The organism is Sphingomonas sp. UV9 (assembly GCF_004101245.1).
GTDB lineage: Bacteria > Pseudomonadota > Alphaproteobacteria > Sphingomonadales > Sphingomonadaceae > Sphingomonas.
Window position 1 is genome coordinate 657,275 of sequence record NZ_SCIN01000001.1, and the last position, 56,208, is coordinate 713,482.

The following is a 56,208-nucleotide window of genomic DNA, read 5'->3' on the forward strand; positions in this document are numbered from 1 at the left end:
GAAGCTCGAGGCGATCGCCGCCGGGGTGGATCTCTAGGCCGCGGCGCCGGTCATGGTGCCCCGCGAAGGCGAGGGCCCAGACTGGGGCCCCGCCTTCGCGGGCGAACATTCTTGCAGTTGTGGCGCTCCGATCGACCCGCTACCGATCGCCTTATGGCCACCCTCACCGACATCCGCGAGGAATACGACTTCCTCGAACCCGACGATCGCTACCGCCTGCTGATCGATCTTGGCAAAGATCTCGAACCGATGCCGGATGCGCTGAAAACGGATGCGACGCTGGTGCGCGGGTGTTCGGCGTCGGTGTGGGTGTATCCGACCACGACCGATGATGGCCGGCTGCACTTCCTGGCGGATTCGAATGCGGCGATCACCAAGGGGATCATCGCGCTGGTGTTGCTGACGGTGCAGGACCAGGCGCCGGGCGAGATCGTCGCGACCGATATCAAGGCGGAGCTCGCGCCGTTCGATCTCAGCAAGCAATTGAGCTCGAACCGGACGCAGGGGATCCCGAACATGATCGCGCTGATCCGGGAAACGGCGGACCGCTACGCGGGGTAATCCTTTTTCGATCCTCCCCCGCCAGGGGGAGGATCGATCAGGCAGGCTCGGTCCCGGTCAGGCCCGCGACGACCTCGTCAGCCTCAGTCCCAGCCGGCACCAGCATCCACCGTCCGGTATGCGCGCCGTCCACCACCACCACCGCGTTCTTCGGACACACGCCGAGGCACTTCACCTCGACGACCCCGCGATCCGCCTTGCGGCCCTTCTTCACGCCAAGCGCTGCGCGCAGCAGCTTGACCAGGGGCGTCCGGCCCTTCTCGCCAAAACCGCCACCGAGCTTCTTCGAACATTTCCCGCAGACCAGAACGCTACCCTGCCACCGGCTGGTAAGAACGCGGATCACGCCGGTTTCCACGTCCGCTGATCCTCGGCCACCTTCAGCACCTCATACGCCGCCTGCACGCCCTGGAAGCGCTTGGCCGCATCCTTGTCGTCGGGGCGGACGTCGGGGTGGTTAGCCTTCGCCATCCGCCGCCAAGCCGCACGCACGTCTTCGAACGTCGCATCGGGTTCCAGGTCCAGCACTTCCAGCGCGCGCATCTCGTCACGCGAGCGGCTGCCGTCACCCGATCCCGCCCAGGCATAATGTTTCGGATCGGTATACCCATCCGCGGTCCGCGTTTCCGCCGCCTCGCGTTCGGCGGCCTCTTCCGCACTCAACCCTTCGAAGTAGTTCCAGCCGCGATTATATTCGCCGGCATGGTGCATGCAGAAATACCAGCGGTCCGGACTGTTGGGCGATTTCGGCGCGGGGCAATTGCCCGGCTCGTTGCAGCCGTGCCGGTCGCACAACCGGACCGTCACTGCCTCCGTGCTCGCCCCATAGGCGCGCCAACGCGGAAAACCCCAGTCGGACGAACGTGTAGTGCTTCGAGCCATAGCGGCCCGAGATAGGCGTCCCCGCCGACAACGCAACCGCGCACCGAGTATTACCGGGGCGCGGCAGCGAATACGCCGTTTGGCCTCAATCTGCCGTGCCGCAACATTCCGCCTTGAGTCAGGAGCCATTCATCGATTATTGAACATGAACATTTTGTCATGTGGCATGGATAGATGCGTCCGGGTCGGACGTATTCCCAGCCGACACCTTAGCGACAGGAGCCCTGGTGCCGACTCTCATTCCAAAGCTTACCACATGGCGTGCGGATCTTCCCGCCTCCATCGTCGTCGCGCTCGTCGCGCTGCCCCTCTGTCTGGGCGTTGCACTGGCGTCGGGTGCACCGCTGTTCGCCGGGATAATCTCGGGGATCGTCGGCGGCATCGCCGTCGGCCTGTTCTCCAAGTCGCCGCTGTCGGTCAGCGGCCCCGCGGCCGGCCTGACGGTGATCGTGCTAGCCGCGATCGAGAGCATGCCGAGCTACCAGATCTTCCTGCTGTCGGTCGTGCTGGCTGGCGTGCTCCAGATCTGCTTCTCGCTCACCCGTGCCGGCATCCTCAGCGAGTTCGTGCCCTCGTCGGTCATCACCGGCATGTTGGCGGCGATCGGCCTGATCCTGATCCTCAAGCAGATCCCGCATGCGGTCGGTTTCGATCGTGAAGCCGAGGGAATCTTCGAATTCACCACTGCCAACGGTGTCAACACCTTCTCGCGGATCATCGACAGCCTTTCGGCCAGCGTGACCCCCGGCGCCATCCTGATCGCCGGCGTCAGCCTCGCCTTCCTGTTCTGGTGGGATGGTGCCAAGCCAAAGAACGGACCGCTGCGCTTCGTCCCCGGTCCGCTCGTCGTCGTCCTGATCGGCATCCTCGGCAACATGCTGCTCGGCGCGGTGAAGCCCGAATGGCAGCTGAAGGAGACGCATCTGGTTCAGGTGCCGATCACCGAAACGCTGTCGCAATTCCCGTCGCTGTTCACGCTCCCCGACTTTTCCGGGATCGGCATGGGGGTGGTGTGGACCACCGCGATGACGCTCGCGATCGTCGCCAGCCTCGAATCGCTGCTAAGCGTCAAGGCGGTCGACGAAATCGATCCGCGTCGTCGCTCGACCGACAAGAACTGGGAGCTGATGGCGCAGGGTGGTGGCAACATCATCTCCGGGCTGATCGGCGGCCTGCCCGTCACCTCGGTGATCGTGCGCTCGTCCGCGAACGTCGACGCCAAGGCCGAGAGCAAGCTATCGACGATGCTGCACGGCTTCTGGCTGCTGGTCAGCGTCGCGCTGATCCCGGCGGTGCTGAACCTGATCCCGCTGTCGGCACTGGCCGCAGTGCTGATCGCGACCGGCTACAAGCTGACCAAGCCAAAGCTCTATACCGAACGCTTCAAACAGGGCTGGACGCAGTTCATCCCGTTCGTGGTGACCGTCGCCGCGATCCTGTTCACCGATCTGCTCGAGGGCATCGTGATCGGTCTTGCGGTCGGCTTCGTGTTCGTCGTCGCGCGCAACTTCCGCACCGCGATCACGTTTGCCTGCGACGATGAGGACTGCCTCGTCCGTGCCCGCCGCAACTTGTATTTCATTCATAAATACGAGCTGCAGAAGTCGCTCGATCGCGTGCCGGACAACGCGAACGTGCTGATCGATCTCTCATCGACCAGCTATGTCGATCTCGACAACGTCGACATCATCAACGCGTTCATCAAGGGTGCCCAGTACCGCGGCATCACCGTGGTCATCCGGGGCGATCTTGCGCTGCGTACGGTGAAGCTAATCAACGCCCCCCAGACCGAGGTTCGTTTCACATGAGGCAGTACAAACAGCTCCTGCTCGCCAATAAGGCGTGGTCGGCCGAGATCATCGAGGAGAGCGCCGACTTCTTCCAGCGCCAGCTGGTCGGACAGAACCCGGAGTTCCTGTGGATCGGCTGTTCGGACAGCCGCGTCAGCCCGGAACAGATGACGATGACGCCGCCGGGCGGCATGTTCATCCACCGCAACATCGCTAACCTCGTCAACGACGACGACATGAACCTGATGTCGGTGCTGCAATATGCGGTCGACGTGCTGGGCGTGCGCCACATCATCATCTGCGGCCATTACGCGTGCGGCGGGATCCGCGCGACGCTCGACGGCGGTACGAACGGCGCGGTGGACGACTGGCTCTCTACCGCGCGCAGCGTCCTGCACGATCACGCCGACGAGATCGATGCGCAACCCGACCGCGAACAGAAGGTCAACCGGCTCGTCGAGGTCAACGTCCGCGATCAGCTGATCCGGCTCGCACGTACCGCGACGATCCAAGGGGCCTTTGCGCGCGGCCAGGAAGTGCTTCTCCACGGTTGGGTCTACGACATCCGCGATGGTCTGATCAAACCGATGATGGAGATCGATTCGAAGACCGTCCTCGAAGAGGTCGGACGGCCGGATAAGGTGCTGGTGTAAGCCTTTCAGCCCCCATATTGTCTGGGGGGCAGGCTGAACTTCACGAGGCGCGGTGTGCCGATTCCGGCAGCAGAAACTTGATACGGGTGGTCGTCGCACCGCAACCCAGACCACCGTCGGGACGATAGGTCTTTGCGTACTTCGCCTTGTTGAAGAAGTTGGTGCCCGCCTCCGAGAAGATGAACGGTGGATAGCTCAGTAACGCGCGTTGATTGATAACATTACCGTCCGCGCCGATGTCGAACTGGACCTGCGTCCAGCCCTCGAAACCCCACCGCATCGCTTCCATCGGGAACGCTTCCGATCCAGGTTTGGAGACCATCTTGGGCGGGGCATCCATGATTGCGCACTGGTTTGCCGTCAGGCCACTGGAGGCAAATGTCGCCCGTGCCGCATCAATTTGGCCGTTGCGCTCTTCGATCGATGCAATCCGGATCAGCGCACCGACACGCAGCGGATCGTTCGGCTTCAACGCCTTATCGTCCGCCACCTGCCGAAGAGTCAGGATTGCCGCATCGTTCTTCTGCGACTTTCTGGTCCGCGCGACGGCGCCATCGACCATCATCAGCCTGATCGCGGCCCGCGCCTGTGGATCGTTCGCATACACGGGTTCCGACACCATCGGCATCAGCGTCCGTTCATATATCCCCGGCCTCCAGATATCAGTCACCGCATCGACGCGCCCCGGCAGGTCGAAGGTCAGGCGCGCGCTGGGCGGTGCGTCGTTGGCGGCCGCGATCGCGAGACCGCGTGCATACAAACCCGCACGCTCTTCCCGCGCGACGGTGGGATTGCTTGTCAGGCGGTAGATTGCGGCCAGTGTACGCAAACCGTTAGGCGCCTGCGCCGTTGCCGTTGCCAGTTCGGCGCGCTGCCCGGCCAGCGCAGCCGCTTGCGAACCGGCGGGCTCAGGTGCGACCGTGACGCCTTTACTGGCGAGCCACTGCTCCAGAGCTCCATCCAATCCGTCCCCGATGGACGGCCGCTCGAACGCGGTCGAACAGCGCATCTCGACCCGCACGTGATAGCGGTAGAATGCCGGTATTGCCTGGACCTGTTCGGCGGGCCACGACCACCCCTTAACCGCGCGCGCGAACTCCAGCGCTACCTGACCGCCGCCTGCTGCATAGATCGGCGAGGCGTGATCGATCGTTCCATCAGATGCGATGTTGAACTCGACCACCGCAACGTCCTGCGGTTCCAGACCGGCGTCGCCACCACAGTCGGGCGACCGCATCTCCGCGGCAGGATCGAACGATCCCTTCATCATGCGCCCAGCGCCTGTAAAGGCCATGTAGCGCCGCGCTTCGTCGGCATTGCCGCTCAGCAGGAAAGCAATCGCGGCGTCTGACCGCGCCGAAGCATCCATGATATCGATCTTGTTCGTGTCGAGACCGCCAAGAAGCGTGATCGCCCGCAACGCACTGGCGCGGGCCCCGGCGATATCACCGGTATTGAGTTTAAGGATGGTTCGCTCACGCGCAAAGCGGGCGGCAACGTTCTTGTCGAGCTTTAGCGTACCGATCAACGCGTCGCTTCGCGCCAAAGTCGCGGCCGCCGCATTGGGATCGATGAAGATCTGTGCGGTCACCAGCGAGAGCATCGCGCCCAGCTTATCCGCGGTACCGACCGCGCTCGCCTCCGCCTGCTGCAACGCAGTCACGGCGCCGGCATAATCGAGCGTGTCGGTCGCAACCTGGCCAAGGATCAGAAAAGCGCGCGTCCGATCCTCCGCGAGACTGGCATCATCCACCGGAAGCAAGGCGAGCCCCGCCCGCGCGGCCTTCACCGATTCGTCCGCACGGTTCAGCGCAAACAGCGTCGGTGCCTTGCGGATCAGCGCGATGCCGCGGCTTCGCGAGCCCGGCTTGGTGCGTGCCTCAAGCTTCTCCCACGCCGCCAGCGCCGCGGGCTTGTCGCCTTTCGCGTCCAGTGCTGCTGCAGCATCGAAATCCTGCTGCACCGTCGTCGCGGGCGTCTGCGCCGTTACCGGGGCCGCCACCTGAACCGTCGCGACGGCGATCGCCATCATGCCTGCGCCGATCAACCCGGCCCTGTCGATACGCATCACTTCCCCCCGACGTATTTCGTCGCAGTCTGCAATGGTTCGGGGGAGTATGCCAGAGGGTCTGTAAGCCGGGTTCTGTCCATTTCCGACCCTTCGGTCGAAAGTTAGGCGACCATTCCTCTAGGACGACGGTTGCCCGCCGCCTCAAGCAATCAACCCGGGTGACGAGCTGAAACGAAGCCCATGTGCCACCCCTATTCGATCTTGCTCCCGGTGGGGTTTGCCGTGCCGCCCCTGTTACCAGGCGCGCGGTGCGCTCTTACCGCACCCTTTCACTCTGACCGCCCCGACCGAAGCCGAGGGTTGGCCGTCTGCTCTCTGTGGCACTTTCCCTGAGGTCACCCTCGCCGGGCGTTACCCGGCACCGTCGTTTCGCGGAGCCCGGACTTTCCTCGCGTGTCCGAAAACACCCGCGGTCGCCCGACCCTCTGGCGAGGCGAGCCCTAGCGCGGCAAGGTGCGATGCACCATCGTTTTTAGCCGGTGCACGCTTCATCCTCCCCCTTGCGGGGAGGATGGTGCATTAGTCGTCCCCCATCGGCTTCGGCAGCAGCAAGGCCAGCAGGATACACCGGCACTCCGCATCGACCTCGCCATCGACCAGTTCCGGTCGAAATCGCCGTTGAAACGCCATCGTCGCCGCCATCCGGTTCTCGACGTCATACCCGAAGCGTTCGAGCGCGAGGCAGAACCCCCCTTCGGTCCAGCCCGGATCCATCAGATTCTTGGTCGGCCGCGGCAGCGCCAACCGTCGCCGCGCCAGTTCGTGCCATGGGAACAACTCGCCCGGATCGCGCTTGCGCGTCGGCGCGATGTCCGAATGCCCAACGATATTCCCCCGGGTGATCTCGTGCCGATCCTTGATCTCGGCGACCAGGGCGACGACCGACGCGATCTGCTCCGGCGGGAAAGGACGATAGCCGAACTCATGACCCGGATTGACGATCTCGATGCCGACGCTCGCAGAATTGACGTCCTCGATCCCACGCCACTGCGACCTGCCCGCATGCCAGGCGCGCTTATCCTCTGCGACCATCCGCAGGACCGTGCCGTCCTCCTCGACCAGGTAATGCGACGACACCTTGGCCTCGGGATCGCGCAACCGGGCGATCGCCGACGCGCCGTCCTTCATGCCGGTATAGTGCAACACGATCATCGTGATGGGCAGCGTGCGGTCGTCAAAATTCGGTGACGGCGTCTCGATGATCTTCAAGCCAGCTTCCCCTCGAGCCGCCGGGCTTGCTCCGACGGCGCAGTCCCAATCGTGGCGATCGCGACACCGCCTTGTGACGCCCCAGTCCGACCGCATCAATAGCCAACGCGCGGTAAGCGAACCGGGACGCGTTCGCGCGCGCGCCCGCACTCTTTCCGCCCGCCCCCTTGCCGTCGGGCGGCATCCGCGCGAAAGCCGCTTTCCGAAAAAGGGAGTTGCCATGTCCGTGATGTCCGACCGCTGGATCCGCGAGCGCGCGCTGGGCGATGCGATGATCGAGCCGTTCCACGAGGCGCAGCGCCGCGATGGCTGCATCTCGTACGGGCTGTCGTCCTATGGCTACGACGCCCGCGTCGCCGACGAGTTCAAGATCTTCACCAACGTCGACAGCGCGATCGTCGACCCGAAGGATTTTGCGGCCAACAGTTTCGTCGATCGCAAGACCGACGTCTGCATCATCCCGCCGAACAGCTTCGCGCTCGCCCGGACCGTCGAATATTTTCGCGTGCCCCGCGACGTGCTGGTGATCTGCCTCGGCAAGTCGACCTATGCGCGCTGCGGGATCATCGTCAACGTGACCCCGCTGGAGCCGGAATGGGAGGGGCATGTCACACTGGAATTCTCCAACACCACACCGCTGCCCGCCAAAATCTACGCCAACGAAGGCGCGTGCCAGTTCCTGTTCCTCAAGGGGAACGAGCCGTGCGAAGTGAGCTACGCCGACCGGGCCGGAAAATATATGGGCCAGCGCGGGGTCACTCTGCCGCGATTGTAAGATCTGGGGCTTCGGGAGGGCTCGTGCCGGTCATCCGGGCTTCGAGCGCGGTTGCTGCTCAGACGCGTCAGACCATCGTCCTACTTCGTCTGTCGGGAGCGTATCCTGGCAGGCTCGTCGACTTGACCGTCAGCGTTCGAACGTCGGAATTCCCGCCTGCGACGGAACGGCCGAGACATGGGCAGCGCTACGAGCGTCACCGACGAGGTTGTCGGGAGCGTTTCGCAACTGCAGAACCGATCAACAAGTCAAGATTGCACGGTGGAGAGCGGTGGGCCCTCGCTAGCGCGCTGCGGAGAAGTGATTGGATCGCAGTGAGCCGATCGCAGCCACCGGCTTCTCGCCCTGCCGGCGCTTGGTAGCCTGCTCTGTCCAACCCGCGACTGCTCAAAGCTACGCCGGCGAACCCCGCCAACGTGCGCTGACCGGCCTAGCAACGCCAGTCAGAAACGTAGCAGTGCGCTCCGCTCAATTGGCAAGATCCCCCATTCGACCTTCGGCCTTTGGCGGGCAGCGTTCCCACCGGATCGGGCGGAGTAGGAACGACGTTCGAAGCACACGACGTCGATAAACGAGAACCCGCGAAGCCATAAGCGCCGCTGATCGTCAGCACCGATAAGCGGGACTCACCCTGCCCCTTGGCACGCGACCCGACGTCGGTTCGACACTCCGTAAGGCAGGCACCCCGAACGGGGCTCCTGCCTTATGAAAAACAGTTAGGACACCATCCCTGCAACTGCAGGTCAGCGGGTCGCGATCTGCTGCGTCTGGCGGGCAAGCGCGCGAGTGGCCAGATCGTGCGACGAAACCACTGCGCCCGAAGGCAGGTCCATCGCGACCGCCGGCCGCTCCAGCACCGCAGAATACAACGCACGCGCCTCCGAGTCGCGGCCGGTCCGGCGATACACCGACGCCAGGTTGATCATCAGTTCGGGACGCTGCGGGAAGATCTTCCGCTCGGCGACGATGCGCTGCTCTGCGGTGGACAGGTCGCCCGCCGAAATCGCCTTGTAGCCGGTGCGATCCTGGTTAGCGGACGGTGCCGCCAGCGCCGGCGTTGCCGCGCCCAGAGTTACGAGAACGAACAGGACGGTCTTGCGCATCGCTCATCTCCACTGACCTTCGCCTATCCGAAGGTTTCATTTTTGTGACAACGGTGTGTCACTTCGATGACTGTCATACAAGTACATTGATCAAGTTTGCTTGGGCGACCCGCATCGCCCCTGACTGATCGCCCCCGCCTGACCGCCCCCGCCTGCCCCCCTCCGGCCACGCACAACGAAAAAGGGCGGCCCCGGAGGACCGCCCTTTGGACGCTCGATACTGTATCGGGAACGACTCAGAAGTCGTTGCGATACTGCTCGTTGCCGATGAAGCCGAGCTTGGTGATCGCGGACCGCTTGATGGTGGCCAGTGTGCGATCGACCACTTCGTAGCGCGCCTGCGGATCAGGCTGGAAGTGGAGCTCGGGCTCGGGCGTCATGCCCGCGCTCTGATCCAGATACTGGCGCAGCGTGACCTCGTCGACCGGCGCGCCGTTCCACGCCACCACACCTGCCGGATCGATCGAGATCTTGTTCTTCTCGGGATTGACCGGGTTCTGCGGCTGGTTCGGGCTGTTGACCGGAAGGTCGACCTTCACCGCGTGCGTCTGGATGGGGATCGTGATGATGAACATGATGAGGAGAACGAGCAGGACGTCGATCAACGGCGTCATGTTCATTTCCATCATCGGCGAGCCATCTTCTTTGCCGCCGCTCATTGCCATTTTATGCTACTCCTAAATACGTCCGAGCGTTCATCAGCGTTCGGTGGTGCCGCCGGGAGGCGGTTCGGAGATGAAGCCGACCCGGGCGAACCCGGCCTGCTGCATCGTGTAGATCGTGGCGCCGATGCAGCGATACGGTGCGTCCACGTCGCCGCGGATATGTGCCTCGGGCAATTCGAGGCCGGCGGCATTGGCACCGCCCTGACGCGCGATCTCCGCCTTCAGCTTGTCGACGCCCCTTTGCAGCAACTCTTCATGAGTAACCTGGGAAAGGCCCCAATATACCTGGCACTGTCCGTTGGCCGAAGTCACCGACAGCGAGACATTTTCGGGCTTGGTCATCGTCGGATCGAAGCGAACCTCTGGGAGCTTCAGCTGAACCGCCTGGACCGCGACGGTCGTCGTCACCAGGAAGATGATCAGGAGCACGAGCATGACGTCGACCAGCGGCGTCGTATTGATGTCCGATATCGAACTCTCGGTGGAATCGCCACCAACACTCATCGCCATGTGCGAACTATCCTATCCATGTAATCGCCACCGGAACGGCCGGCGGAAATGAAGCGGGGCCGCTGCTGAACAGCAGCCCCGCCTTTTTCGCGTCTTAGTTGGCGCGCGGCACGCCACCGGTCTGGCCGGCGGTCGTGGTCGTCGTAGCAGGCTTGGTTGCGATCGGCTTGGCGCCCGATGCGATCGACGGACGAACGGCACCGTTCGAAGCAAGGAAGCCCAGGACGTCGTTCGAGAAGGCCGAAAGGTCCTCTGCGATCGCCTTGTTGCGACGCTGCAGCCAGTTGTACGACAGCACGGCCGGAACCGCGACGACCAGACCAAGTGCGGTCATGATCAGCGCCTCGCCGACCGGACCCGCGACCTTGTCGATCGACGCCTGACCCGACGCACCGATCTTCACGAGTGCGCGGTAGATGCCGATAACCGTACCGAACAGACCGATGAACGGCGAAACCGAACCGACCGTTGCGAGGAAGGCGAGACCGCCACCCAGCTTCGAGTTGATCGCGGCTTCCGAACGCGCCAGCGAACCGTGCAGCCAGTCATGCGCCTCGACCGGATCGGTCAGCTTCGAATGCTGCTCCTGCGCGAACAGGCCGTCGTCGACGATCTGCTTGTAGGCGGAGTTCTTCTCGAGCTTGGCCGACCCTTCGCGAAGGTTGTTCGACTGCCAGAAGGCCTGACGGACGCGCTTGCCCTGGCCGATGATCTTCTGCTGCTCGAACAGCTTCGAGAACAGGATGTAGAACGACACGACCGACATCAGCACGAGGATGCCGAACACGGTCTGCGAGATCAGGCCGCCTTCGCGGAGTGCGGCTTGCAGGCCGTACGGGTTGGCGTCGGCTGCGGCGGTCCCGGCCGCGGCAAGGATGGTGGTGATCATGATCGGTTAGTCCTCTGACTATTAGGTCTATGTCTGAAACGAAAACTGCAGCGCGGTGATGACACCACCTTACTGGGGCGGAATCTTCCACGTCACGCGACGCGAAGAGCTCGAACGGATCGGATTGCCCGCCTGATCGACGGCCGGCGAATACCGGCCACGCCGTGTGATCGCGGCACAAGCGGCCCGATCCAGCGCGGACGATCCACTCGATGACGTCACGCGACAATTCTCGACGCGACCCTGGGTATTGATATCCCAGGAAATCCCCACGGTGCCTTCTTCCTCGGCGCGCAGCGAGCTCGGCGGATAATCATCCGTCGAAACCCACTCGGACGGGTTGCCCTTGGCACCAGCAGCCTTGCTGATCACCGGTGCGGGGGGGGCCGGCGGTGCCGGCGGCGCGGGTGGCGCTGGCGGAGCCGTCGGTTGGAACCGCGGAATGATGGTCGACGTCGTGATCGCAGGTGCGGGCTGCGGCGTAACAACCACCGGCGGCGGCGTGACGACCGTAGTCGGCGGCGGCGGCAGGTTTGGCTGCTCGGGCGGCGGCGGCGGGGGCTCGTCGGGTGGAGGCGGCGGCGGTGGCGGCTCCACGTCGAACGTATTAAGCTTTTCTTGGGCCTTTTTCACGTACTGGTACGCGAGGCCGGTGACGAAAGCATAGCCCAAGGCCGCATGAATCAGCGCGACGATAACGATCGCGACGATTTTGCCTCCGGACATCTTCTGGTCAACATAGGCCATTCAGCAACGACACTCCCTTAATCTGCCTGCTCCGTACGCATATGTCCGCACTGGGTACGCGACGCATACGTCTGCCGTTGGCCGGAATAACCACGGGGCAGTCGCCAAGTCCTATCGCCACGTCATGCGACACGCAAACGCTTTGTCAGACGCAACAAACGTACAACCGCACGATGGCAGAATTATTTCTGTATCGTTAAGCTCCGGTCGCGTAGCCTGACGGCATGAATCCATTGTTTCACGTTACGGCTTCGGCCCTGTCGATCGCGCTCGTCGCGCTTCCCGCCTGCGCCGGGCAATCGCCCGCACCGCCGCCGGTTTCCCTCGGCAACCCGCAGGTTTCGGGCGATCCGACGCGGCAGGATACGCCCGGCGGGATCGGTTATGCCGACATCGCCGATCTGGTGCTGTCCGCGCCGGTGATCGCCGACGCGACGGTGCGATCGACCGCGAAGATCAAGCCCGCCGAAGCACCGGATCTCGCGCCGGGTTTAGTCCGACTATATGTCGAGGTCGACGTCACGGCGTTGATCCGGGGCGCCGACGGGCTGCCACCGCGAATCGGATACCTGCTCGATGTCGCACCCGATTCGGCGGGTCGCGTACCGAAGTTCAAGAAGGCGCGGGTGCTGATCTTCGCGCGGCCGGTGCCGGGCGCGGTCAACCAGGTCCAGCTGATCGCCCCCGACGCCCAGCTCGGCTGGACGCCGACCGCCGACGCGCGTGCGCGGAAGATCGCAAAGGATGCTCTGGCGAGCGATGCGCCGCCGGTCATCACCGGGATCGGCAACGCATTCCACGTCGCAGGCGCGCTGCCCGGCGAAGGCGAGACGCAGATTTTCCTGACCACCGCAGACCAGCGGCCAGTGTCGCTGTCGATTCTGCGGCGACCAGGCGAGCAGCCACGCTGGGCCGTTGCACTAAGTGAGATCGTCGACGAATCGGCCGCGCCGCCGGCGCCCGAGACGTTGCTCTGGTACCGGATGGCCTGCGCGCTGCCATCGACGCTGCCCGAGCGGAGCACCGGGTCGCTGGAAGCCGCCGACGCGACGATCGCACGCGAGGATTATGCCTATGTGCTCGCCGCGCTCGGGCCGTGCGGGCGGACTCGGAAGATCTGAGGCATGCCCGGGCGCGCCTTATAGACGAGGATCGATCAAGGCGCGCGCTGGTGGATTTCGATCAATTGCCCTGTGGTCGATCGCGCATTTTCGAGGAACGCGACCGCCGAATCCACGTCGGCCGCATCTGCCCCCTCCGCCAGAACGACCGCATTCACCCGAGTCGCAGGCGCCAATTCAACCGCGAGCGGGCCGATCGCGGCCCGCGCCTGCGCCATCGCCAGGGCATCCAGCGCCGAGGGGATCACCGCAACCAACGACTCGCCAATCGCGCTCCGCACCAACGCAGCGATATCCGCGCCCGGCTCGAGCGTCAGTCGCATGGCGTCAGCGTCGATGGCGGACGAGAGTCATGCCGATCGCTTCGCCCGCCTCGGCGATCGCCAGCTTCACGATCTTTACCTTCACGCGCAGCACCCGCGCATCCTGCAGGAACAGCGTCTCGCAGATATGATCCGCCACGCCTTCGATCAGCGTGAAGTGCACCCCCGGCGGCAGCGCGGTGGTCGCCGCGTTCTTCAGGTCGAGATAATTCTTCGACGCCGACAACGGCGTATCGGGATCGAACCGCTTCGGGCACACCATGTCGACGGTCAGCGAGATCCGCAGCGGTTGCGGCAGGTGCGTCTCCTCCGAATAGATGCCGGTCAGGACCTGCACTTCGAGATCGTGGACTTCGAGTTGAAGACTGTCTTCCATCGTCGCGCCTCTAGCAGACGCGCGGCGAGATGAAAGTCGGGTCTTCCAAGCGATGCGCGCTGGCGAGCAACTTACGCAATCCTTCCCCGCCAGGGGGAGGTGGCACCGAAGGTGGCGGAGGGGGAGGACACCGAACAGCGGTGATCGCTTACCGCCCCCTCCGTCTGGCCAATGCCAGCCACCTCCCCTTGCGGGAGAGGATTGTAACGGGCCAGCCTCGATCACTCGGAGTAGCGCCTCGACAACAGCGCCATGCCTCCGGTTATCCTTGCGTTCAGCCGCACCGAAGTTAAAGCGCGCTGCCCCCAATCGCCGATGCGCCGTCGCTTGGCGCGTCCGGGGGCAGGAGATGCCGTGATCACTCTCGTTCCCCTCGACAGCATCGATCCGACCATGATCGAGTCGATGCTCGATCGCGCGTTCGGGCCCGACCGGTTTCTGCGCACGGCCTATACGATCCGCGGCGCCGGCGAGCCGATCGCCGCGCTCAGCTTCGCGGCAATCGAAGACGGTGTGCTGGTGGGCTCGATCCAGTGCTGGCCGATCGCGCTGATCCAGGGCGGGATCGAAACGCCGCTCGTCATGCTAGGTCCGGTCGCGGTCGAGCCGACCCACCAGGGCGAGGGGATCGGCCGCAGGTTGATGACGCAGGCGCTCGATGCGGCGACCACGCTGGGCCTCGATGGCGCGCTGATGCTGATCGGCGACCCGGACTATTATGGCCGCTTCTTCGGCTTCACCGCCGATCGCACCGGTCGCTGGAGCGCCCCCGGCCCGGTCGAGCGCCACCGGCTGCTCGCACGCGGCGATGCGGTCCCTGATACGGCCGGAATACTGCGTCCGCGCGTGCCGGATACGATACCGGTCACCGCATCCGCATAAGCCGCCGCTTTACCTGGCCCCCCCGCCCGCCTAGTCCGCCGCCATGCCCATGGATCCCATCCCCGATATCGCCTCGCTAAGTCTCGCCGAGATTGCCAAGCTCGTGGAAGAGGCCAAGCTCCCGCCGGTCGAGAAATGGAACCCGACGCATTGCGGCGACAGCGATATGCGGATCGCGCGTGATGGCACCTGGTACCATCAAGGCTCGCCGATCGGGCGCCCGGCGATGGTCCGGCTGTTCTCGACGATCCTGCGCCGCGAGCCCGACGGCAGCCACGTCCTCGTCACGCCCGTCGAAAAGCTCGACATCGAGGTCGAGGACGCGCCGTTCGTCGCGGTCGAGATGAAGGCCGAGGGCAGCGGTCGCGACTCGAAGCTCGCCTTCCGCCTCAACACCGGCGATCTCGTCACGGCAGGCCCCGAGCATCCGTTGCGCTTCGTCGAGGATACCGATGGCCCCCGCCCCTATCTGGTCGTACGCGGCGGGATGGAGGCGCTGGTCGTGCGCTCGGTCTATTACGAACTCGCCGAGCGAGCGATCGCGGACGACGCGGCGACACCGGGCATCTGGAGCGACGGGGCCTTTTTCCCGCTGGAGCCAGCCGAGCCGGAAACCAACGCATGAGTTTGACGGAACGGTTGACCGCGGCGCTGGCGAAGGGCGCCGGCTCGCACATGATCCTGCTCACCGGCGACCAGCATGATGGCGAGCTGACCGCCGCCGAGACGCTGCTGCCCGCCGCGGTGCTGATCGCGGTCACCGATCGCGCCGATCCGGGCGTGATCCTGACGCAGCGCACCGACACGATGAGCCGCCACCCCGGCCAGATCGCGTTCCCCGGCGGCCGGATCGATCCCGGCGAAGACGTCGTTACCGCCGCACTCCGCGAGGCCGAGGAGGAGATCGCCCTTCCGCGCGCCAAGGTCCGGGTGATCGGCGAGGCCGACAGCTACCGCACCGTCACCGGGTTCCAGGTGACACCGGTGATCGGCATCATCCCGCCCGATCTGGTCTTCACGCCAAGCGAAGCCGAAGTCGCCAGCGTCTTCGAAGTCCCGCTCGCGTTTCTCCTCGACGAAGCGAACCATGTCGAGGCGACGCTCGAATGGCAGGGGCACGACCGGCATTATTACGAGATCATGTGGAACGAGCGTCGAATCTGGGGTGCCACGGCCGCGATGATCGTCAATCTCGCCCGCCGCCTGAGGTGGTCTTGATACTCCCGGGCGCGGCATGGCGCGCGCGCGACGGCCTCGACGCACTGACGAAGGTGCTTGGCGCAGCCGAGGGTGAATCGCGCTTTGTCGGCGGCGCGGTGCGCGACACGCTGCTCGGGATCGACGTCGCCGATGTCGATATCGCGACCCGCCTGCCCCCGCAGGAGGTGATCGAACGCCTGCAGGACGCACGGATCAAGGCGGTTCCGACCGGCCTCGCACATGGCACGATTACCGCGGTCACCGCCGCCGGCCCGGTCGAGGTGACGACGCTGCGTCGCGACGTCTCGACCGACGGCCGTCACGCGATCATCGCCTATACCGACGACTGGCGCGAGGACGCGGCGCGGCGCGACTTCACGATGAACGCGCTCTACGCCGACCCTGCGACGGGCGAAATCTTCGATTATTTCGGTGGCCTCGACGACCTCGCGGCACGGCGCGTGCGCTTCATCGGCGACCCGTTGCAGCGGATAGCGGAGGATCATCTGCGCATCCTCCGCTTCTTCCGGTTCCATGCCCGGTTCGGGACCTCGATCGACGAACCCGGGCTGAACGCCTGCACCGCGCGCGCCAACGACCTGATGGCGCTGTCCCGCGAACGCGTGGCGAGCGAAGTGCTGAAACTGCTGGTCGCCGCCAACGCGGTACCGGTGGTGGCCTTGATGGTGGAGCGCGGCATTTTTCGCGCGGTGCTGCCCGAGATCGACGCGGCGGGCGCGTCGCGTCTCGCTCGTCTCGCCGAGCGCGAGACGGTGGCGGGCATCGCCCCGGACCCGATCCGGCGCCTCGCCATGACGATCGCTCCCGCCGCGGCCGAAGCCGTCGGCGCACGGCTGAAGCTGTCGAACACCGACCGCAAACGCCTGATCGCCGCCACCGCCGGCCTGGGTAACGAAGGTCCGCGGGCGCTTGCCTACCGCGCCGGCATGACCGTCGCGATCGACCGGCTGCTGATCGCGGGGGAAGACGTTTCCCCGATCAAGGACTGGACGCCACCCTCCTTCCCCTTCTCCGGCGGTGCGCTGGTAGAACGCGGTCTCCGCAAGGGTCCGGACGTCGCGGCGATGCTGCGGCAGGTCGAAACGCGGTGGATCGCGGAGGGCTTTCCGGGGGCGGAGCGTGTCGCGGTGATCGCCGATGAGATTGTCGCTGAAGCACTGAGTGGCTGAAGCACTGAACTGCTTGAGCGACCGAACTGCTCCAGCGATTGGGACCGGCGAACCGTGCGCTCGAATGGGGACGCCACCCACCTAAAACCCGTCACCCCAACGGAAGCTGGGGTATCGCAGTTGGCGGGCGCCCAGACCCGCACGAGCAGATCCCAGCTTTCGCTGGGATGACGGCGGCTGGAGCGGCGGCGGCTGGGATGACGGCGGCAGTTAGGAAGACGGTGCCAGTTAGGAAGACGGTGGCAGTCAGGATGACCGCCGCGCCCGCGATAACCGCGCTTAGGACGCAACGGGCATCGACACGCCCGCACCCGCGCCGATCATCGCATACGCCGCCTCGGCCTCCAGCGGCTTGGCATAGAAATATCCCTGCCCGAACGTGCACCCTAGCGCCGCCAGCGTCTGTGCCAGGTCGTTCGTCTCGATTCCCTCGGCGGTCGTCTTCATTCCCAACGCCTGCGCCAGGCTGAGGATCGCGCGGACGATCGACACCTTGTCACGGTCCGCCAGCATCTCCGTCACGAAGCTCCGGTCGATCTTCAGCACGTCGATCGGCAGTTTCTGCAGATAGGCGAGGTTGGAATAGCCCGTCCCGAAATCGTCCATCGCCAGCGTCGTCCCCAACGCCTTCAGCGCGTGCATCGTCCCCGCAATCCGGTCCGGATCCGTCACGATCGCGCTCTCGGTCAGCTCGAGCGTGAATCGGTCGCCGGTCAGCCCGGTCGATGCCAGGGCCGCCTCCAGCACCGGCGCGATATCGTCGCGCTGCAACTGGATCGCCGACAGGTTGACCGCGAATTTCACCCCGCAAGGCGCACCGTGCCGCGCATCCCAGGCGGCAAGCGTGTGCGCCGCCTCGTCGATCGCCCAGCGCCCCAGCGGCACGATCAGCCCGGATTCCTCGGCGACCGGAATGAACTCGGTCGGGCAATGCCGGCGGCCCTGTTCATCGGTCCACCGCGCAAGCGCTTCGAACGAGACGATCTTGCCCGTCGCAAGGTCGCAGATCGGTTGATACGCCAGCCGCAGTTCGCGATTTTCGATTGCGCGCCGCAGCGCCGTCTCCATGCCGAACTGCGCACGCGCGATCGCGAAATCCTGCGGCAGATAGCTTTCGGCCAGCCCGCTCACCTTCGCACGCTTCACCGCGAACTGCGCGTGGCGGATCAGTTCGGCGACATCGCTCGCTTCGTCCGCGCCATACGCGATCCCGACCGAGCATTCGACGCTGATCTCGTAATCGGTCAGCCGGAACGGCGCGGTGAGCGTCCGCTGAATGCGCCCGGCCAGCGCGTGCGCTTCCTCGCGATCGGTATCGATCGTCATCAGGATACCGAACTGGTCGCCGCCGATCCGTGCAATCGTGTCCCGCTCGCGCAACGCCCCCTTGATTCGCCGGGCGACGGTGATCAGCAACTCGTCGCCAGCGAGCGAACCGAGACACGAGTTCAGCCGCCCGAACCGATCGATATCGATCGCGAGGACCGCGCTGACGCTGCGATCGTCGACGTCCTCGATCAATTCCTCGAAACCCTCGCGGTTGGGCAAACCGGTCAAGCTGTCGGTGGTCATCTCGCGGCGCAGGCTGCGCTCGGTCTGGATCTGCGAGGTCTGGTCGATGAAGCTGATCGTGCAGCGATCGCGGAACGACGCGAAGGTCCGCGCAATCGTCACCCGGTAATAGCGGCAGTCGATGACATCGCCCAACGTCCATTCGAAATCCGACCGCAGGCTGGCGGATTCCAGGAATGCCAGGATGCGCGGTCCGAGATCCGCAATCATCGGTGATCGCTCGGCAACCACGCCAAGGCCGGCGAGACGGTAAGCGCGGTTCATCGCGAAGAGGTCGAACACGCCGCCGTTGACGACAACATGGGCAGCCGGGATCGGGATCAGTTCCAAGGCCCGCGCGACCAGTTCGGTCGCGACGATCGATTGCGTAATCGCATCCGGGGCTATCGATGCCATTCCCCCGTTGTAGCGACGCTTCCTTAAGACGTCCTAAAGGAACCGAAACGGCTCTACACTGTCAATTATCGCCAATCTTTTGGTTTTACAGGCTGGTAACCTCCTAGCTACCCAAAACGATTGTCACGCGGAAACCCCGTTGGCGGCATTCTTCCAGCCGCGCCGCGTGCTGCACGCCATGGCCCGAGGTCCGATTCGGTCCGCGTGCGTCCCGTACCCCCGCCCATCGCCCAGCTCAGCCCGTCGGCAAAGACGAACGTGATCGCGTCTGCCAGTCCGCCATCGCGATAGCGCTGCAGCTGAAGCCCCTGCCCGCGCGTCATCTCGACCAGCTCGGCAAGCGGGAACACCAGCATCTTGCGGTTGTCCCCGATCGCCGCGACGTAGTCGTCGTTCGGTCCGATCGGCCGGACGATCTTCAACTGCGCACCCGGCCGCGGCGTCATCACCGTCTTGCCCTTGCGCGTTTCCGCGATCACTTCCGCCGAACTCACCGAGAAGCCGCGCCCATCGGTCGCGACCACCAGCAATTTGGGATGCTTGCTCGCGGGCAGCAGCGCGATGATCCCGATGCTGCCATCGAGATCGATCATCGCCCGCACCGGCTCGCCAAAGCCGCGACCGCCCGGCAGCTTGTCCGCCGCCAGCGTGTAGAACCGCCCGTTCTCCGCCGCGAGCAACAGCTTGTCGGTGGTCTGCGCATGGAACGCGAACGCCGGACCGTCGCCCTCCTTGAACTTCAGCGCCTCCGGACTCGCCAGGTCGTTGTGCCCCTTCATCGCGCGAATCCACCCGCGCTGCGACAGGATCACCGTGATCGGCTCGCGCTCGATCATCGCCTCGAGCGGGATGTCGCGCGTCGGTGCGTGTTCCTCGATCGTCGTCCGTCGCTTGCCGAGCGGAGTCTCCAGCCCATAGCGATCGCGGATTTTCGCCATGTCGCGCTTCATCCGCGCGCGCTGCTTCTTCGGATCGGCGAGCAGCGCGGACAGGCTCGCCTGCTCCTTGTCGAGCTTGTCGCGCTCGGTCTTGATCTCGAACTCTTCGAGCCGCCGCAGGCTGCGCAGCCGCATGTTGAGGATCGCCTCGGCCTGACGATCGGTCAGGTTGAACTCGGCGATCATGACCTTCTTCGGCTCGTCCTCGGTGCGGATGATCTCGATCACGCGGTCGAGGTTCAGATACGCGATCAGATAGCCGTCGAGCAGCTCGACGCGGTCGGCGATCTTGCTCAGCCGGTGCTCGGTCCGCCTGCGCAACACGACGAACTGGTGATCGACCCATGCCGCCAACGCTTCGCGCAAGCTCATCACCCGCGGCGTACGATCCTTGTCGAGCACGTTGAGGTTGAGGCTGATCCGCGTCTCGAGATCGGTCAGCCGGAACAGCCCGTCCATCAGGATCTGCGCATCGACCGTGCGGCTGCGCGGCTCGAGCACGATGCGGATCTCGGTATCCGATTCGTCGCGCACGTCGGCGAGGATCGGCAGGCGCTTGGCGTTGATCAGATCGGCGATCTGCTCGATCAGCTTGCCCTTCTGCACGCCGTACGGGATCTCCGTGACGATCAGCTGCCAGCCGCCGCCCTTCTCGCGCTCGGTCTCCCAGCGCGCGCGGACACGGAAGCCGCCGCGCCCGGTCGCATAGGATTCGCGGATCACCGCGGGGGGATCGACGACCAGACCGCCGGTCGGGAAATCAGGGCCCTTCACGTGGCTTAGGATCGCCGCATCGTCGGCGTCGGGCGTATCGATCAGCACGATCGCCGCCTCCAGCAGCTCGGCGGCGTTGTGCGGCGGAATGCTCGTCGCCATCCCCACCGCGATCCCGCTCGCACCGTTCGCCAGCAAATTGGGGAACAGCCCCGGGAACAGCTCGGGCTCGTGATCCTCGCCATTATAGGTCGGGCGATACGCGACCGCGTCCTCGTCGAGCCCGTCCATCAGATCGATCGCGACCTGAGTCAGCCGCGCCTCGGTATAGCGGTAGGCGGCCGCGTTATCGCCGTCGATGTTGCCGAAATTGCCCTGCCCGTCGACCAGCGGATACCGCATCGCGAACGACTGCGCCAAGCGTACCATCGCGTCATAGACCGACTGATCGCCATGCGGATGGTATTTGCCGATCACGTCGCCGACGACGCGCGCGCACTTCTTGTACCCCTGCGCCGGATCCAGCTTCAGCAGCCGCATCGCCCACAGCAGGCGCCGATGCACCGGCTTCATGCCGTCGCGGACGTCGGGCAGCGACCGTGCGGTGATCGTCGACAAGGCGTAGACGAGATACCGCTCGGACAGCGCGCTATCGAAGGGGGCATCGACGATGGAGTCGAAGGGGTCTTTGAAGTCGCTGCTGGCCATTACCGACAGCGGTAGCAGGTGAAAACGCAACGATCAAAGCATGAACGTACCGCGCGCTTCGTTCGCGTACACAAGCGCAGATGCCCGCATGACGCGGCGGACGGAGCCCGCTACACCAACCTCATGATCCGCTTTGCAATTCTCGCGCTCGCCACCCTCACCAGCACCGTGACCGTACCGGCGACCGCGCAAGACCCCGCTCCGACCGCACCCAAGCTGCTGACCTGGCCCGACCTGACCAATCGCTCGAAACCGACCCCGGATGCGACGATCGCATACGGCGCCGACGCCATGCAAAAGGTCGACGTCTGGGTACCGCAGGGCAAAGGGCCGTTCCCGGTCGTGCTCATGGTGCATGGCGGTTGCTGGACGACGAGCATTGCCGATCGCAGTCTGATGAACTGGATCGCCGACGACCTGCGCAAGGACGACGTGGCGGTTTGGAACATCGACTATCGCGGCGTCGATCTACCGGGCGGCGGCTATCCCGGCACCTTCGCGGATGCCGCGAAGGCCGCCGATGCGCTGACCGCGAACGCCAAGGCCTATAAGCTCGACACCCGTCGTCTGGTCGCGATCGGCCATTCGGCGGGCGGCCATCTCGCGCTCTGGCTGGCTGGCCGCCGAAAGCTGCCCGCGACGAGCGTGCTCCATACCGCGCACCCGCTCCGCATCCGCCATGTCATCAGCCTCGGCGGACTCCCCGATCTCGAAGCCACCGCCGCCAGCCCTGAAAACGGCTGCGGTACGGAAGTCGTCGCCAAACTCGTCGGCGCGCCGACGCCACAGCATCCGGACATCTATGCCGATACCTCGGTCCCTCGCCTCCTCCCGCTCCGCGCGATTCAGGACCTCGTCAACGGCCGCGAGGACCGCATCATCCCGTTTGCGATGGCCACCGACTATGTCGCCAAGGCCCGCGCGGCCCGCGACCACGCCAGCCTCCATACTGTCCCCGCCACCGGCCACGTCGAACTCATCGCTCCGGAAAGCGCGGCGTGGGTAGAAACGAAGCGCCTCATCAAGGCAGCCGTAAAGTGAGCCCAATGACTCTCGAAGACGCCCGGGCGCTCGACGCCGCAGACCCGCTTGCCGCCTGCCGCGACAGATTCGCGCTGCCCGAAGGCGTGATCTACCTCGACGGCAACTCGCTCGGCGCGCTACCCAGGGCCACGCCCGCCGCGCTCGCCGACGTCGCCACCCGCCAATGGGGCGACCGCCTCATCCGCAGCTGGAACGAAGGCTGGATCGACGCCCCGCAGCGGATCGGCGCCAAGATCGCGCCGCTGATCGGCGCTGGGCCGGACGAGGTGATCATCGGCGACACCACCTCCACGCATTTGTTCAAGGCGCTGGTCGCAGCATTGCGCAGCAATCCCGACCGCCACACGGTCCTGAGCGAATCGGGCAATTTCCCTACCGACCTCCACATCGCCGAAGGCGCCGTCGCCTGCGTTCCCGGCGCGCGGCTGAAGGTGGTGGCGCGCCAGGACCTCTACGCCGCACTCGACGACGACACCGCGGTGCTGATGCTCACCCACGTCCACTACAAGACCAGCGACCGCTTCGACATGGCCGCCTGGACCGCCCGCGCGCATGAGGCGGGCGCACTCATGCTCTGGGACTTGAGCCACAGCGTCGGCGCGGTCCCGATCGACCTGACCGACGCGAACGCCGACCTCGCCGTCGGGTGCACGTACAAATACCTCAATGGCGGCCCTGGCGCGCCCGCGTTCCTCTACGTCGCCAAGCGCTGGCAGGATAGGTTCGCCAGCCCGCTGTCCGGCTGGATGGGCCACGCCGCCCCGTTCGCGTTCGAGGACGCGTACCGCCCCGCCCCCGGCATGAAGCGCTGGCTCGCGGGCACCCCGGCCATGCTCTCGACCGCCGCGCTGGAAACCGCGCTCGACCTGTGGGCCGACATCGACCAGCAGGCGATCGCCGCCAAAAGTGCCGCACTGTTCGACATCCTCGCCGCGGCTGGCGATGCGCTAGGCCTCGACTGCGTCAGCCCCCGCGACCCATCGAACCGCGGCAGTCACATCAGTTTCCGCCACCCGCACGCGTACGCGATCACCCAGGCCCTGATCGCCCGCAGCGTCATCGGCGACTTCCGTGACCCCGACATCCTCCGCCTCGGCCTGACGCCCTTGTATCTGAGCCACGAAGACGTCTGGCGCGCCGGCGATATCCTGCGCGAGACGCTGGAGACGCAAGCGTGGCGCGATCCCGCATTTTCGCAACGACTGGCCGTCACGTAAAGCGATCGCACTTCGAGCGCTTCACCCTGTCGGGGAATCCAGCCTTAGCATGCCCTCACTGCAGCGGGATAAGCGTATCGACGCCCTTCGCAGCAACCGCCCAGCGATAGACCGCGTCGGCAATGTAGAACCGGAACTGGATACCGTCGAAGTACACGCTACGGGCGTTGCCGACGCATATCCTACTTCTATTAACGATCGCTGCCTCAAGCCGACTAACGGCGGTTAGAGGCTTGTCCGTCATAGCGAGTTTGACGGCTAGTTCCGGTTGGAGGCGCACAAAGCAGACAGCGGCTTCAAAATACCGGCGGTCGACAGGTAACCGAAATTTAGCGAGCGATGTTTCCCGCGCGTTGAAGCGTGCCTGCACCGCGGGATCCGCTGTCTGCTGCTTCGTAAGTCTCAGATCCGGCACAAACGCCTTCAAGGCCTCGATCGTCAAAGCGCCCCTGTCGTAATATGCGTTCTGGATTATCCCGAGATGCGCGTCTTCCGTATCGGGCGCGCACGCCGCGTAAATCTTGGCGAGCCGCAACATCGCAAACTCCTGTCGCGTGCTGTTGGTTCGTGAATCGACCGCCGTCTGTAATTAACCGCGACGGTCGGGTACCGCTCTCGCCGGGCATGCGGCCCATCGTTGCGACAGGTCGAAAATCTGGCGGCTGCGGACCGCGCTACCTGTACGGGACGTGCCAAATGATTTCCTCGTTACCGCCGAGTCCTCGTCGTCGATGTCACGCAGGGCCGTAACGACGATCTCTTCGGACGGTGGTTCGGAAGGAGCTTGCTGCCCGGACGGCGCGCTGTCTTGGGCGGCATATAGGAGAGCCAGTCCAAGCGATACGGTATGAAGCATCACGCTCTCCAATGGGTCGCGGCAACCTGCATCACGACAGTACAGATCGTGGCGAGCGAACCAACCGGTGCTTATGCTACTGTTCGATCGAAAACCGTTCCCTCCTAAAATGGTCGTCCTCGCGCGATATCGGCCAAGTCACCCGCGCATGCCCAAGACCCACCGATCCGATTGCACCCCCCGCGCCCTTACCCTATAGGCGCGGCCTATTCCGGCCTCGGCTTCGCGATCGATGTCGCGGGAGCCGGGGCCGCTCGATTTTCGTCGCTTATTTTGCAGGGGACCGCACATGGCTCGCCGCCGCCAGATTTACGAAGGCAAGGCCAAGATCCTCTACGAGGGTCCCGAGCCAGGCACGCTGATCCAGTATTTCAAGGATGACGCGACCGCGTTCAATGCCCAGAAAAAGGGCACGATCAACGGCAAGGGCGTGCTCAACAACCGGATTTCCGAGCACATCTTCACGCTGCTCGATCATATCGGCGTGCCGACGCACTTCATCCGCCGGCTCAACATGCGCGAGCAGCTGATCCGCCAGGTCGAGATCGTCCCGATCGAAGTCGTCGTGCGCAACGTCGCCGCCGGCTCGATATCGACGCGGCTCGGGATCGAGGAGGGCACCAAGCTGCCCCGCACGATCATCGAATATTACTACAAGGACGATGCGCTCGGCGATCCGATGATCTCCGACGAACACATCGCCGCGTTCGGCTGGGCGAGCCAGGAGGAGATGCACGACATCGCCGACCTCGCCATCCGCGTGAACGATTTCCTGTGCGGGCTGTTCGCCGGCGTCGGCATCCGCCTGGTCGACTTCAAGCTCGAATTCGGCCGCATCTTCGACAACGACTTCGGTCGCATCATCCTCGCCGACGAGATCAGCCCCGATGGCTGCCGCCTGTGGGACATGGAAACGAACGAGAAGATGGACAAGGATCGCTTCCGTCGCGATCTCGGCGGAGAAGTCGAGGCTTATCAGGAGGTTGCACGCCGTCTTGGCCTGCTGCCCGAAGGTGGCGACAATTCGGTCCTAGACCTTGAAAAGCATCGCAAGAACCGGGGCAAGTAAATGAAACTCAAGGTTTTCGTGACATTGAAGCCGGGTGTGCTCGATCCGCAGGGTCGGGCGATCCACCACGCGCTCGGCAGCCTCGGCTTTGCGGGCGTGCAGGACGTCCGCCAGGGCAAGCTGATCGAGCTGGAGGTCGCCGACGATACCGACGACGCGACCATCGACGGCATGTGCCGCAAGCTGCTCGCCAACACGGTGATCGAGAATTACCGGGTCGAGCGCGCATGAAGACCGCCGTCATCGTCTTCCCCGGCTCGAATTGCGACCGCGACATCGCCGTCGCGCTAGAGGCGGTGACCGGCGTCAAGCCGCGCATGGTTTGGCATGGTGATGCGGACCTGCCCGCGGACATCGGCCTGGTCGCGGTCCCGGGTGGCTTCTCCTACGGCGATTACCTGCGCTCGGGCGCGATCGCTGCACGGTCGCCGATCATGCGCGCGGTCGTCGAGCAGGCGGGCAAGGGCCTGCCCGTGCTCGGCATCTGCAACGGCTTCCAGGTGCTGACCGAAGCGGGGCTCCTCCCCGGCGCGCTGATGCGCAACGGGGGGCTGAACTTCGTCTGCCGCGACGTCGCGCTGACCGTCGAGACGGCCAGCTCGACCTTCACGTCGGGCTACAAGGCCGGCGAACGCGTCTCGTTCCCGGTCGCACATCATGACGGCAACTACTTCGCCGACGCCGAGACGCTCGACCGTGTCGAAGGCGAAGGCCGCGTCGCGTTCCGCTACGCCGAGAGCGTCAACGGATCGGCCCGCAACATCGCCGGGTTGCTGAACGACAAGGGCAACGTGCTCGGCATGATGCCGCACCCGGAGCGCCGCATCGAAGCCGCGCACGGCGGCACCGACGGACGTCGCCTGTTCGAGGGCCTACTCGAGGCCGTCAGCGCCTAATTTTCCATCACGCTACCTCCGTCACCCCGGACTTGTTCCGGGGTCCACGATTCTGGGCAATCAATGCCCCCGAAGGTACGCGGAACGGTGGATGCCGGAACGAGCCCGGCATGACGGGAAGGGAATGGCTTTACGGAGCGGACTCTCAAACCCGCGTCCGAAACGGCGAGAAGTCCGTCCCCTCGTCATACACATCGACACCCTCGCGCCGCTTGAGCCACCCCACCACCAGATAGGTCAGCGGCGTCAGCAACACCTCCCACGACACTTTCAGCAGAAACTGGCTGATCATCACCATCAGCATCGCCTCGACCGGCCAGTCCGGCGCACCGTAGAACGCGAGAGGATAGAAGATCAGGCTGTCGAACGCCTGCCCCACGATCGTGCTGCCGATCGTCCGCGTCCACAACATCCGCCCTCGCGTCCAGATCTTCATCCACGCGAGCACGAAGCTGTTGGCGAACTCGCCCACCCAGAACGCGCAGATCGAGGCGAGCACGATGCGAGGCACCTGCCCGAAAACCGACTCATATGCCGCCTGTCCGGTCCACCCCTTGTCGGGCGGCAGCGCGACGACGACCGCCGACATGAACACCATGAACAGCATCGCGCCGAACCCCGCCCAGATGCAGCGCCGCGCCCGCGCGTAGCCGTACACCTCGGTCAGGACGTCGCCGATCACATAGCTGACCGGGAAGAACAGGATTCCCGCACCGAACGGCCATGCGCCGATCCACGGCAGGTCGATCACCGCCCGCTTGCCCGCCCCGATCACGTTCGACAGCAGCAGGATCGTGACGAACGCCGCCATCACGAAGTCGTAATAGCGAAACTGCCCGCCGCTTACCGCACGCGCGGTTACCGGTTCGAGCCCCCGCTCGCGCTCAGTCCCATTGGACGTTCCGATTTCCATCCGCGCATTATGATCGAGGTTCCAAGCCCGCACAATCCGCGCTAGTCGTCGCCGCAGCGCGCGCCCGTAGCTCAGCTGGATAGAGCAAGGAGCTTCTACCTCCTCGGTCGGGGGTTCGAACCCCTCCGGGCGCGCCAACCGCTTGTCGCGCAGGATCGGCCGATTACCAGTGCCTGTCTGCACGCGGGAGCCTTGGCTGCACGCGCGCCCTCGCGAGCCTAGCCGCCCAGCGGTACCAGTCGCGCGTGGAGATACGCGCTGTCGAACCGGGCGGCGTCCTTCAGTCCCTCGAAATCGAGCATCAGCAGGCGGTTCTTGGCGGCATCGACGAGCCCGCTCCGCTTGAGCGCCCTGATCGTGCGGTTAACGTGTACCGAAGTCAGTCCGAGCGCCTCGCCGACATCGGTCTGGGTCAGCGGCATGAAGAAATCGCCATTCCCCTCCCGCGCGACCGCGCCGGCGCGGATGTAGAGCTCGCAGAACAGGTGCGCGATCCGGCTATAGGCCTCGCGCGCGCCGATATTCACCAGCCATTCGCGCAGGATCCCCTCGTCGACCAGCGTACACCACCACAGCGCCTGCGCGATCCGGGGATGGTTCTCGATGATCGCCAGCATGTCGTTCGCCGGGATCGAAACGACCTGCCCCTCCGACATCATCGAGATGCTGTGGTCCATCTTCTCGAGAATGAACACGTGCGTGTCGCACAGATCCCCCGGCATCAGGAACGCGACGATCTGTCGCTTGCCGTCGGGCAGGATCTTGTAGCGTTGCGCCCAGCCTTCGAGGATCAGGAAGACATGCGTCGGGTCGTCGCCCTCGCGGATCAGGTGCTGGCCGCGGACGACGGGACGCGGCACCAGCGTCAGGCGATCGAGCGCGGCACGGTCCTGGTCGTCGAACTTTGCCCAACGGCGTAATTTCCGGGTGAGGATATCGCTCATTCGTTACTCATTGCCGCGCGGTATCATGGATTTGGACAAACACGAATGTCGCTCGGAGTCCTCATGATCGCCGCGACCTTGCCTCGGCCCGGTTCCGCCCGATCGATGGAAGCCGCTACTACCCCACGTCGCGCGTCCCATGGCGCCCTCCACTCGACACTCCTTCTTCAGACAGAAGAACGAGCCGAAGCGTCGAAGATCTACGCCGATTCTTACTCGTCGGAGCGTTTTAAGCTTTGTTTAGCCACGACGCTGTGCCGCAGAAAATTTCAAATCCGTGGCAATTGTAAGGTTAAGACAATGTTATCATAGATTTGCCTTGAATTACTGTTTTCTTTGACATACATAGGTTAAGCCGATCCTAGTGTAAGCCACACACCGCGAGCCCCCGCGGCCGGCGACACTCTAGCCATTCTACGCTTGCCCCTAAGTTCGATGGTGACGGGGATCGTCCTCTGCGGTGTCGAAGGCTTTATCCTTTTTTCGGCGCTTTCCCCATTTCAAACGGCTCCCGCTGCTGCGGATGGGAGAACCGTGTCTTCCTCCGCGGTGACTTTCGAGGTGTTCATGTACAAGTCGACCCTTTGGGCCGCCGCGCTTGCGGCTGTGAGCCCGGCTGCCCTGTTGGTTTCGACTCAAGCGGAGGCGCAGGTCCCGATCGGTGCCGGCGGTCAGCTTCAGCAGATCCCGCCCGCACCGCTCAACGACCAGCCCGCGCCTGATCTCGGCTTCGAGCGCAAGACGCCCGTCGTCGTTCCCGCCACCGGTGGCCCGAAGACGCTCGTCCGGTCCCTACGCGTGACGGGCGCGACGCTGTTTCCCGAGGCCGACCTGATCGCCGCGACCGGGTTCGTCCCCAACAGCGAACTCGATCTGTCCGAGATGAAGACGCTCGCGGCGCGGATCACCGACTATTACGCGAGCCGCGGATATTTCGTCGCGAACGCCTACCTCCCCGAGCAGGACGTGCAGAGCGGCGCTGTCACGATCGCGGTGATCGAAGGGCGCTTCGGCGCGGTCGGCGTGAAGAACGAGTCACGACTGTCCGACAGTGTCGCGAACGGCATCCTCGATGGGCTGGACGTCGGCGATCCGGTCGCTGTCGCGCCGCTCGAGCGTCGCCTGCTGATGCTGTCGGACCTGCCCGGCGTGCGGGTGCGATCGACGCTCAGCCCCGGCACCGCGGTCGGCACGTCGGACCTGCTGGTCGACATCACCCCCGGCCAGAGCATCACCGGCAGCGTCGAGGCCGACAATGCCGGCAACCGCTACACCGGCGCCTACCGCGTCGGCGGTTCGGTCAACTGGAACAACCCGACCGGCTCGGGCGACGTGCTGAGCCTGCGCGCGCTCACGTCTTTCTCGGGGCTCGCTTATGGTCGCGCGTCGTACCAGGCACCGATCGGCCAGGTCACGCTGGGCGTCGCCTTCGCGCATCTCGAATATTCGCTCGGCAAGGAATTCGACAGCCTCGACGGCAGCGGCAATGCCGACGTCGCCAGCGTCTATGCCAGCTATCCGCTGATCCGCTCACGCGACAATAATCTGTACGTGACCGTCGGCGGCGACGTGAAGTGGTTCGAGGACAAGATCGGCATCGTCGACACCACCAGCTATCGCCGCGCGCAGGTGATCACCGCGGGGCTCAGCGGCGACCAGCACGACACGCTGCTCGGCGGCGGCTGGAGCGCGTATTCGCTGAGCTATTCGGTCGGCAATCTCGACATCCGCGGCGCGTATGAGCGGTCCATCGACGCGCTGACCGCACGCACCGACGGCAGCTACGGGAAGCTGCAGTTCAGCTTCGCGCGGTTGCAGACAATCGCCGGCCCGCTGTCGCTGTTCGCCTCCGCCCGCGGGCAGATCGCGTTCAGCAATCTCGACATCTCCGAGCGGATGGAACTGGGCGGCGCCTATGCCGTCCGCGCCTATCCCGAGGGCGAGGCGTATGGCGACCAGGGCTATGTCGCCACCGCCGAGGCGCGGCTGGCCCTGCCCCAGGTCGTGCCGGGTGCGCTCCAGCTGTTCGGGTTCGTCGACGTCGGCGAGGTCGATTACGTCAAGCACCCGTATTTCACCGGCTCCAACCACGCGAAGCGCAGCGCGTACGGCGCCGGGCTGAGCTGGGCGGGACCGTACGGAATCGCCGCCAGGGCGACCTATGCGCGCAAACTCGGCGACGAGGATGCGACGTCGGCCCCCGACAAATCGGGCCGCGCCTGGTTTCAGCTCTCGAAGACCTTCTGACCACTCTGCATGACCGCCCTGCCTGAACGCGCTGCCTGACCGCGCTGCACGCTCCGAATTTGCGGCCGTCCGCCGCCATCAAGGATACCGCAAATGACCCCCATCCCCTCCTCGATCAGAAACATCACCCGCCCCGCCCCGGCAGTCACGCGCACGAGGCGTGGCGGCCTGTTCGGCACGACCGGACTCGCGCGGTTCGCGTGGCTTATCGGGTTCAGCCTGGCGGGCACGATCGCGGCGCGTCCGGTTGATGCCCAGACGCTGCCGACCGGCGGGGACGTCGTCGCGGGTCAGGCGAGCATCGCGACCGGCGCCAAGTCGCTGACCGTGACGCAGACCAGCGACCGCGCGGCGATCAACTGGCAATCCTTCTCGATCGGCAAGGGCAAGAGCGTCGTCTTCGACCAGCCGACCAGCAGTTCGGTCGCGCTCAACCGCGTCCTCGGTTCGGACCCGTCGGTGATTCTCGGCAATCTGTCGGCGAACGGGAAGGTGTTCCTGGTCAACGCGAACGGCATCCTGTTCGGCCAGACCGCGAACGTGAACGTCGGTGGCCTGGTCGCCTCGACGCTGAACATTTCCGATGCCGATTTCCTCGCGGGCAAGACCAGTTTCGCGGGCAACAGCGCTGCATCGGTCCAGAATGACGGCCGGATCACCGCGAAGAACGGCTATGTCGCGCTGCTCGGCGCGAACGTCGGCAATGGCGGCACGATCAAGGCGAACTTCGGCACCGTCGTGCTGGCGGGCGGCGAGGCGATCACGCTCGACGTGGCGGGCGACGGGTTGCTCAACGTCGCGGTCGACAAGGGTGCGGTCGGCGCGCTGGTCCGCAACGGCGGGCTGATCCGCGCGGACGGCGGCAAGGTGGTGATGACGGCGCAGGGTGCGGGCGAGCTGCTCCACACCGCGGTCAACAACACCGGCATCGTCGAGGCGCGCACGCTGCAGAACCGCGGCGGCACCATCCTGCTGCTCGGCGACATGAAGACCGGCACCGTCACGGTCAGCGGCGGACTCGACGCCAGCGCACCGGTCGGCGGCAATGGCGGCTTCATCGAGACGTCGGCGGCTACCGTCACCGTGGCGGACAGCGCCAAGGTTTCGACCTTCGCACCGGGCGGCATGACCGGCATGTGGCTGATCGATCCGCAGGATTACGTGATCGGCGCGGGCGGCAACATCTCGGGCGCGACGCTGTCGGCACAGCTCGTGACGACCAGCATCACGATCAGCACGATCCCCGCCGCGGGCGACACCACGACCGGCAATGGCGACATCTTCGTCAACGACGCGGTCGCGTGGACCGCGTCGGGCGTACCGACGACGCTGACGATGAACGCGTTTCGCGACGTCAACATCAACGCGCCGATCACCGCGACCAATGGCAACATCGTCGCGTGCTGTGGCCGCGACGTGAACGTCAACGCCGACCTGACCACGACCAACGGCAGCATCCTGCTCAACGCCGGGCAGAACGTGAACGTGTTTCACGCGATCACGACGACCGACGGAAACATCGCGCTGTGCGCCGGCCACGACGTGCTGATCGATGCGGCGGTCACGCTGACGCGCGGCACGACGATCCCCGCGCAGAGCCTCGGCCTGCCGGTCGGGCTGACGCTGATCGCCGGCGCGGACGGCACCGGGCCGGGCGTCAACGGCGGCACGATCGTGTTCTCCGCGCTGTCGCCGCCGACGACGGTCACCGCGGCGCCGGTATCGATCAACTACAACCCGGTCTCGTACACGACGCCGACCGACTTCTCGACCGAGTTCGTGCTGACCGAAGGCGCGGCGATCACCCAGCGGATGCTGCTGTTTCCGACCGCGCAGAAGGTAGCGGACGGCACCAACGCGGCGGTGCTCAGCGGCTTCAACACCAACGGCACGTCGGGCACGCCGACCGGCGTTTCGCTGGTCGCCGGCCCGGATGCGACCGCGACGTTCGACAGCACCGGCGAAGGCACGGGCATCGGCGTCAGCTTCAGCGGCTATACGCTGACCGGCGCCAACGCCGATCAGTATGCGCTGGCGAGTTCGTGCTGCGTAGCGGGATTCCGGACGACCGGGACGATTACAGCGGCACCGGCTCCGGCTCCGGCTCCAGCTCCAGCGCCCGCACCGGCTCCAGCACCGGCTCCGGCTCCAGCGCCCGCACCGGCTCCAGCACCGGCTCCGGCTCCGGCTCCAGCACCGGCTCCAGCACCGGCACCAGCTCCGGCACCAGCGCCAGCGCCTGCTCCAGCGCCTGCTCCAGCCCCGGCACCAGCGCCAGCGCCAGCGCCAGCTCCAGCACCGGCTCCGGCTCCGGCTCCGGCTCCGGCTCCGGCACCCGCTCCGGCTCCTGCGCCAGCGCCTGCTCCGTCACCTACGCCTACGCCCACGCCGCCAGTCGTCATCACGCCGACACCCGTGCCAAACTTGCCGACCGCAGCACGCCCGATCTTGGACGTTCCACCCGTGATGGTTCGCGTCCCGTCGCCACCGCCGATCGAGGTCGTCGAGGGCGGGGTGGCGTTCCCGCCGCCAATCCGCCCGGGCACGGTCATCGTCGAGACCCCCGGCACGCCCGAAACCGGACGGCCCGTCGTCGAGACCCCTGTGACGCCGCAGGGCGTGCAGCCGACACCCGATCGTCCCTTCGTACAGCCGACCCCGCCGACTGCCCCGGCGGTCCCCGATTATCCGCGCAAGCAGGCGCGCCATTAAGGTGATCGGCCGGGACGGGGTAAGAAGGCGCGGGGTAAGAAGGCAGTGGTGCGTCACGCTCACGGCGGTACTCGTCGCGCTCGCGGCACCCTCGCCGGGATTGGCGCGGCCAGCACCAGCCGACACTGCCGGACGGTTCGGCGGCGTGACGGTTTCGAACGATGCGCGGGACACCGCGGACTGGGTTGCCGCATCGCATGACAATCAGAGCTTGCCGTTCATCGTGATCGACAAGGTGAACGCCGTCGTCTTTGCGTTCGACGCCACCGGTGGATTGCGTGGCACGGCGCCAGCCTTGCTCGGCATGGCGCGCGGCGATGCGAGCGTACCCGGCATCGGCCAGCGCAAGCTCGCGACGATCACGCCGGCCGAACGCACGACCCCGGCGGGCCGGTTCAAGGCCTCGCTCGGGCATGATTTCGAACAGGACATCCTGTGGATCGACTATGACGCCGCGCTGTCGATGCACCGCGTGATCAAGGGACGCCGGGTGGACGACCGCGCCGGCCGGCTCGCCTCACCAACGCCTAGCGACAACCGGATTTCCTATGGCTGCGTGAACGTGCCGCCGGGGTTTTACGACGGGGTGGTAAAGCCGTTATTCACCGGGACCGTAGGGATCGTCTACATTCTGCCGGAGACGAAGCCGTTGCGAAGCGTGTTCGCCGTGCCGGACTGACTCCTCCCCCGCCAGGGGGAGGTGGCTGGCGCTTGCCAGACGGATGGAGGAGGACACGGAACAGGGATATCGCTACCCGTCCCCGCCAGCGCCGCTTGGCCAAGTATATTGAGAACCGCGCCCCGCCCGGCCTCTACGTCACTGGCACCAGGGCCGCTCGCGATACCATTTGGTCAGCACGTATTTGACGCCCTGCTCGACCGGCATGCCCTGGTGCAGCGATCCCGGGTTTGGTCGCCCCAACGCGTCCATGTTGTTCCAGATCACGAGATTGCCGGCCTTCGGTGCGATCATCACGCCCGCAGTCGGAAAGTTCGTCCGGCCGCCCAATGTCGGCTCGTTGAGGAACGTCATCGCCGACCAGGTCCGCTGTCCGCCGATCGGCACCTGGTTTCGCCAGTAATGCTGGCCGGTATCGAAGAAATCATGGTGCGGCTTGAACTCCTGTCCGACCGCATAGCGCTGGCCCTGCAACGCCTCGCCGAAGACCCGGTCGAGACCGGTCAGGTCGTCGAGCTTGCTCTCGACGGCGGTTACGGCGTCGGGTCCTGGGTAGAGATAGCAGGTCTCGCTCGTCCGATACGACGGTACGGGATCGTCGGAGACGACCGGCGACGGCACGCGATCGGTATCGATCGCCCGGATCAGCGCAGCGCATTCTCCAAACGTGAGAAAATTGCGGACGACATAGAGTTCGACGCCGTTTGCCGGGATCCGGACGGCACCGGCATAATGCGCGATCCGCTCTCGAACGCGGACGGCGGAATCAGATCGGGCCAAGGCCTCCATATGACCATCGCGCAGATCGAGCGCCGACAATGGAGCCGATATTAGCGACGTATTCTCGGACTTATCCGTCGGCCAAGCGCCAGTATCTAAAAATTCGGCCATGATTTCATAACTCTGATCATCCGCCCCTTCACTAGGCCAATAGCAGCATCCTTATCCTATGTTTATATTTTTAATCGATGCATCCTTATAAATCACCCTACGTTTCTCAAGTACGACTAACGCAGGTTAAGCTCGGTTGAGCGAGTTTTCGTCACCACCCCGCCCATTGGATGTGGCAAAAGGTCGCACCAAGCCGAAGAGTTAGGGATCCCATGCTCCGCTGCCGGGGAGAGCCAGGGATGACGTGCCTGGACCGATTTCGGCGGAGAACCATCATGCAACCGGGATTAATCGCTCCCTCGGACACGACATGCTCTGCTTTGCAGACTGGCCTGACCGACGTAACGGATGCGGCCGCAGTCGGGACCGCCAAACGCATTGAGGCCGAGGCACGTCGAGACCGGCTGTCGGCCAGATCGCCGTATCCAGCCGGGTCGCTCTATCCGGTGCTCCGCGGCATCATCTTCGCGCTGCCGCTGTCGCTCCTGATCTGGGCCGCGATCTTGTTCCTGTCCTTCAGCTAAACACTCCCTACCCCACCCACCCGAATTTTGCAGTCATGCGTCCTCTGTTTGCGGGGCCGTAGTGTCATGTTCAAAAGTCTTTATGCGAGCGCCGCGGCGTCGTCGCTAGCGCTCGTCCCTCATCCCGCCACAGCGCCGCGCTTGATCGTTCCGGGCGCTTTGCTTCTTGCAGGGTACCGGGCGACGTGCGGGCCCGTCGATACGATGATTCAACCGATCAACGATATTGCGGCTGCGTATCACCGGGCGGATCTACCTGCACCCGCGCGTCCTGGACTTGCCGCGCGCGCAGCAACTCTTCTGGTACACGCATGAGTGCGCTCATCAGATCTTCGGTCCCGGCGAGGCCGCTGCCGATTGCTGGGCGGTCCAGCAGGGCAAGATCCAAGGCTGGCTGTCGCGGGTCGAACTGACCAGGCTGAACCTATCGTTTCGCCAGTTTCCGCGCGACGCCGCGCACGCGGACGGTGCCGCCCGCATCGCGTACATGGAGAAATGTTTTGCCAAGTAACCGCTTCGTCTCGATGCCCTGACCGGATGGCCGACACCGTCATGCGAGCCTCTACGCCACCGTCGTCGCATGGATGGGCAGCAACGCCGCACCGATCGTCGCGGCGGCGCCCTCCAGCGTGGAGACCGAGATGATCGGCACGCCGCTGACGTGATCGCCGATGTGCATCGCACCGAAATCGATGTGCTCGACCAGCGCGCGCAGGATGCGGTTCGGCAGAGGGCTGGAGATCACGAATTCGCCCGGATCGATCCACGCGAGCCCCCAGTTGATGATCGGCGCGATCTGGCTGGCGGCGCGCCGGACCCAGGCGTCTACGACATCTTCGTAGCCGGCGACGACCGTCTCGAAATCGACCAGCGAATGGATTTCGCAGCCAGCCGCGCGCAGCGTGATCAACAGGTCGAGCGTCGAGGGGCGGGGTTGGTCGTTGGGGTAAAGGCAGCCGATCTCGCCCGCACTCGCCATAGCCCCGCGCAGGATGCGTCCTTCGACGATGATCCCCGCGCCGATCCCGTGGCCGAGGAGGATCACCACCGCGGTCGAGCAGCGCCGCATCAGCCCACCGACATAATATTCCGCCAGCGCGGCGGTGTTGGCGTCGTTCTCGATCCAGATCCGGTGGCCGATATGCTCTTCGAACAGCGTCTTCAGATCGATCCCGCGCCATGCGCCAAGGCTGTCGACCGTCCAGCGGCGATTGCCTTCAGGTGATAGCGACGAGCCGGGGACGCCGATTCCGACCCCCAGCAGTCGCCGTCCGAGCAGGCGGTTCTCGATCGCCATGCTGTGCATCGATTCCGTCACCCGCGCGGCGAACACACGCGGGTCCGGATCGTCGAACGGCTGCGAACTCTGCGCGATCACTCCGCCTGCGTAATCGACCAGCGCCACCTCCATCAGTCCGCGGTGGAGCATGGCGCCGACCGCATAGCCCGCCTGCGGCGATATCCGTAGCGGGACGGCCGGACGACCGGGCGTTACGGGGTCCGCCGTCGCGCACTCCTCGATCAAGGCATGGGCCAACAAATTGCTCGACAGGCGCGTGAGCTTCGATCCGCTCATGCCGAGATCGACCGCCAATTGCTTGCGGGATCGTGACCCCGACGATCGCAGGACCTGCATGATCCGGCGTTCGTCGTCGTCCAGTCTCAGCCTCATGTGTGACACCTCCGCACGTCCCCGCAACAATCCGCTACACCATTAATTTATTTCATAGAATTAATTAAAATTGTCACATTGGGCGTCCAGCGGCAGCGTCATTACAAAAGGGTGGGAACGAACCGATGACGAAGACTCGCTTGCGCAGCGGCAGTGCGCTGATCGCGCTCGGCATGATGGCGTGCGCGCCGGCCTGGGCACAGACCGCGCCAGCGACACCGCCCGCCGACGACGCGCCCGTCGCGCAACCAGCCACACCTGAAACTTCAGCACCTGACGCCGGCGGCGACATCATCGTGACCGGCTCGGCCCGCCAGCAGCGTCGCTTTGACGTCTCCTACGCGGTGAACTCGCTCAGCAACGCCGACATCCAGAAGCTCGCGCCGATCAACTTCGCCGATCTGCTCGGCAAGCTGCCCGGCTTCGCGGTCGAGAATACCGGCGGCGAGGTTCAGAACATCATCCGCCTGCGCGGCCTGCCGAGCGACGGCGGGCTCGTCACCTTCCAGCAGGACGGCCTGCCGATGTTCCACGAGAATGACGGCAATTTCTTCCGCGGCGACAGCATCAACCGGTTCGACCTCATGACGCAACGTGTCGAGGTCGTCCGCGGCGGTCCTGCACCGGTCTATGCCAGCTATGCCGCCGCGATCGTCAACAACATCACCGTGTCGGGCACCGACACGACCCGCGGCAAAGCTCAGGTCACGCTCGGCGATACCGGCCTCTACCGGCTCGACGCATACCAGGCCGGCCCGATCGACGACTCCACCTACTATGCGATCGGTGGGTTTCTCCGCCGCCACGACGGTTACCGCGACAACGGCTTTCCGAACGATCGCGGCGGCCAGGTCCGCGCCAATATCAAGCACGACTTCAGCAACGGTTCGCTGCGCGTGTCGGGCAATTACCTGAACGACCACAACGTCTTCTATCTGCCGATCCCGACCGCCGACCCGCGCGATCCGAGCAAGTCGCTCAACCAGTATATCGACTTCTTCAGCGGCACGATGAACTCGCCCGCACTGCGCAATGCCAACATCCGCTTCCGCGAGGCCGACGGCACCACGCGGAACGTCGACGCCGATCTCGGCAATGGGCGTCACACCCAGTTCGGCAATGTCGGCGTGCAATACGACGCGGATTACGACGGCTGGAAGGTCGCGGCGAAGGGCGGCGTCAGCGTCGGCAAACTGCATTTCAACGCGCTGTATTCGACCAGCAACCCGTCCGATGCCAACACCTATGCCAACGCCACCAGCAACGGGATCGGCACCCCGACCAACCTCGATAACGCGCGCACCGCGTTCGGTGCGGGCGTCACAAGGCTCGGCTATGCGATCGCCGGCACCAACGGCGCCGAAGTCTACGACCCCAGCACCGCCTCCGGCCTGGTCGTCCCCGCCCAGTTCCGCGACGTCGTCTCGAAATATTATTCGACGCAAGGCGATCTCAGCGTCACCCGCTCGATCGCGACCGGCTTCGGCACGCACGATCTGCGCGTCGGCGTCTATGGCAGCCTGTACGGCGAGACCAACGAGGTCGCGTATCAGGACTATCTGCTCGAGGTGAAGGGCAAGCCGCGGACGCTCGATCTGATCGCGTACAACGCCGCCGGCCAGGCGCTCGGATCGGTCACCGACAACGGCGTGCTGCGCTATACGACCACGCTCAACCGCGGCAACACCGACGCCAAGATGTACGCGCTCTACGCCAACGATACGTGGGAACTTACCAAGGGCCTGACGATCGATGGCGGCGTGCGCCACGAACGCTACAGCTTCGACGGCTATGCGTTCGCCACGACCGCGGTCAATCTCGGCGATCCGACGACACTCGCCGACAATGCCGTTCGCGCGTTCACCGGCCAGATCATCAATTCGAAGCTGAGCCCGAACATCACCAACTGGACGGGCGGCATCAACTACGACGTCACGCAGCATCTCGGTGCGTATGCCCGCGCATCGCATCTCGAAACGCCGCCATCGACGCAGGTGACGTACCAGATCAACCCGACGATCATCACGTCGAAGGCGAACCAGTACGAGGTCGGCCTGAAGGCCGCGTTCGGCAGGTCCTATCTGTACCTGATCGGCTTCTACACGCGCTACAATCCGCTCAACGCCTCGTTCGTGGCGCTCGACCCGGTCACCGGCCGCAACGACCAGTCGGTGCCGTTCGTCGGCAAGGCCGAGATCAAGGGCATCGAGATCGACGGCAACTTGGCGCTACCGCACGGCTTCGCGGTCACCGGCGCGCTGACGATCAGCGACCCGCAATATAAGAGCCTCGTCAACGCCAACGGCGCCAGCGCCGGCGATGTCGAGGGCAACCAGCTCGTCCGCGAACCGAAGGTCTACGGCAACATCCGCCCCTCGGTCGACTTCGACGTCGCCGGCAGCGCGGTGCAGCTCTACGGCCGCTACGAATATACCGGCAAACGCTATGTCGACTTCTTCAACAACACCGCGCTCCCCGCCTACCAGACCGTCGGCGCTGGCATCACGCTGACGCACGATACGTGGCAGATGCAGGTCGTCGGCGACAATCTGTTCAACGCCAAGGGCCTGACCGAAGGCAACACGCGCACCGACCAGTTGAGCGGCCAGGGCACCGCCGACGCGATCTACGGCCGACCGATCTTCGGCCGCAACGTCCGCCTCGTGGTCAGCAAGTCCTGGTGACGGGCTTGCGCGTGATGCTCGCGGCGCTGGCGATGACCGCCGCTGCACCGGTGTGGGCGGAAACACCTGCACCGGTGGCGGTGGCGGACACGGTCGTCGACACGCTGTCGGGACGCCTGTTCCCGATGCTCGGCGCGCTGGGGCGGTCACCCGCCGGGACGCTTGATACGCGGGCGCGGGCGGCACGGATTGCGGCGTGCGGCGATACGCCTGCCTGCGTGATCGAGGCGACGATCTGGACCGATCAGGACCGGGCTACGATCGCCGCGGCGGTGCCACGCTTGGCAAAGACCGGCGTTCTGCGGTCGATGCAGCCGATTGCGGACCTGTCGCCGTCAGTAGGCATCGATCAGGAACTTGAAGCACTGAACGTCGTGCTGCGAGTCTACGGCCTCGGCACGCCGGGACGCTATCCCAAGATCGACGGTCCAATCTTCGCAACCGACTCTCCGTTCTTTGCCGACAGCGTGAAGGTCGCGATCGATACCGCGCGCGCCGCATCCGATGCGCCGCCCGCTACCATCGCGGCGAGCGTGCGGCTGGCACTGGCGTTGCTGGATGCGAACGATGCGACGGCCGCAACGCGGTTCGAACCCCTCGACCAGCGCGAGAACGCAGGCGCACTTAGGCTTGCGGCGCGAACGGACTGGAAAGCCTTCCGCTATTCGCTGCTGATCGTCCCCGGCGTCGGCCCCGAGGATGTCGCCACCACGCTCAGCCCACGCAGCAAGCTCCACGCGCTGCTCGCCGCGCAACGCTATCGCCAGGGTCTGGCGCCGTTCATCCTCGTCTCGGGCAGCGCGGTGCACCCGCGCGGCACGCGGTTCGTCGAAGCCGTCGAGATCCGCCGCGCGCTGATCGAGCGCTACGGCATCCCTGCCGATCGCGTGATCCTCGAACCCTATGCGCGGCACACGACGACAAACCTGCGCAACGCGACGCGGCGGATGGTGGCGCTCGGCATCCCGCTCGACCGACCCACGCTGATCGTCACCGACGCCGAGCAGAGCAAATACATCGAGAGCCCGACCTTCACCGACCGTAACCGCACGGAACTGGGCTATCTGCCGGGCACGGTCGGTCGGCGGTTGTCGGTGTATGATCTGGAATTCCGGCCGTCGCGGCTATCCCTGCGCCACGATCCGCGCGATCCTCTCGACCCATGAACAAGTATTTCAGACGCGCGACCCCGGTAAACACCCCTGCCCCCACCCCGGCGAAGACCGGGGCCCAATTGGGGGGCGGCAGTAATCGAGGATGGCGCTCCATTATGCCGACCTTCCCAATTGGGCCCCGGCCTTCGCCGGGGTGGTTGGGCTGCCCGCTTTCCCTTGCCCTACTCCTCACCCCAGCCGCCCTCACCGCGCAAGAAACCCCTGCCGACCTCGTCGACCCCTTCGTCGGCACGCTCGCCGACTTCGGCCAACTCTCCCCCGCCGCGGTCGCCCCGTTCGGGATGATGCAGCTCGGCCCGGATACCAGCCCCGCCAACCACGCAGGCTACGACCACGCGGCAACCACGCTGCTCGGCTTCTCGCATACCCGCGGCGTCGGAGTCGGCTGTGGCGGTGCGGGCGGCGACCTGATGATCTCGCTGCGCTATGCGGGGAGCACCGGCACCGCGCGGATCGACAAGGCCGACGAACAGGCACGAGCCGGCACGTACCGGGTGCGCTACGACGGCGGCATCCTCGCCGAGATGGCGGCGACGCGCGGTGCGGGCGTGTTGCGATTCACCCTGCCCCGCGCCGGCCCAGTCGACCTGCGGATCGACCCACGACACAGCTATTCGAAACGCCTGTCCGCCAGTTGGGCAAGCCTCGCCAGCGACGACCTCCGCACCGACCTCGTCGCGGGCACGGTCTGCGACCAGGGTGCCTATCATCTCCACAGCGCCAGCCGCATCCTCGTCAACGGACGGCCGATCCACCAGACCCTGACCGCCGGCGCGAACGATCTGGCGACGCTGCGCCTCACCGGCAAAGCGGGCGACACGATCGAAATCCGCACCGGGCTCTCGACCGTCGATGGACGCGGCGCAGCGTCGGTTCGCGACACCGAAGTCGGCAGCAAGTCCCTCGCCGCCGTCGCGACCGAAACGCGCGCCGCCTGGAACCGCAACCTCGGCCGCGTCGTGCCGAGCGGCTCGCAAGAGCAGCGCGCGCTGTTCTACACGTCGCTCTACCGCGTGATGGAAACCCCGGTCGCGATCGACGATCCCGATGGGCGACACCGCGACAAGACCGGCGCCATCGAAACCTCGCCAAAGCGCAGGACGCGGTACGCCAACTGGTCGCTGTGGGATAATTACCGGACCCAGATGCCACTGCTCGCGCTGCTCCAGCCCGAGCGCAGCGCGGATATCGCGCAATCGCTGGTCGCGCTGTACACGGGCGGCAAGCCGCAATGGTCGACGCCCAACGAGCCGTTCCTGACGGTCCGCACCGAGCATGCCGGGATCGCGCTGCTCGACATGCACCGCAAGGGCATCGCGTTCGACGCGAACGCCGCGCTGGCCGGGATGGCCGCGGACAGCGACACGCTCAAGCGCGGCACGCCCGACGAGCAGATCGAGGCCGCCTATGACGATTGGGCGACCGCCGAACTCGCGCGCGATCTCGGCCGACCGGACCTCGCGCAGACCTTCACCGCCAAGGCGCAAAGCTACCGCCCGATGTGGCGATCGGTGTTCCAGACGCCCGGCGCGGACGGCGACGTGGTCAAGGCGCGCGGGCTGTATCAGGGCACCTTGTGGCAATATCGCTGGGCGCCGATCTTCGATCTGCCGTGGATGACGCAAACCGTAGGGCGCGATCGCCTGCTCGGCGAACTGCACCACTTCTTCGATGCCGGCCTGTTCAACATGACCAACGAGCCCGACATCCAGGTGCCCTGGATGTTCGCCGCACTGGGCCAGCCCCAGCCGACCGCCGATCTGGTCCGGACGATTCTGACCAAGCCCATCGCGCACCCCTATACCAACAGCGGCAAGCTGCCGGTGCCGTTCGTCGGCCGCAGCTTCGCGGTCTCGCCACAGGGGTTTGCCGACGGGATGGACGACGACGCCGGCGGGATGACCGCGTGGTACGTATTCGCGGCACTCGGCCTGTATCCGCTGGTGCCCGGCGAGCCGTGGTACGTCGTGACGACCCCGGCGTTCGCGCGCTCCGACATCGATCTCGGCAAGGGTCGCAAGTTGACGATCCAGCGCTCAGGGCCCGAGAACGGCCGGATCACACAGGCCAGCCTGAACGGACGAACCCTCCCGAACTTCCGCGTCCAGCACGCCGACCTGCTCCGCGGCGGCACGCTGACGGTTACGACCGTAGCGAAGACCGTACGAAATGTCCCGCAACTGCAAGACACCGGGGCTAAGACGCTGAAGAATGGAGCAAGCCGCCGCCGATAAACCTGTCGATGCCGTCGCCGCACCCCCGATCCAGCGGGTGCGCATGCTCGGCTATGCGAGCGGCAATTTCGGCAAGAACGTCCTCGCCTCGACGATGGACTTCTTCCTGCTGTTCATCCTGACCGAACGCTGGGGCGTGTCACCTGCGGTCGCAGGTCTCGTGGTGATGATCGGGCTGGTCTGGGACGGCCTCTGCGATCCGCTGCTCGGGCGGTTGCTCGATCGCTCGGCCGACCGGCTCGTCCTGTACCGCCGGCTATTGTTCGTCGGGGCGCCCGTCGTCGGATTATTCTTCGCGATATTCTTCGTCGATCCGGGCTGGCGCGGGTCGGCAATCCTCGTCTGGGCGATCGCCATCGTGCTGTTGTTCCGCACCGCCTATTCGGTGTGCGACGTCGCGCACAACGCGCTGATGATGCGGATGACGCGCGCACCGGGCGCGGCCACGACGCTATCCGGTCTGCGGTATATGTTCAGTTGTCTCGGCGCGCTGGCGGTCGCGCATTTCGCGCGGGCGTTCGTCGATCCGGCGGACGATGGCGGCTATGGCCTCTTCGTCGTCACCGGGTTTGCAGCACTCGCCTATGTCGCAACCTTGTGGCTGTCGGCCGCCGCCGCGCCGCGACCGGTGGCCGTCCCGCGCGTATCGGCGCCTCGCGCATCGCTTGCCTGGATCCTCGGCAACCGGCCGTTGCTGCTATTGCTGGCGCTAGGCTTTGCGCAGGCGTTGACGCTGCCGTTTTTCGCCCGGTCGTTCGCGTATATCGGCAAGGGCGTGATGCACGATGCGGGTTGGACCGGACGCGCGCTGACGACGCTCGCCCTGTCGCAGCTGGTCGCATTGCCCGCATGGATGGCGATCGCGCGTCGGACCGGCCATCGCCAGGTTCTCGGACTCGCGCTGGCGATGATTGCCGCCGGTCTGGCGCTGTTCGCGACCGTGCCCGCGGCCATCGCCGGCATCGCGCTGTTCGGGATCGGCAACGCAGGGCTGCAGATGATGATCTGGGTGCTGCTCTCTGCAGCGATTGACGACGGTGAACGGCGCACCGGCGTCCGTTTCGAGGGACTGCCCGTCGCGCTGTTGCTGCTCATACTGAAGCTCGGCGGGGGCCTCAGCGGCGCTCTGCTGGGTCAGGGATTGGCGTGGGTCGGCTGGGTGGTCGCGACGCCGCTCGCCGTCGAGAGCGGCGCGAACCTGCTGACGATGGCCTGGTCGGTGCCGTTGATCGGCGCACTTGCCTGCCTCGTCATGGTGACGCGGCCGGCTCCCAAGGCAACGCCCGCCGTCTGAAGCCCGCTGCGCGAGACGCGACGGCGCTCCCTCCGCAGCTCATGCCACCTTCCTGATCGTTTCATCCAGCCTCGCGACGGTGACGCCGAGCTTGCGGACGATCATATGGTTTTGCGCAACCTGCGCGTCGGTCGACAGCGTCAGCCACTGGTCGACACGAAGCCCGCCCTTCATCGGAAAGGCCAGATGCAGCCGATTGCCCGAAGTCTCGCCCGTCACCGGCCCCGATGCATCGGTGAGGCTGCCGGTGTAGCGCCCGTTCCCGAGCGGCCTGATCCGCCACTGTCGGTCGCGCGCGGGCTTGCCCGGCTGCTCGATATGCTGATCGAGTATGAGCGTGCCGTCGGGCGCGACCGTGCCGATGCTCGCGACATGCGTGGTGGTCGGACCGTGAAGAATGATCTTGAGCGTCCCCACCCCGTCGAGACGTCCGGCGAAGAAGCGCTCGGCGACGAACGGCGGAGTCGTCGTCACAGGAACTGGCGGACCACCAGCACAGGCGGCGAGCAGGAGCGCGAGCGCCGTCGCGGCGATCGGGGTCAGGCGCGATGAAGGCATGATGGTGACTTTCGATACGGTGCGCTCCAGGCGGCGCGGTCCGCGTTCAACCCTCGCCCCCTGCTTTCGGTCCGCCACAGCGCGTGATCACCCGCGGTGTCCCCCGCTGGATCACACGTCGGGTCAGGTCGTTGCCGCTGCGATCGCTATCCCAGTCGCGGCATCCGGCAGCCCACCCGCGTCCTTGCGCTCCGAATAGCGATCGACCAGCTGCGCGCTGTGCGGGCGGAGCAGCACCGTGAAGCGCACCAGTTCCTCCATCACGTCGACGATCCGGTCGTAATAACTCGACGGCTTCATCCGGCCGTCGTCGTCGAACTCGGCATACGCCTTGGCCACGCTAGACTGGTTGGGGATTGTCACCATCCGCATCCACCGGCCGAGCACGCGCAAGGTGTTGACGCTGTTGAACGACTGCGATCCTGCCGACACCTGCATCACCGCCAGCGTGCGCCCCTGGGTCGGCCGCATCCCGCCGATCGCGAGCGGCAGGTGATCGACCTGCAGCTTCATGATCCCGGTGATCTGGCCATGCCGCTCGGGACTGCACCAGACATGCCCTTCGGACCACATCGACAGCGCGCGCAGTTCGTCGACCGCGGGATGATCGTCGTTCGCGATCTGGTCGGGCAGCGGCAGGGTCGAGGGATCGAAGATCCGCGTCTCGCAGCCGAAAAACTCCAGCAGCCGCGCGGCTTCCTCGACGCACAGTCGCGAATAGGAGCGTTCGCGCAGGCTACCGTACAGCAGCAATATCCGTGGCGGCGGGTCGTTCGGCCCCAGCCCCAGCGCAGGACGATCGCGCACGTAACGCCGGTCGAGCGCGGGCAGATGGCTTGGGTCGGCGAGCGTACGAAGCGGCATCAGGCGGTCCTTGGTGCGAATAGAATGACGCAGGTGCCGATCAGGCAGAGCGCCGCCCTGCCGACGAAACAGCCGCCGAACCCGGCGAGCGATCCGGCAGGATGGACGAGTGCGGTCACGCCATTCCGATCCGAAGCGCGAGGGCGGCGAGCGTCACGAGCAGCACCGGGATCGTCAACGTCGCGCCGACCCGGAAATAATAACCCCAGCCGATCCGGATGCCCTTCTGCCCGAGCACATGGAGCCACAGCAACGTCGCGAGCGATCCGATCGGCGTGATCTTCGGCCCCAGATCGCAACCGATGACGTTGGCATAGATCATCGCCTGCCGGACCGCGCCGGTCGCGTGTGTCGCGTCGATCGACAGCGCCCCGACTAGCACGGTCGGCATGTTGTTCATCACCGACGACAGCAGCGCGGCGATGATCCCGGTTCCAAATGCCGCACCCTAGATGCCGCCTTGCGCAGTACGATCGAGCAGCGCCGCGAGATGGTCGGTCAGCCCTGCATTGCGCAAGCCGTAGACGACCAGATACATGCCGAGCGAAAAGATCACGACCTGCCACGGTGCGCCGCGCAGGACCTTGCGCGACTCGATCACATGCCCGCGCCCGGCGATCACCAGCAGCAGGATCGCCCCTGCGGCGGCGACCGCGCTGACCGGCACGCCGATCGGTTCGAGCAGGAAGAATCCGGCGAGCAACAGCGCAAGCACGACCCAGCCCGCCTTGAACGTCGCCGGATCGCGGATCGCAGCGGCCGGATCGCGCAGTTGCGCCACGTCGTAGCCGGCCGGGATGTCGCGGCGGAAGAACAGCAGCAGCACGACCAACGTCGCGGCGATCGACGCCAAATCGACCGGCACCATCACCGACGCATAGTCCGCGAAACCGATCCGGAAGAAATCTGCCGACACGATGTTGACGAGGTTCGACACGATCAGCGGCAAACTGGCGGTATCGGCGACGAACCCGGCCGCCATGACGAACGCCAGCGTTGCCTTGTCGCGGTAGCCGAGTGCGCGCAGCATCGCGATCACGATCGGCGTCAGGATCAGCGCTGCGCCGTCGTTGGCGAACAGCGCCGATACCGCCGCGCCGAGCAGGACGATCAGCACGAACAGTCGCCTGCCGTGCCCGCCGCCCCAGCGCGCGACGTGCAACGCCGCCCATTCGAAGAACCCCGCCTCGTCGAGCAACAGGCTGACGATGATGATCGCGACGAAGGTGGCCGTCGCGTTCCAGACGATCCCCCACACGGTCGGGATATCGCCGAGCGAGACGACGCCCGCGAGCAACGCGACCGCCGCGCCGCCCAGCGCGCTCCAGCCGATCCCGAGCCCCCTGGGCTGCCAGATGACGAGCGCGATCGTGACGACGAAGATGGTCAGCGCGAGCAGCATCAGGCGCGCTGGCGGCTCGCGTCCGAGACACGCTGGCGGCTCGCGTCCGAGACACGCTGGCGGCTCGCGTCCGGAACGCGCTCACCGTCCGCGCCTACGACTTGCGCGCCGTCTTCCTTGGCGAACGCCGCACGCTGTGGCGTGGGCAGCAGGTCGAGCACCGCTTCGGACGGGCGGCACAGCTTCACACCCAGCGGCGATACGACCAGCGGTCGGTTGATCAGGATCGGATGCGCGATCATCGCATCGAACAGCGCGTCGTCAGGCAGAGTGGTGTCGCCAAGACCCAGTTCTGCAAACGGCGTCCCCTTCTCGCGCAACAGGGCGCGCGGTGTCATTCCCGCCCGCGCGACGAGGTCGACGAGCAGCGCGCGCGATGGCGGCGTCGTGAGATATTCGACGACATGCGGCACGATGCCCGCATTGCGGATCAGCCCGAGCACGTTGCGCGACGTGCCGCATTCGGGGTTGTGATAGATCACGATATCGACGGCCATGGCACGTCCTTTCAGCAGCACGGGGTAAGCTCGGCGAGCAGCGGCGCGCACAGGTCGGCGTTGCCGGCGCAGCAATCCTTGACCAGGAACAGCATCAGCGCGCGCACGCCGTCGAGGTCGGCGTGGTAGACGATCGAGCGACTGTGGCGCTCGGATCGCACCAGCCCCGCGCGCGCGAGGATCGCGAGGTGGGCCGACATCGTGTTTTGCGGCACGTCGAGCTGGCGCGCGATCTCTCCGGCAGCAATCCCCTCGGGCTCATGCCGCACCAGAAGCCGAAACGTATCGAGCCGCGTCGTCTGCGCGAGCGCGCCGAACGCCGAGATTGCCGATTCACTATCCATATATCCAGCATAGTCGATATATAGACTTTGGCCAGCCGCCTTCGGTGGTCGAGCGGGTTCAGCTGGCGGCGGTGTTTCGGTTTGGCGTTATTGCGGCATCCCCGGCCCTGCCGGAGTGGCGAACCAGATGACGTGCCGCGGCCCCTTTCCGTTGCTCCGGGCGCGAACGACGACTTCGTCGGTTTGGAACCCGACCGACGTCAGACGCCGGCTGAAAACCGGATCGGGTGCGGCGGACCAGATCGACAGGATACCGTCTGGCGTCAGGGCGCGCTTCGCAGCCGTCAGACCGCGCGTCGAATATAGCCTGTCGTTGTCGATGCGGGTCAGGCCATCCGGGCCATTGTCGACATCCAGCAGGATGGCGTCATACGCTGACGCGGTTTGGGCGATGACCGACGCAACGTCGCCCTGGACCAGCCGGACGCGCGGATCGTCGAGACAGCCGGCCATCAACGACGCCATCGGGCCGCGCGCCCAGGCGATGATCTCCGGTACCAGTTCGACCACCGTTATCCGTGCCCTTCGGTCGAGCACCGCCAATGCAGCGCGGAGCGTGAAACCCATGCCGTATCCGCCGATCAGGAGATGCGGCGCTGGGCGGTCGCGCAATCGCGCGCAGGTCATTTCCGCCAGCGCCTCTTCCGAACCGCTCATCCGGGTGCTCATCAGTTCGGCACGATCGAGCAGGATCATGAAATCGGCCCCGCGCCGATAAAGCCGCAGCTCTTCGCCGCCACCCGGCACGATCGCCGTCGCCATCAATTCTCGCGGGATCATATCATTCTCGAGTCCGAGGATACCGACCGTGCATCACCGATACCCGATGCCCCGATCCTGTGCCGCGCGTCGTTACCCGGCGCAGCGCGGCACGTACAGGAGGATTGGCGCGGGTCCGCCCCTCGTGAAACGACGTCGCGGGGGATCAATCCCGATGAGCAAATCGGAGGACGACGGTCGTCCCCCTGTCCGTATCGACGAGTGCGACATTCGCCTTGAGGCGGGCCGCGGCCGAGCGGACGATGGCCAGCCCCAGCCCGCTCCCTTCGGGCCCGCGCCCATCAGGACTGCCGGATGCGCCGAGCCGGACGAATCGGTCGAACGCCTGTTCGCGGTGTTCGGGCGCGATGCCGGGGCCGTCATCGGCGATCGTGACCGTCGTCGCCGCCTCGGTCGCCTGGAGCGTGATCGAAACAAGACCGCCGCGCCGATTGTAGCGGATGCCGTTGTCGACGAGGTTCGACAGGATCTCGAAGATCAAGGTGCGGTGGCCGGGCACGACGTACGCCTGGCCGGCTTCGCTCTCGAGCGTGATGTCGATGCCCGCCTCGATCGCACTGTTGATCTGCCGGGTGATGACCGCGGCGGCGACTTCGCGCAGATCGACCGCTTCGAGCGGGGCGGACACGCCCGCTTCCTCGGCGCGCGCCAAGGCGAGCAGTTGCGTCACGAGCCGTTCGAGCCGGACCACCGCGTCGGCAATCTCGTCGAGCGCCTCGCGGCGTTCGGCGTCGGAGCCGCGGCGTGCGAGGGCCACCTGGACCTTCAGCACGGACAACGGCGTGCGCATCTGGTGCGAGGCGTCAGCGGTGAACCGGCGAACGCCGACGGTGGCGGTATCGAGCTGCGCAAGGAGCCGGTCGAACGCACCGGCGAGCGGGCGGAGTTCGCTGGGGAGCGGACCGGTGTCGAGCGGCGAGAAATCGGGGCGGGCACGCTCGTCGCGTGCTTCGACGGCACCGCGCAGACGGGCGAGCGGACGCAGCGACCAGCCCAGCGCTGGGCGAAGCAACAACGCGGCGGCCCCGACGAGAACGCATTCGCCGATCAGCAGCGCGAGCATCAGCCGACGGGTGAGCGCACCGCGGTTGTCGAGCGTCTCGGCGATCTGGACAACGACGGGCTTGTCGATCCGCGGGAGCGAGCGGCGGACTTCGGCGATGCGGATCTTCTGGCCGCGGTAGCGCGCGAACCGGTAGCGGGGCACGTCGATCGCCAGCGTCGCCGGATCGGGCGCGGGCAGGTCCGCATAGCCGGTCAGCAGATCCGCTCCCACGGCCACGCGGTAATAGACATTGTCGCGCTCGGTGTTCTCCAGCATCCCGAACGCGGCGGCGGGCAGGTCCAGCGTCACCTCGCCGCGTTCGACCTGCACGGTCTCCGCGATCGCGCCGAGCGCCCCGCCCAGCACGCGGTCGTTGGTGCGGCGGACCACGTCGGCGATCAGCGTCGCGCCGACCACGCCGATCAGGATCGCCGCCGCCAGCAACGGGCCGAGCACCGCCACCAGCAGCCGGGTGCGCAGCGCCGGCGTGCCCCGATCGGTCGCTACGGCCTCAGCCGGCATCGAGCATGTAGCCGACGCCGCGGACGGTGCGAATGCCCGGCCCGTCGGGCGCGAGCTTGGTGCGCAGCCGGGTGACATGGACCTCGATCGCGTTGCCGCCGACCGGCTCGTCGAACCCGAACACCTCGCCGATCAGCAATTCGCGCGGAACCACGCGACCGGCGCGCGTCGCCAGCGCCTCCAGCACCGCACGTTCGCGACGACGCAGGTCGAGCGCGCGGCCGGAGATGTCGGCGTCGCCCGTCGAACGGTTGATCGTGAGCGTCCCGACGCTGAGCACCGGCAGCGGATCGCCGCCCCGCCGCCGGCCGAGTGCCCGCACCCGCGCCTCCAGTTCTTCCGGCTCGAACGGTTTGCGGAGGTAATCGTCGGCGCCGAGATCGAGCCCGCGGACCCGGTCGTCAAGTGCATCACGCGCGGTCAGCATCAGCACGGGCACACGCTCGCCACGCCGCCGCAATGTCTCCAGCACGGTGAATCCGTCGATCCCCGGCAGGCCCACGTCGAGGATCACCAGCGCATAGGGTTCGCCCGCGACCACCGACAGCGCGTCCTCCCCGGTCGCGACGTGATCGACCGCGTTGCCGCCCGCGCGCAGCAACGCGCCGATGCTGCGCGCGAGCGCGGCATCGTCCTCGATCAGCAGGATCCGCATGAAAACCCGTGAAAGGTTGGTGACAGCTTCGGTTCGTAGTCCACCGATGCAGTCTATCCGAACACAGAGACGGAAGGCGAGGAGAGTGATGATGGCACGAATTTTTCTGACGATCGCATTGCTGGCTACCAGTTTCACCGCGACCGCCGTGATGGCGCAGCGCCCGGCCGGCTATCCGCGATCCTACGACCAGTTGATCGACGAGGCGCGTGCCGAGCGACAGGTTCGGATCTATGGCAATGCCGATCGCGCCGAGCTGCTGCCGGTCGTCGCTGCGTTCCGGAAACGCTACCCCGGAATCACGATCCTCTACGCCGATCTCGGCTCGACCGAGATGTATCGCCGCTTCGTCACGGAGACGCGGGCCAGGAAACTGTCCGCCGACCTCGTCTGGTCGTCGGCAATGGATCTCCAGGTGAAGCTGATCAACGACGGCTTCGCGCAAGGCTATGCGAGCCCCGAAAAGCCGGCGTTGCCGCCGGTGTCGGTGTGGAAGAACATGGGCTTCGGCGTCACCGCGGAGCCGATCGGGATCGTCTACAACAAGCGCCTCGTGCCCGCCGCACAGGTGCCGCGCACGCACGCCGCGCTGGAGACGTGGCTGCGGCGGAACGCAGCGGCGCTGACCGGGCGCGTGACGACGTTCGATCCAGCGCGCTCCAATGTCGGCTATCTGTACCTGACGGAGGACCTGGCGATCACGCGCGATACGCGGTCGTTGCTGGAGGCGATCGCCGCGACCAAGCCCGTATTGTCGCGGACCAGCGAGCCGATGCTGCGCGGCGTCGCCGAGGGACGGCAGGCGATCGCATACAACGTCATCGGCTCGTATGCGCTGGAGCGGGCGCGGACCGACCCGCGGATCGGGGTCGCCTTCCTCCAGGACTATACGATCGTCACGTCGCGGATCGCGTTCATCGCGCGCGAGGCGGCGCACCCGGCCGCGGCGAAACTCTTCCTCGATTTCCTGCTGTCGCGCGAGGGCCAGTCGCTGCTCGCCAAGCGCAGCCTGTGGCCGGTCCGTACCGACGTGGCCGCTCGTCGCCTTCCCGCCGCGCAGGCCCGGCCGATCCGCGTCGGTCCGCAACTTCTCGTCAACCTCGACCGCGTCAAGCGCCAGCGTTTCCTGCGCGACTGGACCGCGATTCTCGCCACCGGAGCCCAAAAATGACTCTCTTCCGTACCGGGTGCGCCGCACTCGCCTTGATTGCAGCGACCCCGGCACTCGCGCAGGCTCCGAGCGAAGCCGATCTTGCCGCGCTGGTCCGCGCGCAGGCTGCCGAGATCGCCGCGCTGAAGTCGCGTCTCGACCGGCTGGAGAATGTCGCCGCGGTGGCGCAGGCGTCCGCGCCGGCAACACCCTTGCAGGCAGCACCGCAAGCGGTCACGCAAAACACCGAGCCGCGCCGCACGGTGCCGTTCGCGCCACAACTCGCGCCGCCGGGCCCGGCCGACCGCAGCGTCGCGCAGGCGGTCGCCGCGCGCGACAATCCGTCGGGCGTGACCACCGAATGGGGCGCCGGCCTGCCCGTGTTCCATTCGGCGGACGGCGTCTACACGTTCAAGCCGCGCGGCCGCATCCTGACCGATGTCAGCTCCAGCTTCGGCTCCAAATATGACGGCCGCAACATCACGACGACGGGCATGCGGGCGCTGCGCCTCGGCCTCGAAGGCGGCGTCGGCACGCATTTCTTCTACCAGTTCGAGAGCGACTTCTCGGAGAACGAGGTCGACGTCGTCACCGCGTTCGTCGGCTGGCGCAACAAGATCAAGTCGGGCCTCGATTACGACGTCCGTGTCGGTCACCTGTTCAACGACCGCAGCTTCGAGGGCTCGACGGGCTCGGATTCGACGCCGTTCCTCGAGCGCAGCACGGTGTCGACCGCGATCATCCCGCAGCGCGGCTTCTACGGCATCGGCGTGATGCCGCGCGTGTTCTGGAAGACCGGCCACGCCTCGGTCACCGTCACCGGCGACCGGATCGACGGCACGCAGGCGGTCGGCGACAGCCGCACCGTGCTGGGCCGCGCGCACTGGAACCCGATCAAGTCGGATACCGGCGTGCTCCACTTAGGCGCGTGGGGCTTCGACGAATCGCTGTCGTCGGTCGCGGGCACGCTGACCCGCAACACGGTGATCGGCGGGCGCTTCAACGGCGCGCTGCGCGTGTCGAGCGGACCGCTGATCGGCGGCACCGGCACGACCGGCTACGGCGTCGAGCTCGGCGGCTATCGCGGGCCATTGTGGGTGATGGGCGAAGCCGGCCGCCGCAACGCGCGGCTCGACGGCGGGCGGCCCGATTTCGTCAGCAAGGCGTGGAGCGTCTCGGGCGGTCTGTTCCTGACCGGCGACCTGCCGCCCTACAACCCGCGGCTTGGCAGCTTCGGTCAGCCCAAGGTTCTGAAACCGACCTTCGACGGCGGCATCGGTGCGATCGAACTTACCGCGCGCTACGAGAGCCTCGATTTCGACAATCTGCTGACCGGCGGCGACGGCTGGGCGGCGACCGTCGGGGTCAATTGGTACCTGAACTCGTTCACCCGCTTCCAGGTGAACGCGATCCAGTGGAACACCGACAACCGCGCCGGCGACTATATCGGCAACGACAGCGGCCAGACGGTCAGCGCGCGTGTGGGTGTCACCTTCTGATGCAAAGCGCTCGACCAGGACCGATCGGCATCCAGCGTTTTGGGTCCGCGACAGTCCCACAATCATTCCGTCACCCCGGACTGGTTCCGGGGTCCACCGCTCCGCAGACTAAAATCTCTCGATTTTGCGGCACCGTGGATACCGGGACGAGCCCGGCATGACGGAAGATAGAGCGAGCTCGTCGACCCGAACCGACTGCCGATTGGCCCGAGCTTTTGGCTCGGTGATCCCTCACCCCCTTTCTCACGCCCTTTCCTAGGACGACGCGATGAATCTTGCCCTGCTCGGCTTCCTGATGGTGGCCACGTTCATGACCCTGATCATGACCAAGAAGATGACCCCGCTGGTCGCGCTCATCGTGATCCCGTCGATCTTCGGCGTGTTCGCGGGCGAGGCCGCGGGTCTCGGCCCGATGATGATCGACGGCATCAAGAACCTCGCGCCGACCGGCGTCATGCTGCTGTTCGCGATCCTGTTCTTCTCGACGATGACTGACACCGGCCTGTTCGATCCGCTGGTCGGGCGGCTGATCCGGATGGTCCACGGCGATCCGATGCGGATCCTGATCGGGACGGTCGTGCTGTGCGCGCTCGTCAGCCTCGATGGTGACGGTTCGACGACCTACATCATCACGATCGCCGCGCTGCTGCCGCTCTACAAGCGCTTCAACATGAACCGGCTGTATCTCGTCTGCCTGTTGATGACGACCAGCGGCATCATGAACCTGACGCCCTGGGGCGGCCCGACCGCGCGCGCCGCGAGTGCGTTGAAGCTCGATCCCGCAACGCTGTTCCTGCCGCTCATCCCAGGGATGATCGCCGGTCTCGTCTTCCTGATCGGCCTTGCGGTCTATTTCGGTCGCAAGGAGCGTGTGCGGATGGGTGAAGCCGGCATCACCGCGGACACCGAGTTCACCGGCATGGCCGTCTCGCAATATCCGGAAGCCCGCCGCCCGAAGCTGATCTGGTTCAACGCGGCCCTCGTCGTCACGCTGCTGACGTTGCTCGTGTGGGGCATACTCCCGCTGTCGGTGCTGATGATGCTGGCGTTCGCGATCGCGATGATCGTCAATTACCCGAGCGTCGGCGACCAGAAGGAGCGCATCTCCGCGCATGCCGGCAACGTGCTGGCGGTCGTCTCGCTGATCTTCGCCGCGGGTATCTTCACCGGTATCCTCGGCGGTACCGGCATGGTCGAGGCGATGAGCAAGGCCGTCGTCGGCGTCATCCCGCCCGCGATGGGGCCCTATATGGCGCCGATCACCGCGGTGCTGAGCATGCCGGCCACCTTCTTCATCTCGAACGACGCCTTCTATTTCGGGATGCTGCCGATCCTCGCCGAGGCCGGCGCGCATTACGGCGTCGCGCCCGAGGCGATCGCCCGCGCGTCGCTGATGGGCCAGCCGGTCCACCTGCTCAGCCCGCTGGTGCCGTCGACCTATCTGCTGGTCAGCCTGGTCGGCATCGACCTCGCCGATCACCAGCGCTTCACGCTGGTGCCGGCGATCGCGGTCTGCACGGTGATGACGCTGGTCGGCATGATCGCGCTCGCCTTCCCGTTCGTCGCCTGAGGTGAGCATCCCCGCAACCCGCCGCTACCGGAGTTTCCGCATGATCCGACCGCGTACACCGCTGATGCTGCTCCCGGCGATGGGCTGCGACGGGCAGTTATGGGCACGGCAGATCGTCGACCTCGCCGCGCTCGCGCAGGTCGAGTTCGGCGACCTGTCGCAGGACGATACGCTGTCGGCGATGGCGGCACGCGTCCTTGCCGCCGCTCCGCCACGGTTCGCGGTCGCAGGCGTCAGCCTAGGCGGCTATGTCGCGATGGAGATGGTGCGCCAGGCGCCCGAGCGGATCGAACGGATCGCTCTGTTCGGGACGCGCGGATCGATGGACGTGCGCCCGCGTACCGTCGCCGGGCAAGGGATGCTTGCCACCGCACCGCACGCCGATCCGCTGCTCAGCGCGATCGTCAGCGGTCCCGCGCAGGCGATGGCGGACCGCGTCGGCCCGGTGGTGTTCGAACGCCAGCAACGCGCGCTGCTCGCCCGCCCCGATATCAGCGAAGCGATCGCCGCGATCCACGTCCCGACCCTGATCGCGGTCGGCGATCGCGACCGGATCTGCACGCCCGACGACGCGCTGTCGCTCAGCTTGCGAATTCCGGGCGCGCGCTTCCATCTGCTGCGCGGTTGCGGCCACCTGTCCCCGCTGGAACGCCCCGGCGAGGTCACAGCGGTACTCCGCCAATGGCTCAGGCAGGACTGAGCGGCGCTCCGTCGACGCGGATAGTGCCGGGCGATCCGCACGTCTTCGCGATGCCTACGTGGTTTCCGATGCTACGGGGCCGCCGCCCGTGCCGTTAGGCGAGTGCAGGTTCCGGGTGTCGGAACCTGCACGCGCAAAAGGGCCCCATGATATGGTCGAACTCATCCACGCGAACGGTCGCGCTACCTCCGGGATCACGGCGCCGAGCGCCGACTTGACGACGCGGGACGGCTATGTCTTCCGCGTCCGCCCCGCAGCCCCCTCGGACGAGGCCGAACTCGGCGAATTGTTTCGGC

53 protein-coding genes, 1 tRNA gene, 1 other RNA gene and 2 pseudogenes (2 of these 57 only partly in view) are annotated in these 56,208 nt (G+C 65.8%); 30 read left to right on the top strand and 27 right to left on the bottom strand.

Going from position 1 to position 56,208, the window contains the following annotated elements; all coding sequences use genetic code 11:
• Together EQZ23_RS02720 and EQZ23_RS02725 are read left to right on the top strand one after the other, a co-directional pair.
• Positions 1-37: the 3' end of a hypothetical protein gene (locus tag EQZ23_RS02720; RefSeq protein WP_128452915.1), read on the top strand. It extends 203 nt beyond the left edge of the window; the window shows 37 of its 240 coding nt (coding positions 204-240); its start codon lies beyond the left edge, outside the window; the stop codon is at positions 35-37.
• A gap of 116 nt (positions 38-153) precedes the next feature.
• Positions 154-561 carry a SufE family protein gene (locus EQZ23_RS02725; protein WP_128452916.1) on the top strand — a complete coding sequence of 136 codons (408 nt, stop codon included), beginning with the start codon at positions 154-156 and terminating at the stop codon, positions 559-561.
• Between the two features lie 37 nt (positions 562-598).
• Here EQZ23_RS02725 and EQZ23_RS02730 read toward each other — a convergent pair whose 3' ends face one another.
• Both EQZ23_RS02730 and EQZ23_RS02735 read right to left on the bottom strand, forming a co-directional pair.
• Entirely contained in the window at positions 599-907 is a 309-nt protein-coding gene (locus tag EQZ23_RS02730) for a (2Fe-2S) ferredoxin domain-containing protein (protein WP_128452917.1), read from the bottom strand.
• Positions 904-1,443 (bottom strand): J domain-containing protein, encoded by a 540-nt coding sequence (locus EQZ23_RS02735; RefSeq protein ID WP_128452918.1) that lies wholly within the window; start codon positions 1,441-1,443, stop codon positions 904-906. The genes EQZ23_RS02730 and EQZ23_RS02735 overlap by 4 nt, the downstream gene beginning before the upstream one ends.
• 227 nt (positions 1,444-1,670) lie before the next feature.
• Between EQZ23_RS02735 and EQZ23_RS02740 the strand changes: the two genes are divergently transcribed.
• On the top strand, positions 1,671-3,251 hold the full coding sequence (locus EQZ23_RS02740) for a SulP family inorganic anion transporter (protein WP_128452919.1): 1,581 nt from the start codon (positions 1,671-1,673) through the stop codon (positions 3,249-3,251).
• The gene (locus EQZ23_RS02745) at positions 3,248-3,886 is read left to right on the top strand and encodes a carbonic anhydrase (RefSeq protein WP_128452920.1); all 639 of its coding nucleotides are present in this window, start codon (positions 3,248-3,250) and stop codon (positions 3,884-3,886) included. Before EQZ23_RS02740 ends, EQZ23_RS02745 begins: the two co-directional genes overlap by 4 nt.
• Before the next feature lie 40 nt (positions 3,887-3,926).
• Here EQZ23_RS02745 and EQZ23_RS02750 read toward each other — a convergent pair whose 3' ends face one another.
• The 3 genes from EQZ23_RS02750 to EQZ23_RS02760 form a co-directional block, all read right to left on the bottom strand.
• Positions 3,927-5,954, bottom strand: coding sequence for a hypothetical protein (locus tag EQZ23_RS02750; RefSeq protein WP_128452921.1), 2,028 nt, complete (start codon positions 5,952-5,954; stop codon positions 3,927-3,929).
• A 48-nt stretch (positions 5,955-6,002) separates the two neighbouring features.
• An RNA gene (gene rnpB / locus EQZ23_RS02755) (RNase P RNA component class A) lies at positions 6,003-6,386 on the bottom strand.
• 90 nt (positions 6,387-6,476) lie between these two features.
• Positions 6,477-7,166: an N-acetylmuramoyl-L-alanine amidase gene (locus EQZ23_RS02760; RefSeq protein ID WP_128452922.1), complete on the bottom strand. Its 690-nt coding sequence runs from the start codon at positions 7,164-7,166 to the stop codon at positions 6,477-6,479.
• Positions 7,167-7,386: 220 nt separating this feature from the next.
• Here EQZ23_RS02760 and dcd point away from each other — a divergent pair, with 220 nt between their 5' ends.
• Positions 7,387-7,941: a dCTP deaminase gene (dcd, locus tag EQZ23_RS02765; protein ID WP_055878967.1), complete on the top strand. Its 555-nt coding sequence runs from the start codon at positions 7,387-7,389 to the stop codon at positions 7,939-7,941.
• Between the two features lie 743 nt (positions 7,942-8,684).
• Here dcd and EQZ23_RS02770 read toward each other — a convergent pair.
• The 5 genes from EQZ23_RS02770 to EQZ23_RS02790 form a co-directional block, all read right to left on the bottom strand.
• A complete protein-coding gene (locus tag EQZ23_RS02770) occupies positions 8,685-9,044 on the bottom strand; it encodes a tetratricopeptide repeat protein (protein WP_128452923.1) in 360 nt (119 codons plus the stop codon).
• Positions 9,045-9,280: 236 nt separating this feature from the next.
• On the bottom strand, positions 9,281-9,709 hold the full coding sequence (locus EQZ23_RS02775; protein WP_164913366.1) for a biopolymer transporter ExbD: 429 nt from the start codon (positions 9,707-9,709) through the stop codon (positions 9,281-9,283).
• Positions 9,710-9,742: 33 nt separating this feature from the next.
• Positions 9,743-10,219 (bottom strand): biopolymer transporter ExbD, encoded by a 477-nt coding sequence (locus EQZ23_RS02780; RefSeq protein WP_187502378.1) that lies wholly within the window; start codon positions 10,217-10,219, stop codon positions 9,743-9,745.
• Between the two features lie 94 nt (positions 10,220-10,313).
• Entirely contained in the window at positions 10,314-11,108 is a 795-nt protein-coding gene (locus EQZ23_RS02785; protein WP_128452925.1) for a MotA/TolQ/ExbB proton channel family protein, read from the bottom strand.
• A 69-nt stretch (positions 11,109-11,177) separates the two neighbouring features.
• Positions 11,178-11,855 carry an energy transducer TonB gene (locus tag EQZ23_RS02790; protein WP_128452926.1) on the bottom strand — a complete coding sequence of 226 codons (678 nt, stop codon included), beginning with the start codon at positions 11,853-11,855 and terminating at the stop codon, positions 11,178-11,180.
• Positions 11,856-12,079: 224 nt separating this feature from the next.
• On the opposite strand from EQZ23_RS02790, the gene EQZ23_RS02795 reads away from it, so the two are divergent.
• Entirely contained in the window at positions 12,080-12,976 is an 897-nt protein-coding gene (locus tag EQZ23_RS02795) for a hypothetical protein (RefSeq protein ID WP_128452927.1), read from the top strand.
• A 35-nt stretch (positions 12,977-13,011) separates the two neighbouring features.
• Here the strand turns inward: EQZ23_RS02795 and EQZ23_RS02800 are convergent, their stop codons facing one another.
• Positions 13,012-13,299 carry a Rossmann fold domain-containing protein gene (locus tag EQZ23_RS02800; RefSeq protein WP_128452928.1) on the bottom strand — a complete coding sequence of 96 codons (288 nt, stop codon included), beginning with the start codon at positions 13,297-13,299 and terminating at the stop codon, positions 13,012-13,014.
• A gap of 4 nt (positions 13,300-13,303) precedes the next feature.
• Complete coding sequence (locus EQZ23_RS02805; RefSeq protein ID WP_128452929.1) at positions 13,304-13,675, bottom strand: dihydroneopterin aldolase; 372 nt, start codon at positions 13,673-13,675, stop codon at positions 13,304-13,306.
• A 354-nt stretch (positions 13,676-14,029) separates the two neighbouring features.
• Between EQZ23_RS02805 and EQZ23_RS02810 the strand changes: the two genes are divergently transcribed.
• The 4 genes from EQZ23_RS02810 to EQZ23_RS02825 are packed head-to-tail and all read left to right on the top strand — an operon-like array spanning position 14,030 to position 16,947.
• Positions 14,030-14,557, top strand: a complete 528-nt coding sequence (locus EQZ23_RS02810) for an N-acetyltransferase (RefSeq protein WP_128452930.1) — start codon at positions 14,030-14,032, stop codon at positions 14,555-14,557.
• Between the two features lie 43 nt (positions 14,558-14,600).
• Positions 14,601-15,182 carry a DUF1285 domain-containing protein gene (locus EQZ23_RS02815; protein WP_128452931.1) on the top strand — a complete coding sequence of 194 codons (582 nt, stop codon included), beginning with the start codon at positions 14,601-14,603 and terminating at the stop codon, positions 15,180-15,182.
• On the top strand, positions 15,179-15,775 hold the full coding sequence (locus tag EQZ23_RS02820; RefSeq protein WP_128452932.1) for a CoA pyrophosphatase: 597 nt from the start codon (positions 15,179-15,181) through the stop codon (positions 15,773-15,775). Before EQZ23_RS02815 ends, EQZ23_RS02820 begins: the two co-directional genes overlap by 4 nt.
• Positions 15,766-16,947, top strand: coding sequence for a CCA tRNA nucleotidyltransferase (locus EQZ23_RS02825; RefSeq protein ID WP_240663149.1), 1,182 nt, complete (start codon positions 15,766-15,768; stop codon positions 16,945-16,947). Before EQZ23_RS02820 ends, EQZ23_RS02825 begins: the two co-directional genes overlap by 10 nt.
• A gap of 279 nt (positions 16,948-17,226) precedes the next feature.
• Here the strand turns inward: EQZ23_RS02825 and EQZ23_RS02830 are convergent, their stop codons facing one another.
• Both EQZ23_RS02830 and parC read right to left on the bottom strand, forming a co-directional pair.
• Positions 17,227-18,915, bottom strand: coding sequence for a bifunctional diguanylate cyclase/phosphodiesterase (locus EQZ23_RS02830; protein ID WP_128452934.1), 1,689 nt, complete (start codon positions 18,913-18,915; stop codon positions 17,227-17,229).
• Positions 18,916-19,022: 107 nt separating this feature from the next.
• Positions 19,023-21,275, bottom strand: coding sequence for a DNA topoisomerase IV subunit A (parC, locus tag EQZ23_RS02835; RefSeq protein ID WP_128452935.1), 2,253 nt, complete (start codon positions 21,273-21,275; stop codon positions 19,023-19,025).
• Between the two features lie 123 nt (positions 21,276-21,398).
• On the opposite strand from parC, the gene EQZ23_RS02840 reads away from it, so the two are divergent.
• Both EQZ23_RS02840 and kynU read left to right on the top strand, forming a co-directional pair.
• Positions 21,399-22,316, top strand: coding sequence for an alpha/beta hydrolase (locus tag EQZ23_RS02840; RefSeq protein WP_128452936.1), 918 nt, complete (start codon positions 21,399-21,401; stop codon positions 22,314-22,316).
• Positions 22,317-22,321: 5 nt separating this feature from the next.
• On the top strand, positions 22,322-23,536 hold the full coding sequence (gene kynU / locus EQZ23_RS02845) for a kynureninase (protein WP_128452937.1): 1,215 nt from the start codon (positions 22,322-22,324) through the stop codon (positions 23,534-23,536).
• A gap of 55 nt (positions 23,537-23,591) precedes the next feature.
• Here kynU and EQZ23_RS02850 read toward each other — a convergent pair whose 3' ends face one another.
• Positions 23,592-24,074, bottom strand: a complete 483-nt coding sequence (locus EQZ23_RS02850) for a hypothetical protein (RefSeq protein ID WP_128452938.1) — start codon at positions 24,072-24,074, stop codon at positions 23,592-23,594.
• A gap of 607 nt (positions 24,075-24,681) precedes the next feature.
• On the opposite strand from EQZ23_RS02850, the gene purC reads away from it, so the two are divergent.
• From purC to purQ, 3 genes are read left to right on the top strand one after another with little or no spacing between them, the layout of a single operon-like run.
• Entirely contained in the window at positions 24,682-25,461 is a 780-nt protein-coding gene (gene purC / locus EQZ23_RS02855) for a phosphoribosylaminoimidazolesuccinocarboxamide synthase (RefSeq protein ID WP_055876188.1), read from the top strand.
• A complete protein-coding gene (gene purS, locus EQZ23_RS02860; protein ID WP_128452939.1) occupies positions 25,462-25,692 on the top strand; it encodes a phosphoribosylformylglycinamidine synthase subunit PurS in 231 nt (76 codons plus the stop codon).
• Positions 25,689-26,357, top strand: a complete 669-nt coding sequence (gene purQ, locus EQZ23_RS02865) for a phosphoribosylformylglycinamidine synthase subunit PurQ (RefSeq protein ID WP_128452940.1) — start codon at positions 25,689-25,691, stop codon at positions 26,355-26,357. Before purS ends, purQ begins: the two co-directional genes overlap by 4 nt.
• Positions 26,358-26,502: 145 nt before the next feature.
• Here purQ and EQZ23_RS02870 read toward each other — a convergent pair whose 3' ends face one another.
• Entirely contained in the window at positions 26,503-27,270 is a 768-nt protein-coding gene (locus EQZ23_RS02870; protein ID WP_128452941.1) for a queuosine precursor transporter, read from the bottom strand.
• Between the two features lie 60 nt (positions 27,271-27,330).
• Here EQZ23_RS02870 and EQZ23_RS02875 point away from each other — a divergent pair.
• Positions 27,331-27,407, top strand: a tRNA-Arg gene (locus EQZ23_RS02875).
• Positions 27,408-27,488: 81 nt separating this feature from the next.
• On the opposite strand, the gene EQZ23_RS02880 is transcribed toward EQZ23_RS02875, so the two are convergent.
• Positions 27,489-28,214 carry a Crp/Fnr family transcriptional regulator gene (locus EQZ23_RS02880; RefSeq protein WP_128452942.1) on the bottom strand — a complete coding sequence of 242 codons (726 nt, stop codon included), beginning with the start codon at positions 28,212-28,214 and terminating at the stop codon, positions 27,489-27,491.
• Between the two features lie 567 nt (positions 28,215-28,781).
• On the opposite strand from EQZ23_RS02880, the gene EQZ23_RS02885 reads away from it, so the two are divergent.
• From EQZ23_RS02885 to EQZ23_RS02895, 3 genes are all read left to right on the top strand, one after another.
• Positions 28,782-30,461 carry a ShlB/FhaC/HecB family hemolysin secretion/activation protein gene (locus EQZ23_RS02885; protein WP_128452943.1) on the top strand — a complete coding sequence of 560 codons (1,680 nt, stop codon included), beginning with the start codon at positions 28,782-28,784 and terminating at the stop codon, positions 30,459-30,461.
• 93 nt (positions 30,462-30,554) lie between these two features.
• A complete protein-coding gene (locus EQZ23_RS02890) occupies positions 30,555-33,173 on the top strand; it encodes a filamentous hemagglutinin N-terminal domain-containing protein (protein WP_128452944.1) in 2,619 nt (872 codons plus the stop codon).
• 145 nt (positions 33,174-33,318) lie between these two features.
• Positions 33,319-33,852, top strand: a complete 534-nt coding sequence (locus tag EQZ23_RS02895) for a L,D-transpeptidase (protein ID WP_240663150.1) — start codon at positions 33,319-33,321, stop codon at positions 33,850-33,852.
• 138 nt (positions 33,853-33,990) lie between these two features.
• On the opposite strand, the gene EQZ23_RS02900 is transcribed toward EQZ23_RS02895, so the two are convergent.
• A complete protein-coding gene (locus EQZ23_RS02900; protein WP_128452946.1) occupies positions 33,991-34,743 on the bottom strand; it encodes a 2OG-Fe(II) oxygenase in 753 nt (250 codons plus the stop codon).
• A gap of 320 nt (positions 34,744-35,063) precedes the next feature.
• Between EQZ23_RS02900 and EQZ23_RS02905 the strand changes: the two genes are divergently transcribed.
• The gene (locus EQZ23_RS02905; protein WP_128452947.1) at positions 35,064-35,267 is read left to right on the top strand and encodes a hypothetical protein; all 204 of its coding nucleotides are present in this window, start codon (positions 35,064-35,066) and stop codon (positions 35,265-35,267) included.
• Positions 35,268-35,493: 226 nt separating this feature from the next.
• Positions 35,494-35,778, top strand: coding sequence for a hypothetical protein (locus EQZ23_RS02910; RefSeq protein ID WP_128452948.1), 285 nt, complete (start codon positions 35,494-35,496; stop codon positions 35,776-35,778).
• 51 nt (positions 35,779-35,829) lie between these two features.
• Here the strand turns inward: EQZ23_RS02910 and EQZ23_RS02915 are convergent, their stop codons facing one another.
• On the bottom strand, positions 35,830-36,939 hold the full coding sequence (locus EQZ23_RS02915; protein ID WP_128452949.1) for an ROK family protein: 1,110 nt from the start codon (positions 36,937-36,939) through the stop codon (positions 35,830-35,832).
• 125 nt (positions 36,940-37,064) lie between these two features.
• On the opposite strand from EQZ23_RS02915, the gene EQZ23_RS02920 reads away from it, so the two are divergent.
• The 4 genes from EQZ23_RS02920 to EQZ23_RS02935 all read left to right on the top strand — a co-directional run bounded on the left by EQZ23_RS02920 (position 37,065) and on the right by EQZ23_RS02935 (position 44,326).
• A complete protein-coding gene (locus EQZ23_RS02920; protein WP_128452950.1) occupies positions 37,065-39,623 on the top strand; it encodes a TonB-dependent receptor in 2,559 nt (852 codons plus the stop codon).
• Positions 39,624-39,637: 14 nt separating this feature from the next.
• Complete coding sequence (locus tag EQZ23_RS02925) at positions 39,638-40,789, top strand: YdcF family protein (RefSeq protein ID WP_128453561.1); 1,152 nt, start codon at positions 39,638-39,640, stop codon at positions 40,787-40,789.
• 104 nt (positions 40,790-40,893) lie between these two features.
• Positions 40,894-43,032, top strand: coding sequence for a glycoside hydrolase domain-containing protein (locus EQZ23_RS02930; RefSeq protein ID WP_128452951.1), 2,139 nt, complete (start codon positions 40,894-40,896; stop codon positions 43,030-43,032).
• Complete coding sequence (locus tag EQZ23_RS02935) at positions 43,010-44,326, top strand: MFS transporter (protein ID WP_128452952.1); 1,317 nt, start codon at positions 43,010-43,012, stop codon at positions 44,324-44,326. Before EQZ23_RS02930 ends, EQZ23_RS02935 begins: the two co-directional genes overlap by 23 nt.
• A gap of 39 nt (positions 44,327-44,365) precedes the next feature.
• Here EQZ23_RS02935 and EQZ23_RS02940 read toward each other — a convergent pair whose 3' ends face one another.
• From EQZ23_RS02940 to EQZ23_RS02975, 8 genes and pseudogenes are all read right to left on the bottom strand, one after another.
• Entirely contained in the window at positions 44,366-44,884 is a 519-nt protein-coding gene (locus tag EQZ23_RS02940) for a DUF3833 family protein (RefSeq protein ID WP_128452953.1), read from the bottom strand.
• Between the two features lie 123 nt (positions 44,885-45,007).
• Positions 45,008-45,748 carry an arsenical resistance protein ArsH gene (gene arsH / locus EQZ23_RS02945; RefSeq protein ID WP_128452954.1) on the bottom strand — a complete coding sequence of 247 codons (741 nt, stop codon included), beginning with the start codon at positions 45,746-45,748 and terminating at the stop codon, positions 45,008-45,010.
• A 115-nt stretch (positions 45,749-45,863) separates the two neighbouring features.
• Positions 45,864-47,150 (bottom strand): annotated as a pseudogene (locus EQZ23_RS02950) (arsenic transporter).
• Between the two features lie 74 nt (positions 47,151-47,224).
• Positions 47,225-47,647: pseudogene (arsC, locus tag EQZ23_RS02955) on the bottom strand (arsenate reductase (glutaredoxin)); the annotation flags it as partial.
• An 11-nt stretch (positions 47,648-47,658) separates the two neighbouring features.
• Positions 47,659-47,991, bottom strand: a complete 333-nt coding sequence (locus EQZ23_RS02960) for a metalloregulator ArsR/SmtB family transcription factor (protein ID WP_128452956.1) — start codon at positions 47,989-47,991, stop codon at positions 47,659-47,661.
• A gap of 87 nt (positions 47,992-48,078) precedes the next feature.
• A complete protein-coding gene (locus tag EQZ23_RS02965; protein WP_128452957.1) occupies positions 48,079-48,771 on the bottom strand; it encodes a spermidine synthase in 693 nt (230 codons plus the stop codon).
• Positions 48,772-48,916: 145 nt separating this feature from the next.
• Complete coding sequence (locus tag EQZ23_RS02970) at positions 48,917-50,338, bottom strand: sensor histidine kinase (RefSeq protein ID WP_128452958.1); 1,422 nt, start codon at positions 50,336-50,338, stop codon at positions 48,917-48,919.
• Complete coding sequence (locus EQZ23_RS02975; protein WP_206364149.1) at positions 50,328-50,993, bottom strand: response regulator transcription factor; 666 nt, start codon at positions 50,991-50,993, stop codon at positions 50,328-50,330. Before EQZ23_RS02975 ends, EQZ23_RS02970 begins: the two co-directional genes overlap by 11 nt.
• Positions 50,994-51,084: 91 nt before the next feature.
• Here EQZ23_RS02975 and EQZ23_RS02980 point away from each other — a divergent pair, with 91 nt between their 5' ends.
• From EQZ23_RS02980 to EQZ23_RS03000, 5 genes are all read left to right on the top strand, one after another.
• Positions 51,085-52,164, top strand: coding sequence for an ABC transporter substrate-binding protein (locus tag EQZ23_RS02980; protein ID WP_128452959.1), 1,080 nt, complete (start codon positions 51,085-51,087; stop codon positions 52,162-52,164).
• Complete coding sequence (locus EQZ23_RS02985) at positions 52,161-53,642, top strand: porin (protein ID WP_128452960.1); 1,482 nt, start codon at positions 52,161-52,163, stop codon at positions 53,640-53,642. The genes EQZ23_RS02980 and EQZ23_RS02985 overlap by 4 nt, the downstream gene beginning before the upstream one ends.
• Before the next feature lie 268 nt (positions 53,643-53,910).
• On the top strand, positions 53,911-55,212 hold the full coding sequence (locus EQZ23_RS02990; RefSeq protein ID WP_128452961.1) for a CitMHS family transporter: 1,302 nt from the start codon (positions 53,911-53,913) through the stop codon (positions 55,210-55,212).
• 40 nt (positions 55,213-55,252) lie between these two features.
• Complete coding sequence (locus tag EQZ23_RS02995) at positions 55,253-55,912, top strand: alpha/beta fold hydrolase (protein ID WP_240663153.1); 660 nt, start codon at positions 55,253-55,255, stop codon at positions 55,910-55,912.
• A 151-nt stretch (positions 55,913-56,063) separates the two neighbouring features.
• Positions 56,064-56,208, top strand: the beginning of a protein-coding gene (locus tag EQZ23_RS03000; protein ID WP_240663156.1) for a GNAT family N-acetyltransferase. 422 nt of this gene lie beyond the right edge of the window; 145 of the gene's 567 nt are visible here — the first part of the coding sequence; the start codon lies at positions 56,064-56,066; the stop codon falls past the right edge of the window.

Excerpts from the sequence above, each read along its gene's own strand:
- EQZ23_RS02725 (WP_128452916.1), top strand. The coding sequence starts at position 154 with ATGGCCACCCTCACCGACATCCGCGAGGAATACGACTTCCTCGAACCC.
- EQZ23_RS02735 (WP_128452918.1), bottom strand. The coding sequence starts at position 1,443 with ATGGCTCGAAGCACTACACGTTCGTCCGACTGGGGTTTTCCGCGTTGG.
- EQZ23_RS02745 (WP_128452920.1), top strand. The coding sequence starts at position 3,248 with ATGAGGCAGTACAAACAGCTCCTGCTCGCCAATAAGGCGTGGTCGGCC.
- EQZ23_RS02750 (WP_128452921.1), bottom strand. The coding sequence starts at position 5,954 with ATGCGTATCGACAGGGCCGGGTTGATCGGCGCAGGCATGATGGCGATC.
- dcd (WP_055878967.1), top strand. The coding sequence starts at position 7,387 with ATGTCCGTGATGTCCGACCGCTGGATCCGCGAGCGCGCGCTGGGCGAT.
- EQZ23_RS02770 (WP_128452923.1), bottom strand. The coding sequence starts at position 9,044 with ATGCGCAAGACCGTCCTGTTCGTTCTCGTAACTCTGGGCGCGGCAACG.
- EQZ23_RS02775 (WP_164913366.1), bottom strand. The coding sequence starts at position 9,709 with ATGGCAATGAGCGGCGGCAAAGAAGATGGCTCGCCGATGATGGAAATG.
- EQZ23_RS02780 (WP_187502378.1), bottom strand. The coding sequence starts at position 10,219 with ATGGCGATGAGTGTTGGTGGCGATTCCACCGAGAGTTCGATATCGGAC.
- EQZ23_RS02785 (WP_128452925.1), bottom strand. The coding sequence starts at position 11,108 with ATGATCACCACCATCCTTGCCGCGGCCGGGACCGCCGCAGCCGACGCC.
- EQZ23_RS02790 (WP_128452926.1), bottom strand. The coding sequence starts at position 11,855 with ATGGCCTATGTTGACCAGAAGATGTCCGGAGGCAAAATCGTCGCGATC.
- EQZ23_RS02795 (WP_128452927.1), top strand. The coding sequence starts at position 12,080 with ATGAATCCATTGTTTCACGTTACGGCTTCGGCCCTGTCGATCGCGCTC.
- EQZ23_RS02800 (WP_128452928.1), bottom strand. The coding sequence starts at position 13,299 with ATGCGACTGACGCTCGAGCCGGGCGCGGATATCGCTGCGTTGGTGCGG.
- EQZ23_RS02805 (WP_128452929.1), bottom strand. The coding sequence starts at position 13,675 with ATGGAAGACAGTCTTCAACTCGAAGTCCACGATCTCGAAGTGCAGGTC.
- EQZ23_RS02815 (WP_128452931.1), top strand. The coding sequence starts at position 14,601 with ATGCCCATGGATCCCATCCCCGATATCGCCTCGCTAAGTCTCGCCGAG.
- EQZ23_RS02820 (WP_128452932.1), top strand. The coding sequence starts at position 15,179 with ATGAGTTTGACGGAACGGTTGACCGCGGCGCTGGCGAAGGGCGCCGGC.
- EQZ23_RS02830 (WP_128452934.1), bottom strand. The coding sequence starts at position 18,915 with ATGGCATCGATAGCCCCGGATGCGATTACGCAATCGATCGTCGCGACC.
- parC (WP_128452935.1), bottom strand. The coding sequence starts at position 21,275 with ATGGCCAGCAGCGACTTCAAAGACCCCTTCGACTCCATCGTCGATGCC.
- EQZ23_RS02840 (WP_128452936.1), top strand. The coding sequence starts at position 21,399 with ATGATCCGCTTTGCAATTCTCGCGCTCGCCACCCTCACCAGCACCGTG.
- kynU (WP_128452937.1), top strand. The coding sequence starts at position 22,322 with ATGACTCTCGAAGACGCCCGGGCGCTCGACGCCGCAGACCCGCTTGCC.
- EQZ23_RS02850 (WP_128452938.1), bottom strand. The coding sequence starts at position 24,074 with ATGTTGCGGCTCGCCAAGATTTACGCGGCGTGCGCGCCCGATACGGAA.
- purC (WP_055876188.1), top strand. The coding sequence starts at position 24,682 with ATGGCTCGCCGCCGCCAGATTTACGAAGGCAAGGCCAAGATCCTCTAC.
- purS (WP_128452939.1), top strand. The coding sequence starts at position 25,462 with ATGAAACTCAAGGTTTTCGTGACATTGAAGCCGGGTGTGCTCGATCCG.
- purQ (WP_128452940.1), top strand. The coding sequence starts at position 25,689 with ATGAAGACCGCCGTCATCGTCTTCCCCGGCTCGAATTGCGACCGCGAC.
- EQZ23_RS02870 (WP_128452941.1), bottom strand. The coding sequence starts at position 27,270 with ATGGAAATCGGAACGTCCAATGGGACTGAGCGCGAGCGGGGGCTCGAA.
- EQZ23_RS02880 (WP_128452942.1), bottom strand. The coding sequence starts at position 28,214 with ATGAGCGATATCCTCACCCGGAAATTACGCCGTTGGGCAAAGTTCGAC.
- EQZ23_RS02885 (WP_128452943.1), top strand. The coding sequence starts at position 28,782 with ATGTACAAGTCGACCCTTTGGGCCGCCGCGCTTGCGGCTGTGAGCCCG.
- EQZ23_RS02890 (WP_128452944.1), top strand. The coding sequence starts at position 30,555 with ATGACCCCCATCCCCTCCTCGATCAGAAACATCACCCGCCCCGCCCCG.
- EQZ23_RS02900 (WP_128452946.1), bottom strand. The coding sequence starts at position 34,743 with ATGGCCGAATTTTTAGATACTGGCGCTTGGCCGACGGATAAGTCCGAG.
- EQZ23_RS02915 (WP_128452949.1), bottom strand. The coding sequence starts at position 36,939 with ATGAGGCTGAGACTGGACGACGACGAACGCCGGATCATGCAGGTCCTG.
- EQZ23_RS02920 (WP_128452950.1), top strand. The coding sequence starts at position 37,065 with ATGACGAAGACTCGCTTGCGCAGCGGCAGTGCGCTGATCGCGCTCGGC.
- EQZ23_RS02925 (WP_128453561.1), top strand. The coding sequence starts at position 39,638 with ATGCTCGCGGCGCTGGCGATGACCGCCGCTGCACCGGTGTGGGCGGAA.
- EQZ23_RS02930 (WP_128452951.1), top strand. The coding sequence starts at position 40,894 with ATGCCGACCTTCCCAATTGGGCCCCGGCCTTCGCCGGGGTGGTTGGGC.
- EQZ23_RS02935 (WP_128452952.1), top strand. The coding sequence starts at position 43,010 with ATGGAGCAAGCCGCCGCCGATAAACCTGTCGATGCCGTCGCCGCACCC.
- EQZ23_RS02940 (WP_128452953.1), bottom strand. The coding sequence starts at position 44,884 with ATGCCTTCATCGCGCCTGACCCCGATCGCCGCGACGGCGCTCGCGCTC.
- arsH (WP_128452954.1), bottom strand. The coding sequence starts at position 45,748 with ATGCCGCTTCGTACGCTCGCCGACCCAAGCCATCTGCCCGCGCTCGAC.
- EQZ23_RS02960 (WP_128452956.1), bottom strand. The coding sequence starts at position 47,991 with ATGGATAGTGAATCGGCAATCTCGGCGTTCGGCGCGCTCGCGCAGACG.
- EQZ23_RS02965 (WP_128452957.1), bottom strand. The coding sequence starts at position 48,771 with ATGATCCCGCGAGAATTGATGGCGACGGCGATCGTGCCGGGTGGCGGC.
- EQZ23_RS02970 (WP_128452958.1), bottom strand. The coding sequence starts at position 50,338 with ATGCCGGCTGAGGCCGTAGCGACCGATCGGGGCACGCCGGCGCTGCGC.
- EQZ23_RS02975 (WP_206364149.1), bottom strand. The coding sequence starts at position 50,993 with ATGCGGATCCTGCTGATCGAGGACGATGCCGCGCTCGCGCGCAGCATC.
- EQZ23_RS02980 (WP_128452959.1), top strand. The coding sequence starts at position 51,085 with ATGGCACGAATTTTTCTGACGATCGCATTGCTGGCTACCAGTTTCACC.
- EQZ23_RS02985 (WP_128452960.1), top strand. The coding sequence starts at position 52,161 with ATGACTCTCTTCCGTACCGGGTGCGCCGCACTCGCCTTGATTGCAGCG.
- EQZ23_RS02990 (WP_128452961.1), top strand. The coding sequence starts at position 53,911 with ATGAATCTTGCCCTGCTCGGCTTCCTGATGGTGGCCACGTTCATGACC.
- EQZ23_RS02995 (WP_240663153.1), top strand. The coding sequence starts at position 55,253 with ATGATCCGACCGCGTACACCGCTGATGCTGCTCCCGGCGATGGGCTGC.